This is a genomic window from Nocardia sp. NPDC127526 (genome assembly GCF_042672265.1).
Lineage (GTDB): Bacteria > Actinomycetota > Actinomycetes > Mycobacteriales > Mycobacteriaceae > Nocardia.
Genome location: NZ_JBHXVO010000027.1, coordinates 1 through 56,772 on the forward strand (window position 1 = coordinate 1; position 56,772 = coordinate 56,772).

General features: G+C 67.9%; 52 protein-coding genes (1 of these 52 only partly in view). 31 read left to right on the plus strand and 21 right to left on the minus strand.

What is annotated here, in order from left to right; all coding sequences use genetic code 11:
• Window positions 1–258: 258 nt before the first annotated feature.
• The 9 genes from pgeF (at window position 259) to ACFVIV_RS30885 (ending at window position 10,295) form a co-directional block, all read left to right on the plus strand.
• Window positions 259–999, plus strand: coding sequence for a peptidoglycan editing factor PgeF (gene pgeF / locus ACFVIV_RS30845; RefSeq protein WP_379202370.1), 741 nt, complete (start codon window positions 259–261; stop codon window positions 997–999).
• The gene (locus tag ACFVIV_RS30850) at window positions 996–1,802 is read left to right on the plus strand and encodes a YggS family pyridoxal phosphate-dependent enzyme (RefSeq protein ID WP_379202372.1); all 807 of its coding nucleotides are present in this window, start codon (window positions 996–998) and stop codon (window positions 1,800–1,802) included. The genes pgeF and ACFVIV_RS30850 overlap by 4 nt, the downstream gene beginning before the upstream one ends.
• 104 nt (window positions 1,803–1,906) lie before the next feature.
• On the plus strand, window positions 1,907–2,686 hold the full coding sequence (locus ACFVIV_RS30855; protein WP_379202374.1) for a cell division protein SepF: 780 nt from the start codon (window positions 1,907–1,909) through the stop codon (window positions 2,684–2,686).
• Between the two features lie 306 nt (window positions 2,687–2,992).
• A complete protein-coding gene (locus ACFVIV_RS30860) occupies window positions 2,993–3,283 on the plus strand; it encodes a YggT family protein (protein ID WP_067547402.1) in 291 nt (96 codons plus the stop codon).
• An 83-nt stretch (window positions 3,284–3,366) separates the two neighbouring features.
• A complete protein-coding gene (locus ACFVIV_RS30865) occupies window positions 3,367–4,191 on the plus strand; it encodes a DivIVA domain-containing protein (RefSeq protein ID WP_379202376.1) in 825 nt (274 codons plus the stop codon).
• A 106-nt stretch (window positions 4,192–4,297) separates the two neighbouring features.
• Window positions 4,298–4,501, plus strand: coding sequence for a hypothetical protein (locus ACFVIV_RS30870; protein ID WP_379202378.1), 204 nt, complete (start codon window positions 4,298–4,300; stop codon window positions 4,499–4,501).
• 317 nt (window positions 4,502–4,818) lie between these two features.
• Window positions 4,819–8,211: an isoleucine--tRNA ligase gene (gene ileS, locus ACFVIV_RS30875; protein WP_379202380.1), complete on the plus strand. Its 3,393-nt coding sequence runs from the start codon at window positions 4,819–4,821 to the stop codon at window positions 8,209–8,211.
• Between the two features lie 128 nt (window positions 8,212–8,339).
• The gene (locus ACFVIV_RS30880; protein ID WP_379202513.1) at window positions 8,340–9,614 is read left to right on the plus strand and encodes an MFS transporter; all 1,275 of its coding nucleotides are present in this window, start codon (window positions 8,340–8,342) and stop codon (window positions 9,612–9,614) included.
• Window positions 9,615–9,758: 144 nt separating this feature from the next.
• Window positions 9,759–10,295: an NlpC/P60 family protein gene (locus ACFVIV_RS30885; protein WP_379202382.1), complete on the plus strand. Its 537-nt coding sequence runs from the start codon at window positions 9,759–9,761 to the stop codon at window positions 10,293–10,295.
• Window positions 10,296–10,301: 6 nt separating this feature from the next.
• On the opposite strand, the gene ACFVIV_RS30890 is transcribed toward ACFVIV_RS30885, so the two are convergent.
• Window positions 10,302–10,715 (minus strand): organic hydroperoxide resistance protein, encoded by a 414-nt coding sequence (locus ACFVIV_RS30890; protein WP_379202384.1) that lies wholly within the window; start codon window positions 10,713–10,715, stop codon window positions 10,302–10,304.
• Window positions 10,716–10,817: 102 nt separating this feature from the next.
• Between ACFVIV_RS30890 and ACFVIV_RS30895 the strand changes: the two genes are divergently transcribed.
• Entirely contained in the window at window positions 10,818–11,360 is a 543-nt protein-coding gene (locus ACFVIV_RS30895) for a TetR/AcrR family transcriptional regulator (RefSeq protein WP_379202386.1), read from the plus strand.
• Window positions 11,361–11,364: 4 nt separating this feature from the next.
• On the opposite strand, the gene ACFVIV_RS30900 is transcribed toward ACFVIV_RS30895, so the two are convergent.
• Complete coding sequence (locus ACFVIV_RS30900; protein ID WP_379202388.1) at window positions 11,365–12,414, minus strand: hypothetical protein; 1,050 nt, start codon at window positions 12,412–12,414, stop codon at window positions 11,365–11,367.
• A 56-nt stretch (window positions 12,415–12,470) separates the two neighbouring features.
• On the opposite strand from ACFVIV_RS30900, the gene ACFVIV_RS30905 reads away from it, so the two are divergent.
• The 3 genes from ACFVIV_RS30905 to ACFVIV_RS30915 all read left to right on the plus strand — a co-directional run bounded on the left by ACFVIV_RS30905 (window position 12,471) and on the right by ACFVIV_RS30915 (window position 15,162).
• Window positions 12,471–12,938: a MarR family winged helix-turn-helix transcriptional regulator gene (locus ACFVIV_RS30905; protein WP_379202390.1), complete on the plus strand. Its 468-nt coding sequence runs from the start codon at window positions 12,471–12,473 to the stop codon at window positions 12,936–12,938.
• A 168-nt stretch (window positions 12,939–13,106) separates the two neighbouring features.
• The gene (locus ACFVIV_RS30910; protein ID WP_379202392.1) at window positions 13,107–14,090 is read left to right on the plus strand and encodes an SMP-30/gluconolactonase/LRE family protein; all 984 of its coding nucleotides are present in this window, start codon (window positions 13,107–13,109) and stop codon (window positions 14,088–14,090) included.
• A 124-nt stretch (window positions 14,091–14,214) separates the two neighbouring features.
• Window positions 14,215–15,162 (plus strand): SMP-30/gluconolactonase/LRE family protein, encoded by a 948-nt coding sequence (locus ACFVIV_RS30915; RefSeq protein WP_379202394.1) that lies wholly within the window; start codon window positions 14,215–14,217, stop codon window positions 15,160–15,162.
• 13 nt (window positions 15,163–15,175) lie between these two features.
• On the opposite strand, the gene ACFVIV_RS30920 is transcribed toward ACFVIV_RS30915, so the two are convergent.
• Window positions 15,176–16,051: a UTP--glucose-1-phosphate uridylyltransferase gene (locus ACFVIV_RS30920; protein WP_379202396.1), complete on the minus strand. Its 876-nt coding sequence runs from the start codon at window positions 16,049–16,051 to the stop codon at window positions 15,176–15,178.
• Between the two features lie 257 nt (window positions 16,052–16,308).
• Between ACFVIV_RS30920 and ACFVIV_RS30925 the strand changes: the two genes are divergently transcribed.
• The 5 genes from ACFVIV_RS30925 to ACFVIV_RS30945 all read left to right on the plus strand — a co-directional run bounded on the left by ACFVIV_RS30925 (window position 16,309) and on the right by ACFVIV_RS30945 (window position 25,572).
• Entirely contained in the window at window positions 16,309–17,631 is a 1,323-nt protein-coding gene (locus tag ACFVIV_RS30925; protein ID WP_379202398.1) for a DNA polymerase IV, read from the plus strand.
• A 237-nt stretch (window positions 17,632–17,868) separates the two neighbouring features.
• Window positions 17,869–18,366: a hypothetical protein gene (locus tag ACFVIV_RS30930; RefSeq protein ID WP_379202400.1), complete on the plus strand. Its 498-nt coding sequence runs from the start codon at window positions 17,869–17,871 to the stop codon at window positions 18,364–18,366.
• 203 nt (window positions 18,367–18,569) lie between these two features.
• Complete coding sequence (locus tag ACFVIV_RS30935) at window positions 18,570–18,887, plus strand: WXG100 family type VII secretion target (protein WP_379202402.1); 318 nt, start codon at window positions 18,570–18,572, stop codon at window positions 18,885–18,887.
• Between the two features lie 5 nt (window positions 18,888–18,892).
• A complete protein-coding gene (locus ACFVIV_RS30940) occupies window positions 18,893–22,012 on the plus strand; it encodes a hypothetical protein (RefSeq protein WP_379202404.1) in 3,120 nt (1,039 codons plus the stop codon).
• A 272-nt stretch (window positions 22,013–22,284) separates the two neighbouring features.
• Window positions 22,285–25,572, plus strand: a complete 3,288-nt coding sequence (locus tag ACFVIV_RS30945) for an arabinosyltransferase domain-containing protein (protein ID WP_379202515.1) — start codon at window positions 22,285–22,287, stop codon at window positions 25,570–25,572.
• A 61-nt stretch (window positions 25,573–25,633) separates the two neighbouring features.
• Here ACFVIV_RS30945 and ACFVIV_RS30950 read toward each other — a convergent pair whose 3' ends face one another.
• The 3 genes from ACFVIV_RS30950 to ACFVIV_RS30960 all read right to left on the minus strand — a co-directional run bounded on the left by ACFVIV_RS30950 (window position 25,634) and on the right by ACFVIV_RS30960 (window position 27,955).
• Window positions 25,634–26,098: a VOC family protein gene (locus ACFVIV_RS30950; protein ID WP_379202406.1), complete on the minus strand. Its 465-nt coding sequence runs from the start codon at window positions 26,096–26,098 to the stop codon at window positions 25,634–25,636.
• A 157-nt stretch (window positions 26,099–26,255) separates the two neighbouring features.
• On the minus strand, window positions 26,256–26,969 hold the full coding sequence (locus ACFVIV_RS30955; RefSeq protein ID WP_379202408.1) for a hypothetical protein: 714 nt from the start codon (window positions 26,967–26,969) through the stop codon (window positions 26,256–26,258).
• Window positions 26,957–27,955: a hypothetical protein gene (locus tag ACFVIV_RS30960; RefSeq protein ID WP_379202410.1), complete on the minus strand. Its 999-nt coding sequence runs from the start codon at window positions 27,953–27,955 to the stop codon at window positions 26,957–26,959. The genes ACFVIV_RS30955 and ACFVIV_RS30960 overlap by 13 nt, the downstream gene beginning before the upstream one ends.
• Window positions 27,956–28,060: 105 nt before the next feature.
• Here ACFVIV_RS30960 and lspA point away from each other — a divergent pair, with 105 nt between their 5' ends.
• Genes lspA through ACFVIV_RS30975 form a run of 3 tightly spaced genes read left to right on the plus strand, consistent with a single transcriptional unit; the run spans window position 28,061 to window position 30,347 of the window.
• Window positions 28,061–28,747 (plus strand): signal peptidase II, encoded by a 687-nt coding sequence (lspA, locus tag ACFVIV_RS30965; RefSeq protein WP_379202412.1) that lies wholly within the window; start codon window positions 28,061–28,063, stop codon window positions 28,745–28,747.
• Window positions 28,744–29,670, plus strand: a complete 927-nt coding sequence (locus tag ACFVIV_RS30970; protein WP_379202414.1) for an RluA family pseudouridine synthase — start codon at window positions 28,744–28,746, stop codon at window positions 29,668–29,670. The genes lspA and ACFVIV_RS30970 overlap by 4 nt, the downstream gene beginning before the upstream one ends.
• 2 nt (window positions 29,671–29,672) lie before the next feature.
• A complete protein-coding gene (locus tag ACFVIV_RS30975) occupies window positions 29,673–30,347 on the plus strand; it encodes a hypothetical protein (protein WP_379202416.1) in 675 nt (224 codons plus the stop codon).
• A gap of 6 nt (window positions 30,348–30,353) precedes the next feature.
• Here ACFVIV_RS30975 and ACFVIV_RS30980 read toward each other — a convergent pair whose 3' ends face one another.
• Genes ACFVIV_RS30980 through ACFVIV_RS30990 form a run of 3 tightly spaced genes read right to left on the minus strand, consistent with a single transcriptional unit; the run spans window position 30,354 to window position 32,845 of the window.
• Window positions 30,354–30,923 (minus strand): NADPH-dependent FMN reductase, encoded by a 570-nt coding sequence (locus ACFVIV_RS30980; protein WP_379202418.1) that lies wholly within the window; start codon window positions 30,921–30,923, stop codon window positions 30,354–30,356.
• Window positions 30,924–30,977: 54 nt separating this feature from the next.
• Window positions 30,978–31,913, minus strand: a complete 936-nt coding sequence (locus tag ACFVIV_RS30985) for a serine hydrolase (RefSeq protein WP_379202517.1) — start codon at window positions 31,911–31,913, stop codon at window positions 30,978–30,980.
• Window positions 31,914–31,918: 5 nt separating this feature from the next.
• Window positions 31,919–32,845 (minus strand): LysR family transcriptional regulator, encoded by a 927-nt coding sequence (locus tag ACFVIV_RS30990; RefSeq protein WP_379202420.1) that lies wholly within the window; start codon window positions 32,843–32,845, stop codon window positions 31,919–31,921.
• A gap of 373 nt (window positions 32,846–33,218) precedes the next feature.
• On the opposite strand from ACFVIV_RS30990, the gene bla reads away from it, so the two are divergent.
• Complete coding sequence (bla, locus tag ACFVIV_RS30995; protein WP_379202519.1) at window positions 33,219–34,103, plus strand: class A beta-lactamase; 885 nt, start codon at window positions 33,219–33,221, stop codon at window positions 34,101–34,103.
• An 18-nt stretch (window positions 34,104–34,121) separates the two neighbouring features.
• Here bla and ACFVIV_RS31000 read toward each other — a convergent pair whose 3' ends face one another.
• On the minus strand, window positions 34,122–34,916 hold the full coding sequence (locus ACFVIV_RS31000; protein WP_379202422.1) for an acyl-[acyl-carrier-protein] thioesterase: 795 nt from the start codon (window positions 34,914–34,916) through the stop codon (window positions 34,122–34,124).
• Window positions 34,917–35,150: 234 nt separating this feature from the next.
• On the opposite strand from ACFVIV_RS31000, the gene ACFVIV_RS31005 reads away from it, so the two are divergent.
• Window positions 35,151–36,065, plus strand: a complete 915-nt coding sequence (locus tag ACFVIV_RS31005) for an ADP-ribosylglycohydrolase family protein (RefSeq protein ID WP_379202424.1) — start codon at window positions 35,151–35,153, stop codon at window positions 36,063–36,065.
• A 12-nt stretch (window positions 36,066–36,077) separates the two neighbouring features.
• On the opposite strand, the gene ACFVIV_RS31010 is transcribed toward ACFVIV_RS31005, so the two are convergent.
• Together ACFVIV_RS31010 and ACFVIV_RS31015 are read right to left on the minus strand one after the other, a co-directional pair.
• Entirely contained in the window at window positions 36,078–36,914 is an 837-nt protein-coding gene (locus tag ACFVIV_RS31010; RefSeq protein ID WP_379202426.1) for a PhzF family phenazine biosynthesis protein, read from the minus strand.
• A gap of 143 nt (window positions 36,915–37,057) precedes the next feature.
• The gene (locus ACFVIV_RS31015) at window positions 37,058–39,541 is read right to left on the minus strand and encodes an HAD-IC family P-type ATPase (RefSeq protein ID WP_379202428.1); all 2,484 of its coding nucleotides are present in this window, start codon (window positions 39,539–39,541) and stop codon (window positions 37,058–37,060) included.
• Between the two features lie 233 nt (window positions 39,542–39,774).
• Here ACFVIV_RS31015 and rarD point away from each other — a divergent pair, with 233 nt between their 5' ends.
• Window positions 39,775–40,683 (plus strand): EamA family transporter RarD, encoded by a 909-nt coding sequence (rarD, locus tag ACFVIV_RS31020; RefSeq protein ID WP_379202521.1) that lies wholly within the window; start codon window positions 39,775–39,777, stop codon window positions 40,681–40,683.
• Window positions 40,684–40,801: 118 nt separating this feature from the next.
• On the opposite strand, the gene ACFVIV_RS31025 is transcribed toward rarD, so the two are convergent.
• Genes ACFVIV_RS31025 through ACFVIV_RS31035 form a run of 3 tightly spaced genes read right to left on the minus strand, consistent with a single transcriptional unit; the run spans window position 40,802 to window position 43,568 of the window.
• Entirely contained in the window at window positions 40,802–41,854 is a 1,053-nt protein-coding gene (locus ACFVIV_RS31025; RefSeq protein WP_379202430.1) for an ABC transporter substrate-binding protein, read from the minus strand.
• Between the two features lie 6 nt (window positions 41,855–41,860).
• Window positions 41,861–42,748 carry an ABC transporter permease gene (locus ACFVIV_RS31030; protein ID WP_379202431.1) on the minus strand — a complete coding sequence of 296 codons (888 nt, stop codon included), beginning with the start codon at window positions 42,746–42,748 and terminating at the stop codon, window positions 41,861–41,863.
• Window positions 42,738–43,568, minus strand: a complete 831-nt coding sequence (locus ACFVIV_RS31035; RefSeq protein WP_379202433.1) for an ABC transporter ATP-binding protein — start codon at window positions 43,566–43,568, stop codon at window positions 42,738–42,740. Before ACFVIV_RS31035 ends, ACFVIV_RS31030 begins: the two co-directional genes overlap by 11 nt.
• A gap of 160 nt (window positions 43,569–43,728) precedes the next feature.
• Between ACFVIV_RS31035 and ACFVIV_RS31040 the strand changes: the two genes are divergently transcribed.
• The 3 genes from ACFVIV_RS31040 (at window position 43,729) to ACFVIV_RS31050 (ending at window position 46,637) form a co-directional block, all read left to right on the plus strand.
• Window positions 43,729–45,432, plus strand: coding sequence for an ATP-binding protein (locus ACFVIV_RS31040; RefSeq protein ID WP_379202435.1), 1,704 nt, complete (start codon window positions 43,729–43,731; stop codon window positions 45,430–45,432).
• Complete coding sequence (locus tag ACFVIV_RS31045) at window positions 45,414–46,094, plus strand: response regulator (protein WP_379202436.1); 681 nt, start codon at window positions 45,414–45,416, stop codon at window positions 46,092–46,094. The genes ACFVIV_RS31040 and ACFVIV_RS31045 overlap by 19 nt, the downstream gene beginning before the upstream one ends.
• Window positions 46,095–46,244: 150 nt before the next feature.
• Window positions 46,245–46,637, plus strand: coding sequence for a VOC family protein (locus ACFVIV_RS31050; protein ID WP_379202523.1), 393 nt, complete (start codon window positions 46,245–46,247; stop codon window positions 46,635–46,637).
• A 92-nt stretch (window positions 46,638–46,729) separates the two neighbouring features.
• Here ACFVIV_RS31050 and ACFVIV_RS31055 read toward each other — a convergent pair whose 3' ends face one another.
• Together ACFVIV_RS31055 and ACFVIV_RS31060 are read right to left on the minus strand one after the other, a co-directional pair.
• Entirely contained in the window at window positions 46,730–47,341 is a 612-nt protein-coding gene (locus ACFVIV_RS31055; RefSeq protein ID WP_379202437.1) for a class I SAM-dependent methyltransferase, read from the minus strand.
• 39 nt (window positions 47,342–47,380) lie between these two features.
• A complete protein-coding gene (locus ACFVIV_RS31060; RefSeq protein ID WP_379202438.1) occupies window positions 47,381–48,763 on the minus strand; it encodes an alpha/beta hydrolase family protein in 1,383 nt (460 codons plus the stop codon).
• A 211-nt stretch (window positions 48,764–48,974) separates the two neighbouring features.
• Between ACFVIV_RS31060 and ACFVIV_RS31065 the strand changes: the two genes are divergently transcribed.
• Window positions 48,975–50,225 carry a serine hydrolase domain-containing protein gene (locus ACFVIV_RS31065; protein ID WP_379202440.1) on the plus strand — a complete coding sequence of 417 codons (1,251 nt, stop codon included), beginning with the start codon at window positions 48,975–48,977 and terminating at the stop codon, window positions 50,223–50,225.
• A 159-nt stretch (window positions 50,226–50,384) separates the two neighbouring features.
• On the plus strand, window positions 50,385–50,798 hold the full coding sequence (gene arr / locus ACFVIV_RS31070) for an NAD(+)--rifampin ADP-ribosyltransferase (RefSeq protein WP_379202525.1): 414 nt from the start codon (window positions 50,385–50,387) through the stop codon (window positions 50,796–50,798).
• Between the two features lie 388 nt (window positions 50,799–51,186).
• Here arr and ACFVIV_RS31075 read toward each other — a convergent pair whose 3' ends face one another.
• The 3 genes from ACFVIV_RS31075 to ACFVIV_RS31085 all read right to left on the minus strand — a co-directional run bounded on the left by ACFVIV_RS31075 (window position 51,187) and on the right by ACFVIV_RS31085 (window position 53,414).
• Window positions 51,187–51,579, minus strand: coding sequence for a hypothetical protein (locus ACFVIV_RS31075; protein ID WP_379202442.1), 393 nt, complete (start codon window positions 51,577–51,579; stop codon window positions 51,187–51,189).
• A gap of 244 nt (window positions 51,580–51,823) precedes the next feature.
• Window positions 51,824–52,435 (minus strand): hypothetical protein, encoded by a 612-nt coding sequence (locus ACFVIV_RS31080; protein WP_379202444.1) that lies wholly within the window; start codon window positions 52,433–52,435, stop codon window positions 51,824–51,826.
• A 37-nt stretch (window positions 52,436–52,472) separates the two neighbouring features.
• Window positions 52,473–53,414, minus strand: coding sequence for a hypothetical protein (locus ACFVIV_RS31085; protein ID WP_379202446.1), 942 nt, complete (start codon window positions 53,412–53,414; stop codon window positions 52,473–52,475).
• A gap of 333 nt (window positions 53,415–53,747) precedes the next feature.
• Here ACFVIV_RS31085 and ACFVIV_RS31090 point away from each other — a divergent pair, with 333 nt between their 5' ends.
• On the plus strand, window positions 53,748–54,674 hold the full coding sequence (locus tag ACFVIV_RS31090; protein WP_379202448.1) for an NmrA/HSCARG family protein: 927 nt from the start codon (window positions 53,748–53,750) through the stop codon (window positions 54,672–54,674).
• Window positions 54,675–54,695: 21 nt separating this feature from the next.
• Here the strand turns inward: ACFVIV_RS31090 and ACFVIV_RS31095 are convergent, their stop codons facing one another.
• The gene (locus tag ACFVIV_RS31095) at window positions 54,696–56,138 is read right to left on the minus strand and encodes an FAD-dependent monooxygenase (protein ID WP_379202450.1); all 1,443 of its coding nucleotides are present in this window, start codon (window positions 56,136–56,138) and stop codon (window positions 54,696–54,698) included.
• Window positions 56,139–56,248: 110 nt separating this feature from the next.
• Between ACFVIV_RS31095 and ACFVIV_RS31100 the strand changes: the two genes are divergently transcribed.
• Window positions 56,249–56,772, plus strand: the 5' portion of a protein-coding gene (locus ACFVIV_RS31100; RefSeq protein ID WP_379202452.1) for a TetR family transcriptional regulator. The gene runs 40 nt beyond the window's last position; the window shows 524 of its 564 coding nt (coding positions 1–524); it begins with the start codon at window positions 56,249–56,251; its stop codon lies off the right edge, out of view.

The following is a 56,772-nucleotide window of genomic DNA, read 5'->3' on the forward strand; positions in this document are numbered from 1 at the left end:
CCCCGCACCCCCACAAGGGGCTCCGCCCCTTGACCCCGAAGACTGTCGGGCGGATCGCGGGAGGGCGGCTGCGCCGGAGTACGGATGGCGGGGAGGGCGGCTGCGCCGGAGTACGGGTGGCGGGGAGGCGGCTGCGCTGGGGTGCGGATCGCGGGCGGGCGGCGGCTGCGCTGGAGTGTCGGTCGCGGGTGGGCGGTTGCGCTGGGGTGTGGTTGGCGAGTGGGGGATTGCCCGGTGGTGGCTACTACGCTCGGGGGCATGACTTCTGCGGCACCGGTTTATCGGACTCGGCGGGTAGTGACGACGCGGGCGGGTGGGTTCTCTGTTGCGCCCTATGACTCGTTCAATCTTGGGGACCATGTCGGGGATGATCCGGAGGCGGTGCGGCGCAATCGGGTTCGGCTTGCGGAGAGTATTGGGGTGGATCCGGGGCGACTGGTCTGGATGGAACAGATTCACGGGCGGAATGTGGAGATCGTGGACGGGCCGCGGAGTGAGGCGGTGCCTGCCACGGATGCGCTGGTGACGACCCGGCGGGATTTGGCGCTGGTGGTGCTGACGGCGGATTGTGTGCCGATTCTGCTGTCCGATGACGAGGCCGGGGTCATTGCGGCGGTGCATGCGGGGCGGATCGGGGCGCGGATCGGGATCGTGCCGCGGGTGCTGGAGGCCATGGTGTCGGTGGGGGCGAAGGCGGAGCGGATCGGCGCGTTCCTGGGGCCGGCGGCCAGTGGTCGCCAGTACGAGGTGCCCGCCGCCATGCGCGCCGATGTGGAGGCGCATCTGCCGGGGAGTGCGACCACGACCGCGAAGGGGACGCCGGGGCTGGATCTGCGGGCGGGGATCCGGCGGCAGCTGGAGGCGGCGGGGGTGGGTGCGGTCGCGGTGGATCCGCGGTGCACCATCGAGGACAGGACGCTGTTCAGTCACCGGCGCGGCGCGCCGACGGGCAGACTCGCCGGTGTGATTTGGATGTCATCGGAGGGGACCGCAGAATGACCGAGATCCACGACGCCACAACCGGTTCCGGCCCGGCCGCAGCGGCGCGGGCCGATGCGGGCGACGAGGCGCGCATCACTGGATCGCCGGAACGCATCGCACAGCTGGCGGCGGCGCTGGCCGCGCTCGAGGCGCGCATCGACGCAGCGTGCGAGGCCGCGGGGCGCGAGCGCGCCGACGTGCGGCTACTGCCGGTGACCAAGTTCCATCCGGCCTCGGATATCGAGATCCTCTATGGACTGGGCCTGCGCGAGTTCGGCGAATCGCGCGAGCAGGAGGCTTCCGGCAAGGTGGCGCAACTGCGCCATCTGGCGCATGTGCGCTGGGAATTCATCGGGCGGCTGCAGCGTAACAAGGCGAAAAGCGTTGCACGCTGGGCGAATACCGTTTACTCGGTGGACAGCGATCGGCTGGCGGCGGCCCTGGACGCGGGGGCCGCGGCGGCTCTGGAGGCGGGGCAGCGCGACACCCCCTTGCGTGTGCTGCTGCAAGTCAGTCTCGACGCCGATCCGGCTCGCGGCGGCGTCGAGGAGGCCGAACTCCTGGCCTTGGCCGGTCGCGTTGCAGAGGGTGCATCGTTGCAGCTCGCGGGCCTGATGGCCATTCCGCCGCTGGATGTCGAACCGGATGTCGCCTTCGCTCGCCTGGCCCGGCTGCACGCCGCGCTGCTGACCGAACATCCCCAGGCCACGGAGCTGTCGGCGGGTATGTCAAACGATTTGGAGGCCGCGATCCGCCATGGATCGACGTGCGTGCGTGTCGGTACCGCTTTGATGGGCGCTCGACCGATAACCTCGGCGTAGCAAAGAAACCTCATCAGTCACATTTGAAACATATGCTTGGTGACAGACGAGGACTGAGCAGGACAACACCCCAGGCCAACCGGGGCCGAAGGAAGGTCGACCAGATGAGCACGCTGCACAAGTTCAAGGCGTACTTCGGGATGGTTCCGCTCGAGGATTACGAAGACGACTACGTCGACGACCGCGGACCCCGAGGCGGCGCCGAGGAACGCGGTGGTGCGCGTCGTTCGTCCCGGTCCTACGCCGAGCGTGAATACGACCGCTACGCCGACGATCGCTACGACGACGAGCCCGCCTACTCCGAGCCGCCGCCGTACAAGGCCCCGTACAAGCCGGGGTACAGCGTGTCGCGCCGGGACGACTACGCCGACGAGTACCCGGACGACCGGTACGACGCGCCGCGCCGTCCCACCCGCATCGACACCGCCCCGTCCAGCCGCACCCGGACCATGGGCGGCAGCGCGCCGGCGATGCGCGGCGCCACCCGGGGTGCGCTCGCGGTGGACACCGACGCCGAGCGTCGCATGGAAGAGCTGCGGATGGAGGAGCGCCGGGTCGAGCCGCCCGCGCCCCGCCGTTCCCAGATCTTCGAGGACGGAGGGCCCTTGTCCAAGATCACCACGCTGCGTCCGCGCACCTATGCCGAGGCCGCCATCATCGGTGAGCGCTTCCGCGACGGCACCCCGGTGATCATGGATCTGGTGGAGATGAGCAACTCCGACGCGCGTCGTCTGGTGGACTTCGCCGCGGGCCTGGCCTTCGCGCTGCGCGGTTCGTTCGACAAGGTCGCGACCAAGGTCTTCCTGCTGTCGCCGGCCGATGTGGACGTCTCCGCCGAGGAGCGCCGCCGGATCGCCGAAAACGGCTTCTACAACCAGAAGTAAGAGCACCGCCACGACCGGCGCGAGGGCCGGGCGTGAAGGGCTGCAAACACCTGGCAGCCGTCAACGGGGGTTAGTGGCGCGTTTGTGACGCCCATCGGATGGCCCGGCCCGGATTCGGGCCGGTTGCACCGATCGAGAGCGAGCAGCGAGCCGTTCGGTTAGTCTCAGATGCCGGGATCGTCCGGACTCACAGTCGTAGCGCCCGTGTGCCTTTGACTACGGCCGATACCTTCGGAACCGTACTGTGAGCGGCGACAATCCGCGTTTCATTTTGCAAGGCAGTGTTTCTGAGGCAGAGTGAACGCTGTGGCCCTGTTCCAGGTGTTGAACCTACTGCTGTTCCTCTTCTGGCTGCTGCTGATCAGCCGAGTCATCGTTGAGTTCATTCGCAGCTTCGCGCGCGACTGGCGGCCGACCGGCTTCGTCGTGGTGATCCTGGAGATCGTCTTCACGATCACCGACCCTCCGGTGAAACTACTGAGGCGTTTGATACCGCCAGTGAATCTTGGGGGAATTCGGCTCGATCTGTCGATTATGGTCCTGCTTTTCGTTGTGTTCTTCCTGATGTCCATCACGGGCAGCCAGGGTGCCGCGTAGCTGAGATGTGACAGAATGGCCGGAAAGAAAGCTTGCCCAGATCTACCGCTAGATCTCCATACGAAGCGTGAAGGGATCGTTCCATGCCGCTGACCCCTGCCGATGTTCACAACGTCGCGTTCAGCAAACCACCGATCGGGAAGCGCGGCTACAACGAGGATGAAGTCGACGCCTTCCTCGACCTGGTCGAGCAGGAGCTCTCACGCCTCATCGAGGAGAATGCAGATCTTCGCCAGCGGGTTGCCGAGCTGGATGCGGAACTCGCTGACGCCAAGAAGAACCGGGGTCCGGTCAATGCGGTGAAGCAGCCGCCCGCCCCGGAGCCGGTGAAGGCCGCCGTGGCCCCGCCGCCGCCCCCCATGCCCGCTCCCGCGCCGGTCCCGGTCAAGGCCGAGGCCCCCAGCGCGGATGCGAATCTGCAGGCCGCCAAGGTGCTCTCGCTGGCGCAGGAGATGGCCGACCGCCTCACCTCCGATGCCAAGACCGAGGCCGAGCAGCTGCTCGCCAATGCGAGAGCGAACTCCGAGCGTCTGGTCGGCGATGCCCGCACCCGCTCCGACGCCATGATCGCCGACGCCCGTCAGAAGGCCGAGGCCATGCTGTCGGATGCGCAGACCCGCAGCGATTCCCAGCTGCGCCAGGCCAAGGAGAAGGCCGACGCCCTGCAGGCCGACGCCGAGCGCAAGCACACCGAGATCATGGCCACCATCACCCAGCAGCGCAGCGTGCTGGAGAGCCGCATCGAGCAGCTCAAGACCTTCGAGCGCGAGTACCGCGTGCGCCTGAAGTCCTACCTGGAGTCGCAGCTGGAGGAGCTGGAGAACCGCGGGTCCGCGGTCCCGGTCGACGGCGGCGAATTCGGTGAGGGCGCCTCGGGCAACGGCGCACTCCTCAAGGGCGGCAAGTAAAGTCGTATCTACGGCCATTGGTGCCGCGTTGTGAACCCCGCCGGGGCTCCGCGCGGCGCCGCCACCGTCCGGCCGGCCCACGACACCGCACGAGGGGGTGGTCCTCATGCTCGTTGTCACACTGGTCCTCGCGGCCATCGGTTTCGGACTGCTGGTCACCGCGCTGACCACCGGATCGGTGATCTGGGCGTGGGGGTGCATCGTCGTCTGTGTGATCGGCGCGGTGCTGCTGCTGGTGAGCGCGCTGTCCATGCGGGAGAACGATGAGGACTCCCAGACCCGCCCGGGCGGGCGACACGCGAAGCACTAGCCATCGGGGGCGGGAATATCCGCTGGACTCGCCCCGCTAGAATCGAGACAACCGACCCCGCCCCTGGGGGTTCGGGGGCGAAGCCCCTGAGAGCCCCGAGAGTTGGGTGAAGTTTCGGCGCTGATCCGGCTATCACCGGGGAGTCTTCGGAAGAACGGCGCGTGAGCGCTCAGTAGAACCGAACGGGTGAGCCCGTCACAGCTCGCAACGAGAGGCCCGGTCGTTCGTGATCGGGCAAGCGGGGTGGTACCGCGGTACCGGCGCACCGGCGCCGAGATCGTCCCCGTGCCCACTACTGGCACGAGGAGACCGACGCCGTGGCCGGCGAGACCCCGACCCCCAATGCCTACCCGCGCGCCGACCTGGGCGCTTCCAGCGGGCAGGTGAACTTCCCCGAGCTCGAACAGCGCGTGCTCGCCTACTGGGCCGCCGACGACACCTTCCGTGCCAGCATCGAGAACCGTTCCGATGCAGAGGAATTCGTCTTCTACGACGGCCCGCCGTTCGCCAATGGTTTGCCGCATTACGGTCATCTGCTGACCGGATATGTCAAGGATTTGATCCCACGATTTCAGACGATGCGCGGTAAGAAGGTCGAACGCCGATTCGGCTGGGACTGCCACGGTTTGCCCGCGGAAATCGAAGCGGAGAAGCAGCTCGGTATCACGGACAAATCACAGATCGATGCCATGGGTCTGGCGGAATTCAATGCCGCGTGTAAATCCTCGGTACTCCGCTACACCGGTGAGTGGCGCGACTATGTGACTCGTCAAGCGCGCTGGGTGGACTTCGGCAACGACTACAAAACCCTCGACCTCGACTTCATGGAGTCGGTCATGTGGGCGTTCAAGTCGTTGTACGACAAGGGTTTGATCTATCAGGGCTTCCGGGTGCTGCCCTACAGCTGGTACGAGCAGACCCCGCTGTCCAATCAGGAGACGCGCCTGGACGACGCGTACAAGATGCGCCAGGATCCGGCGGTCACCGTGGACATGGTGCTGTCGGTCCCGGCCGAGCATCCCCTCGCCGCCCTCGACGGCACGAACGCCGTCATCTGGACCACCACGCCGTGGACGCTGCCGTCCAACCTGGCCATCGCCGTGCACCCCGATGTCACCTACGCCCACGTGCAGGGCAAGGACGGCAAGCGCTACCTGCTTGCCGCCGAACGGGTCTCGCACTACGCCCGCGAGCTGGGCGAGGAGGCCGACGGCTTCCAGGTGCTGCACGAGTACGCCGGCGCCGCCCTGGCGGGGCTGAGCTACCGGCCGCCGTTCGACTTCTTCCTCGGCCACCCGAACGCGCACCGCGTGCTCACCGCCGACTACGTGACCACCGACTCCGGCACCGGCATCGTGCATCTCGCGCCGGCCTTCGGTGAGGAGGACATGGATGTGGCCTCCGCCAACGGCATCGAGTTGGTGCAGCCGCTCGACGCGGGCGGCAAGTTCACCTCCATGGTGCCGCCGTACGAGGGCCTCATGGTCTTCGACGCCAACCCGGTCATCATCAAGGATCTCAAGGCCGCCGGAAAGCTGTTGCGGCACGAGACCATCGAGCACTCCTATCCGCACAGCTGGCGCTCCGGCCAGCCGCTGATCTACATGGCGGTGCCGTCCTGGTTCGTGGCGGTCACCAAGTTCCGCGACCGCATGGTGGAGCTCAATCAGCAGATCACCTGGGTGCCCGAGCACATCCGCGACGGCCAGTTCGGCAAGTGGCTGGAGGGCGCGCGGGACTGGAACATCAGCCGCAACCGGTACTGGGGATCGCCCATCCCCGTGTGGGTTTCGGACGATCCGGCCTACCCGCGGGTGGACGTGTACGGCTCGCTCGACGAGCTGGAGCGCGACTTCGGCGTGCGCCCGGCCGATCTGCACCGGCCCATGATCGACGACCTGGTGCGCCCGAATCCCGATGACCCGACCGGGAAGTCGATGATGCGGCGCACCCCCGAGGTGCTCGACTGCTGGTTCGAGTCCGGCTCCATGCCGTTCGCGCAGGTGCACTACCCGTTCGAGAACAAGGAATGGTTCGACGGCGGCCAGGGCGACGTCAACGGCAACCCGAAGCCGGGCCACAATCCGGGCGACTTCATCGTCGAGTACAACGGCCAGACCCGCGGCTGGTTCTACACCCTGCACGTGCTGGCCACCGCGCTGTTCGACCGGCCGGCCTTCAAAACCGTTGCCGCGCACGGCATCGTGCTGGGCGACGACGGCCTGAAGATGTCCAAGTCCAAGGGCAACTACCCGGATGTCAACGAGGTCTTCGACCGCGACGGCTCCGATGCCATGCGCTGGTTCCTGATGGCCTCGCCGATCCTGCGCGGCGGCAACCTCATCGTCACCGAGCGCGGCATCCGCGAGGGCGTCAGCCATGCGCTGCGGCCGCTGTGGAATGCCTGGACCTTCCTGCAGCTCTACGCCTCGAAGCCGGGCGCCTGGCGCACCGATTCCACGCATGTGCTGGATCGCTACATCCTGGCCAAGCTGGCGCAGACCCGCGATGTCATCACCGCCGCCCTGGAGGTCAACGATATCGCCGGCGCCTGCGACGAGCTGCGCTCCTTCGCCGACGCGCTCACCAATTGGTATGTGCGCCGGTCGCGTTCGCGCTTCTGGGAGGAGGACCGCGACGCCATCGACACCCTGCACACCGTGCTCGAGGTGACGACCCGGCTCGCGGCGCCGCTGCTGCCGCTGATCACCGAGGTGATCTGGCGCGGCCTCACCGGCGGCCGCTCGGTGCACCTGGCCGACTGGCCGGCCGCCGCCGAGCTGCCCCAGGATCCGGAGCTGGTCTCGGCCATGGACGAGGTGCGCACGGTCTGCTCGACGGTGCTGGGCCTGCGCAAGGCGCAGAACCTGCGGGTGCGGCTGCCGCTGTCGGAGGTGACCGTGGCCGCCGACGACGCGGAACGGCTGCAGCCCTTCGTGGATCTCATCGCCGACGAGGTCAATGTCAAGAAGGTCGACCTCACCACCGACGTGGCCAGCCACGGCCGCTTCGAACTGGTCGTCAATGCCCGCGCCGCCGGTCCCCGCCTCGGCAAGGAGGTGCAGACGGTCATCAAGGCGGTCAAGGCAGGCGAGTGGAGCGAGGCCGCCGACGGCACCGTCACCGCCGCCGGCATCGCGCTGCTGCCGGAGGAGTACACCCAGCGCCTGGTGGCCGCCGAGCCGGAGTCCACCGCGGCGCTGCCGGGCAATACCGGTCTGGTGGTGCTGGATTCGGTGGTCACCGAGGAACTGGAGGCCGAGGGCTGGGCTCGCGACCTGATCCGCGATCTCCAGGAGACCCGCAAGTCGCTCGGGCTGGACGTCTCGGACCGCATCACCGTGGTCCTGGAGGTCCCCGCCGAGCGGGCGGCGTGGGCCGAAACCCACCGCCAGCTGATCGCCGGTGAAATCCTCGCCACCAGCCTCACTTTCGGTGACGCGGGCGCGGGTGCGGCCGAGATCGTGGGCGGCGTAAAGGCATCCGTCACCAAGGCGTACAACCTTATGCGGGCGGACGGGGGTGGCTTTTCGGGCTCTACACTGTATTGGGACTCGCCCCTTCTCTGTTGTCGCCATGTCGCAGGAGTTTGCCTGTCTCGTTTGAGACTTTGCGGTGCACGTCACATTCCCCTTGACACCCCAGGTAGAACGCGCTGTTTCGGGGTTGCTTCGCAGTCGCTGCTGTTTGCTGGGTACGCCGGCGGGTAACCGAAGGGTCTGTGTGAGCCGTGCGCCCCACGGTGAGCACCGCTATCCGCTAGTAGGGGCAGAGGAGCGTCGTGACGACCCGCGACCCGAAATCCGTACAACAGAGGCGCTCGGTGGCCGCCGCCGCCATGGGCAATGCGACCGAATGGTTCGACTACGGCGTGTACGCCGCCACGGCCACCTACATCACGGCCGCGTTCTTCCCGGGCGAGCTGGGGACCCTGGGCACCATGCTCGGGTTCGCTGTGTCATTCGTGCTGCGGCCGCTCGGCGGCATGGTGTGGGGACCGCTCGGCGACCGCATCGGGCGCAAGGCGGTGCTCGCCATCACGATCCTGCTCATGGCCGCCGCCACCGGCGCCATCGGTCTGCTGCCCAGCCACGCCACCGCGGGCGTGTTCGCGCCCATCCTGCTGATCGCGCTGCGCGTGGTGCAGGGCTTCTCCACCGGCGGCGAATACGGCGGCGCGGCCACGTATCTCGCGGAGAGCTGCAATGACAAGCGGCGCGGGTTCCTGGGCAGCTTCCTGGAATTCGGCACCCTCGGCGGGTTCGTCGGCGGTTCTGCGGTGGTGCTGGCCTGCCAGCTCGCCCTCGGCAAGGAGGCCATGTACGAGTGGGGCTGGCGGATTCCGTTCCTGCTGGCCGTGCCGCTCGGCCTGATCGGCTGGTATCTGCGCAACCGGCTGGAGGAATCGCCGGTGTTCACCGAGGTGCAGGAGCAGCAGGTGCAGCCGCGCACCGGGTTGCGGGTGCTGGTCACCGAGTACCGCCGGGAGCTGCTCACCCTGGCCGGTCTGGTGGTGGCGCTCAATATCGTGAACTACACGCTGCTGACCTATCAGCCGACGTATCTGCAGAAGACCATCGGCGTGGACGAATCCACCACGACGACCATGATGCTCATCGGCCAGGTGGTCATGATGCTGGCGCTGCCGTTCTTCGGCCGGCTCTCCGACAGCACCGGGCGGCGGCCGCTGTGGTTGGCCTCGCTGGTGGGCCTGGCCGTGCTGGCCATCCCGATGTACATGCTCATGGGGCAGGGCACCGTCTGGGCGGTGCTCGGGTTCGTGGTGCTGGGCCTGCTCTACATCCCGCAGCTGGCCACCATTACGGCAACCTTCCCGGCAATCTTTCCGACGCAGGTCCGCTACGCCGGTTTCGCTCTCGGTTACAACGTGTCCACGGCGGTGTTCGGCGGTACCGCGCCACTGGTGAACGAGGCCGTCATCGACGGCACCGGCTGGACGCTGTTCCCCGCGGTGTACATGGTCGGCGGCTGTCTGGTCGGGCTCGTGGCCTTGGCATTCCTGCGCGAGACGGTCGGTGCGTCACTGCGCGGGACCGAGGTGCCCAGCGCCGGTGAGCTGCCCGTCGTCGCCGGCGGCGCGGTGCGCGCGTGAAGTAGTTCCCGCGGACACGCCAGTCCGAGTCTTCTTGTGCCGAATATCGGAACTGCGATAGAACAGCTATCACATAGTTAACTTCTTTCACGGCAGTTCCGAGTTGTATCGCTAGTTCCGGTCGTAGACCCGAGGGGCGAGTACATGGCACGAAGACTGCTTCATCGCTGCGCATCGTTCGCGACGACCACCGCGGCAGTGACTCTCGCGGCCGCCCTGTGGGCGGGCACGGCCCATGCCGACACGGGCTCGGGCAGCGGGTCCGCCTCGGGCAGCGCCAGCGGGTCGGCGTCCGGAAGCGCCAGCGGCTCGGCGCAATTGCCCCTGGCCAGCCCGCGCGCCATGGCGGCGCTGGGCGTGGCGGCCACGCAGACCGGGAAGATGTACGAATGGGGCGGCGTCGGCCCGGACACCTGGGACTGCTCCGGGCTGGTGCAGTGGGCCTATCGCAGCGTCGGGATCGATATGCCCCGGACCACCTGGCAGCAGGCCCGGGCCGGGCTCGAGGTCCCGCTCGGTGCGCTGCAGCCCGGTGATGTGGTGATCCTCAATGGCGACGCCTCCCACGTCGGCATCTACGCGGGAGGCGGGCAGGTGCTCAATGCGCCGACCTGGGGCGTCCCGGTGGGACTGACCCCGCTGACGCAGTTCGAGATCTACGATATTCGCCGTTTCTACTGAGTTCGCTTACTCCACAACGAGTTCCACGGGGATATTGCCCCGGGTGGCCTTGGAGTACGGGCACACCTGGTGGGCGGCCTCGACCAGGGCCCGGCCCTTGTCGTTCTTCAGCTCCTCCGGCAGCTCGACGTGCAGCACGACGGAGATGGAGAAGCCGGTCTCCTCCGACTTGTGCAGGCTGACATCCGCGGTGACGGAGGTGTCGCCCAGGTCGATGCCCTGGTTCTTGGCGACCGCCTGCAGCGCGCCGGCGAAGCAGGCCGAGTAGCCGACCGCGAACAGCTGCTCCGGGTTGGTGCCGTCGCCACTGCCTCCGACCGACTTCGGCTGTGCCAGCTTCAGATCGAGGTACCCGTCCGAGCTGACCGAGCGGCCCTCGCGGCCGACCGAGGTGGCGGAAGAGGTGAAGAGAGTGGTCATTGCATTCCTCCTAGACAGACTTGTCTGTTCACGTCCGGAACTCAGGGTAGACAGACCTGTCTGCTATCGTCAATAGCGCGATTAGATCCGGAAGGAGTGCGCATGAGCGAGGCGCGCGACCGGCTGCTGGACACCGCGACGCGGCTGTTCTACGCCGAGGGCATCCACACCGTGGGCATCGACCGGATCATTGCCGAGGCCGGGATCGCCAAGGCCACCTTCTACCGGCACTTCAAGACCAAGGAAGACTTGGTCGTCGCTTATCTGACGCGCGAATACGCCCGGCAGCGCGGCAATTTGGAGGCGGTGCCGGAGCAGGGCGTGGAGGGGATCGTCGCCATCTTCGAGACGCTCAGCGAGCTGAGCCGCGGTCCCGGATTCCGCGGGTGCCCGTTCCTCAATGCGGCGGTCGAATTCCCCAAGCCGGACCATGCGGTGCGGCAGGTGGTCGACGAATACCGCGCCTGGTTCCGCGATCTCATGGCCGAACGGCTGCGCGCCGCCGGGCACGAGGACGTCGAGGACGCCGCCCGCGCGCTCCTGCTGACGCGGGACGGCGTGACGATCAGCGGCGCGGTGGGAGACAGCGAGACCGTCCGCGCGGGTGTGCGGACGGCCTTGTCGCAGTTGAGTATCCGGCGCTGAATCCTTAGACGCCGACCGCCTCTTCCATTTCCTCTTCGGCTGCCTCCTCGGCCTCCGCGGCCGCGTGCTTCGGCTCGGCCGGAGTGGATTCGGTTGCGGCCCCGCGCTTTTCGGCGAAGTGGGCGGCGACGATGAGCACCAGGCCCGCCGCCAGCCACAGGAACAGGCTCGCCAGGCGCGAGCCGAAGCCGACGCCGTCGAAGTAGAGCAGGCTGCGCGCGCCCTCGACGAAGCCCGCGCCGGTCCAGAAGCCGTGCAGCGCACCGAAGAAATCGTTCTGCAGCATCGGGCTGTAGACGCCCCCGGAGGTGGTGAAGTTGAGCATGACGAACAGCACCATCATGGCGAGGGTGGTCCAGCGCTTCAGGAAGGTGTGCAGGCCGATGCCGATGGCCAGAATGCCCGCGGAGTAGAGCCAGGACATGGCCCAGACGGCGCCGAGGTCGTGATCGACCACGTGGAAGACCGGGCCCGCCACGGCGAGGCCGATGAGGCTCACGATGAGCGAGGTGACCAAACCGAACAGGGCGCGGATCCACATGGGCAGGCCGGCGCCCGCGGCGCCGATGGCGGCCACGCTGCCGTAGGAGCCGATGCTCAGCGCCACGAGCAGGAAGAAAATGCCCTGCGCGGTCGGATCGCCGGGGCTCGGGGTGACGACGTCGGTGACGGTCAGCGCGACGCCCTGCTTGGCGGTGACCCCGTGGAACAGGGTTTCCACGGCCATGGCGGTGGTATCGGATCCGGCCGAGGCGATCAGCAGTTCGGGATGCTGTGCATCGGGGACGAAGGCGCCCACCAGATCGCGGTCGCGCAACTGAGTGACGGCGTCGTCGCGACTCGGCACGGTGATGACGTCGAGCGCATCCCCGCCCTTGTCCTTCAGCGTCTGCGCCAGCACCAGATCCTGTGGGGCCTCGCCGACCACCGCGATCGCCAGCTGATTGGGCTCGGGCTGATGGAAGGCGCCGAGATACGCCAGGCCCATGCCCAGGCACATGAGCAGCGGGGTCAGCAGATGGGTGGCGACATGCCGGATCTGATGCGAGGCCATAGATTCACTCCCAATAGTTGGTAAATGCAACCATGCAAGGGTTGTAGTCTACAACTATGGAGACGGACGCGGTATTCCCGGGCCGGGCCGAGGCCGCGCCGGCGGGGCGGGACCAGGCCATTCAAGCCATTCAGCGCGAGCTCACCGCCTTCGCCCGGCGCGCTCGCGGGCGGGCCACCGAACTGCATCCGGAGCTGTCGCTGGTGGCGTCGAGCATTCTCGACCTCGTGATCGACCGGGACGGCTGCCTGGCAGCGGATCTGGCCGGGCACTATCACCTGGACAAGTCCACGGTGAGCCGGCAGGTGGCGGCCCTCGAGCAGGAGGGCTACCTGGTCAGGGAGATCGATCCGGCCAACCGCCGCAATCATGTGCTGCGCGCCACCCCGGAGGGCCGCCGGGTCGCGCGCGCCGCGGCGCGCAGCCGGGCCGACGCCTTCGCCGATCGGCTCCAAGATTGGGATGATGCGGACATAGCTCGCTTCGCGGGCTATCTGATGCGCTACAACGCCGCCGACGAGTAGTTGATACGTGTACGAAACTAGTTGTAGTTCAATGAATTTCGGTCGGTTCGTAGTACCGCTCTGGTTAGACTGATGCCGTCTCGCCGGTCGGGGTGAGGCGGGGTTCGGGGGCGCAACCCCCGAGAGCCTCGAGAGGTGGGCAGTACCCTCCGCTGGAAGGTTGACGTCATGTCCGATCGATCGGACGTTCGTGCCGGAGCTGGTTGGAGAACACGCGGGCGGATGGCGGCCGGGCTCGGCGCGCTGGTGCTGCTCGCGGCCGCGGTGGGATGCGGCAAGGCCGCGGACGACGCCCCGACGGCCAATGCCGGTCCGGGGACGGTGTCCAAGGCCGGTGCGCTCAAGGGCTTCTCGACCCCGGAAAGCGTGCTGTTCGCGGGCGACCGGTGGTTCATCTCCAATATCGGCCCGCAGGCCGAGCCGGTGGCCGAGGACGGCGACGGCTTCCTCACCGAACTCAACTCGGCCGGCACGGTGACTGCGCGGCGCGCCATGCCGCGGCCCGGGGATCCGCCCTTGCATGCGCCGAAAGGGATGACCTACACCGACAATCGGGTGTTCGTGGCCGATATCGACCGGGTCGTGGGCTATGACATGGACACCCACGGGCAGGTGTTCGAGGCGATCGTGACGGGCGAGGAGCCCGCGCTGCTCAATGATCTGGCGCTGCTGAATCCGCACACGCTGCTGGTCAGCGATTCGCTGCGCGGAATCGTGTACCTGCTCGACACCGAGACCCGGCTGTTCGAACCGCTCGCCACCGGTATCCCCGGCGCGAACGGGGTCGCTGTGGACGCGGCCGGGGCGAACGCCTATGTGGCGGGGACGGGCGCGGACTTCCGCGGCGGCGACGTGTGGCGGCTCGATCTCGCCCAGCGCCCGGCCGTTCCGCAGCGGGTCGGCACCGTGCACGGGGTGCTCGACGGAATCGCTGTGCTGGCCAATGGGAATCTGGTCGTATCGGACTGGGTCTCGGCGGGTGAAACGCCCGGCGCCATGACCGTGTACGGGCCGGACGGCGCGCTGGTGGCGGCGGTGCAGCTGCCCGAGAACACGCACGGGCCCGCGGATTTCGCACTCGATTCGACGGCGCGGAACGCGTGGATTCCCGCCATGCCCGACAACCGGGTCGTCATCGTCCCGCTGCCCTGAGCTGCGGTCTTTCGGGTGCTGCCGGGCCGGGCGGGTGTGTCGGTCCGACGGCGGTCTCCGGGCGCTGCATAGGGTGATTACGCCGCACTGGGCGGTGGTCGGTTCGAGTGAGAGCGAGGATCGAATGGGCGTCCAGGGTTCCCTCCGGCGGACCGTCGCCGGGTGCGGCGTGCTCGTGCTGGCCGGCGCGGCGCTCGGGTGCAATGGGGCGACCGTCGAGAAGACGGTGCCCACCACCATGGGCTCGGCCGAGGCCAAGGTGCTGGCGGGATTCGTATCGCCGGAAAGCTCGCTGCCGGTGGGGGATCGGTGGTTCGTCTCGAATATGGGCGGGCCGGATCCGCAGGCGAAGGACGGCAACGGGTTCATCTCCGAGCTGAAGTCCGATGGATCGGTGGTCAACAGCAAGGTGGTGCCGCGGCCGGGCGATCCGCCGCTGAACGCGCCCAAGGGGATGGCGACCATCGATCACACCGTGTTCGTGGCCGATATCGATCGGGTGGTGGGCTTCGATCTCGATACTTTCGCGCAGGTCTTCGAGGCCACCGTGGAAGGGGATACGCCGACCCTCCTCAATGACATCGTGGTGCGCGATCCGGGCACGCTGCTGGTCACCGATACCGCGCGCGGGGAGGTGCACACGCTGGATCTGGCCAACCGGAAGTTCGAGACCCTCGCGGACGGGATGCCGGGCGCGAACGGGATCGCGATCGACGGCTCCGGTGGCATCGCCTATGTGGCCGCGCTGGGTGCGCAGCACCAGGGCGGTGATCTGTGGGCGGTCGAACTCGGGCCCGCGCCGGTGGTGATCCGCAAGGTCGGGACCGTGCACGGCATCCTCGACGGCGTGCAGATCCTGCGGGACGGGAATCTCGTGGTGTCCGACTGGGTTTCGGCCGACGACAGCGCCGGCGTCATCACCGTCTACAAGCCGGACGGGACCGAGGTGCAGCGGATTCCGGTGCCCGCCGGCCTGCGTGGTCCGGCGGACATCCAGCTCGCGCCCGGCGACAAAGCATTGTGGGTGGCCTCGATTCCCGACGATCAGGTGTTCGTTCTGGCCGTGCCCTGATCGCCGGAAAGTATCAGAGGCAGAGCTGGCGCAGCAGCGGGCCGTACTCGGGATGCGCCAGCGCGGAGGCGAATTGCGCCACCAGGTAGTCGGCCGGATTGCCGGTGTCGTACCAGCGGCCGCGAATCACCTGGCCGTACACCGGATTGTCGGCGGCGAAGATATTGATGGCATCGGTCAGGTACACCTCGCCGGTGCGGTGGGTGTACCAGTTGTCCACCTGACGGCGCAGCTCCTCGATGATGCCCGGGGTCACCACATAGCCGCCGATGGCCGCGAACGCCGAGGGGGCGTCGGCCGGCTTGGGCTTCTCCTTCAGGCCGCTGATGCGCATGAGGCCCTCGGTGACGGTCTCCTCCACCACGGGCACGCCGTAGCGCTGCGATTCCGACGGGTTCATGGGCAGCAGGGCCAGCACGGGTGCGCCGGTCTTCTCGTAGGCGTCGATGAGCTGCTGGGCGCGCGGCACGTCGGCGACGAAGACATCGTCGGGCCAGAGCACCAGCATGGGTTCGTCGCCCAGGTTGCGGGCGGCATTGAGGACGGGAGTGCCGTTGCCGTACGGGCCGTGCTGGTCGAGATAGGTGATATGGCCGAGGCGGCCCAGTTCGCTGACCTCTTGCACGGCGTCGGCGTAGGCGTCCTTCCCATCCGAGCGCAGCTGGGCGACCAGGGCCGGATTGGGGCGGAAATGGTCCTCGATCAAGGACTTTCCGCCGCTGACGACAATGGTGATATCGGTGATGCCGGAGGCGACCAGTTCGCGAACCGTGTGCTCGATGACCGGTTTGTCGCCGACCGGGAGCATCTCCTTGGGGATCGCCTTGGTCAGCGGGAGCAGACGGGAGCCGATACCGGCGGCGGGGATCACGGCCTTGCGAATCGTCATAACCCGATCATCACACACCTGGGAGGACCAACCTGTCGGTAGTCGCGCGTAGATTCGGCACTGTGAACACCCCTGCCCACCCCGCCGAGGAGCGCATATCGCCTGGTCGGAGCGCGGATTCGGGGGCCGGAGCCGGGGCTGTTCAGCGGGGTGGCGCGCTATTGGATTCACAGTGGATCGGAAGTCGCCTCCCAGCCCCGGGCGGTGAGCTCCCGAGGAGCGGCCGGGCCGGGCGGCGGTGGGTGCTGCACATCGATATGGACGCTTTCTTCGCCTCGGTCGAGCAGCTGACCAGGCCGACCCTGCGGGGGCGGCCGGTGCTGGTGGGCGGCATGGGCGGGCGCGGCGTGGTGGCGGGGGCCAGTTACGAGGCGCGGGTGTACGGGGCGCGTTCGGCCATGCCCATGCATCAGGCGCGGCGGCTGGTCGGGGTGAAGGGCGTGATCGTGCCGCCGCGCGGGGCGGTCTACGCCGAGCTCAGCGGGCAGGTGTTCGACACGCTGCGGGAGCGGATTCCGGTGCTGGAGACGCTGTCGTTCGACGAGGCGTTCGCCGAGCCCGCGGAATTGGCCGGGGCCACCGCGGATCGGGTGCTGGAATTCTGTGAGGAGCTGCGGGCGGTGGTGCGGGCGCGCACCGGGCTGGTGTCCTCGGTCGGGGCGGGCAGCGGCAAACAGCTCGCCAAGATCGCCTCCGGCATGGCGAAACCCGATGGGGTGCGGGTGATCTCGCCCGATGAGCAGCAGGAGTTCCTGGCGGCGCTGCCGGTGCGCAAGCTGTGGGGAGTCGGTCCGGTGACCGAAAGCCGGTTGCGCACACTGGGTATCGAGACCGTGGGTGCGCTGGCCGCGCTGCCGGAATCGGAAGTGGTGTCCATTCTGGGCGGGGCCATCGGCGTCAGCCTGCACCGCTTGGCTCGTGGCATCGACGACAATCCGGTGGCCGAACGCACCGAGGCCAAACAGATCAGCGCCGAAACCACCTATGAGAGCGATATCGTCACCCTTCCGCAGCTGCGCCCCGCCATCGATGCCATGGCGGCCTCCGCGCACCGGCGGCTCATCGAGGACGGCCGCGCCGCGCGCACCGTGGTGCTCAAACTCAAGAAGGCGGACATGAGCATCGTGACCCGCTCGTCCACCCTTCCTTACGCCACCGAGGATCTGGCCACCCTCACCGCGGCGGCGCAGCGCTCGGCCCTCGATCCGGCCGAACTGGGTCCGATTCGCCTGGTAGGTGTGGGTTTTGCCGGTTTGTCCGAGATTCGCCAGGAATCGCTGTTCCCCGAGCTCGATCAGACGGTCGACACCGAATCCGTTTCCGAAGAACCCACCCTGGGCCTGGCCCTCGGCCCGGAGCCGGAGGTCCCGCCCGCGACTCGCTCCTACGCCACCCAAACCTGGTATCCGGGACTGGATGTCGAACATCCGGAATTCGGCCACGGCTGGGTCCAAGGTGCAGGCCACGGCGTCGTCACCGTCCGCTTCGAAACGCGATCCACCGGCCCGGGACCGGCCCGAACCTTCGCCGCCGACGACCCGGAACTACGCAAAGCCGACCCCCTCGGCAGCCTTCGCTGAGTACTCACCACAGGGGTTTCGGCGGCTTGCGCCTGACCTTCCACCCCTTTCCACTTGGGGTTTCAGGGGCTTGCCCCTGAGAAATCTCCCTTTCTCTTAAGGCGCGGATGCGCCAATTATGAGGATTCGGCCTGAAAGTGGCGCGCCAGCCCCTACGGAGTCGGCTGACTGGCACCCTCGTTGGTAGCCTGACCCATCGTTGTCCGACGGACCTACTCGAACGCAAAGGACGAGCAGTTGAAGCTTCAGAAGACTGGACGAATCGCGGTCGCCACCCTGGCTGTGGCCACCGCACTCGGGCTGTCCGCGTGTGGCAGTGGTGACAAGACGGAGACCAAGCCGTCCAAGACCACCACCGCGAAGACCACCGCCAACGCCCAGTACCCGCCGGCTCCGACCGTCGCGGATCTCAATGCTGAACTGCAGAAGGCGCTGGATCCGAACGTTCCGGACTCGGAGAAGCTGGACATGATGCAGGGCGTGTCGGCCGACCCGAGCCTGCCCTCGCGCCTGGCCGAGGCGTACAAGCAGAACGGCGCCGCCATCACGGTCACCGGTGTGACCGACCTGGGCAACGGCACCATCACCGCCGACGGCACGGTCTCCATCAACGGCGGCGCGCCGAACCAGGTCGTGGTTCCGTTCGTGGCCGAGGACGGCAAGTGGAAGGTCCAGAAGGAATGGATCTGCAACACCCTGTCGCTGGCCAACCAGACCTCCCCGGCCTGCGCCTAGTTCGCTCGCTACGGGCCCGCACTCCCCGCGTGGGAGTGGCGGGCCCGTTCGCGTTTTCGCGGCGTAAACAACCCGTCAAGGCGAGAAGCTGTGCGCCGCAGGGCATATCAGGTTCCCGTTAATTCGGGTTCGCGTCTCTTACCGGCCGGGTTCGCGTCATGTGATCGTCATGCTCTTGTTTCGTGTCAGGAGGGTGACGGGTCGTGTCGAAGGTCGGTGCCACACCGGAGCAATTGCGTTCCGCCGCAGGGAAGATGCAGGCGCTGCATGATCGGGTGAACGGCATTTTCAGCAAGCTGGAGGGCTCGCTGGCGGGCAAGGGACAGCCGTGGGGCAATGACAGCTACGGCGCGAGCTTCGCCGACGGCGACCAGGGCTACCTGACCGCTCACGAGAACCTGAAGGACGGATTCGGCAAGCTCGCAACGACATTCAAGTCCTACGCCGACGGCCAGAAGGATGCGGCCACCTTATTGGCTGGGATGGACAAGCGGAACGGTCAGGGCTTCGGGCGGAACTGACCGTCTTGGCTATCGATCTCCCCGACGTCCTGGGTTGGGTCGCCGGTTCCGACTGGCCCGAGGGCGACGAAGACCAGATGTGGGCGCTGGCGAGTGACTGGCGCACGGCCGCAACCGAATTGCGCGATCTCCTGGACGAGATCGAGGACGCCAAGTCGGCCACGGTCGACGCCTACCCCTGGGGCGAGGGCGTCGAGAAGATCGTCGAAGCCCTCGACAAGCTGGTCGACGGCCCGCAATCGGTCGAGGAATTCGCCCGCATCCTGGATCTGGTCGCGGACGGCGCCGACGGTGTGGCCACCGAGATCGAATACACCAAGATCCTCATTGTCACCTCCCTGATCATGCTGGCCGCGGAGATCGCGCTGGCCTGGATCTTCCCGCCCACCGCACCCGCCGTCGAAGCCGCGGCGATCGCGGCCACCCGCATCGGCATTCGCCAACTGGCGCAGATGGGGCTCAAACGGGCGCTCATCCATGTGGTGCAGAAGCTGTCGCCCGCGGCCATAGCGAAGTTCGTCGCCAAGCACGCCATGATCAGTACGGTGCTCGGCGTCGGCCAGGACTTGGGTATTCAGGCCTATCAGATGGCCGCGGGTCACCGTAAGGACGTCGACTGGCAGCGCGTCGGCACGACCGCCTATACGGCGGCGGTGGCCGGCCTGGCGGGCGGGCCCGCCGGTGACAAGCTCGGCAAGCTCGCGAAGATCAATCCGGGTATGGCGCCCTGGGACAAGGCGCTGCGCGGTGCGGCGGTCGGCGCCGGCGCCGGCATGATCGGCGCCGTCGCCTCCTACGCCTTCGGCGGCCTTTTCAACGGCATGAACTTCACCGACCCCAGCACCTGGGATCCCCGCGTGCTCACCAGCGGCGCCGGCATGGGTGCCCTCACCGGCGGCACCAAGGGCGGCCGCACCCGCCCCCACCCCGGCTCCGCCCCCGGCATCCCCGGCTACCACGGCCCCGGCGCCGCGGGTTTCGGCGGCCCGGATGGCAGCAGCCCCGCCCGACCCACCACCGGCGGCGAAAACCAAGCCCCCGCCTCCACCACGAACAACCCTGGCGCCCAGCCGAATACGAGCGGACAGACCGCCACCGGCGGCGAGAACGGCGCAAACAGCCAGCACGCCCCGGGCAATCAGACCACCGGCCGCGACCCGAACACCGGCGGGCAACCTAACGCCGACGGGCAGTCGAATACTGGCGGCCAGTCGAATACTGGCGGTCAGTCGAATACTGGCGGCCAGTCGAATACTGGCGGCCAGTCGAATACTGGCGGTCAGTCGAATACTGGCGGCCAGTCGAATTCCTCTGGCCAGAACGGAACCGGCGGCCAGCCGCGCGCGGGCGATCCTGTCAATAGTGGCTCCAACCACGGCAATTCGGGTGAACAGCCGCGCGCCGGTGCTCCCGAAGGCGGCGATGCCGGTTCGTCCCCGACCCGAGAGGGCCAGGGCCCCAATATCTCCGCGGGTCCCAAGGAATCCGAGGCCCCAGCCACTGGAAACCAGGGCGATGAATCCGCCCGGACCGCCCCGCGCGAGTCCGCCCCGGAATCCGCCGGGCCCCCGGCAGCACAGCAGCCGGATTCCCCCGGCGACAAGAGCGCCACACCCGAACAACCCACGACCGGAACGGAATCCACCCGGGAGAACCCCCGGTCCGCTCCGGAGCAGTCGCAGCCCACATCGGAGAGCACGACCCAACCGGACAACGCACCGAAACCGGAAGTCGGGACGGAGAATTCGAGCCGTCCGGAGGCCGCACCGGAGACTGGGCGCCAGCCGACCGGCGAGCAGCCGAATACTGGTCAGACCGGTGGGGTGACCGAGCAGCCCGGCGCCGGTAAGCCGGACGGCCCTGCCGAGCAGCCTTCTGCCGCCAAGCCGGACGGCCTGGCTGAGCAGCCTTCTGTCGGTAAGCCGGATGGGCTGGCTGAGCAGCCTTCCGTCGGCAATCCTGACGGTTTGGCAGAACAGCAGCGCGCTGGTGCGGGCGGTGATTCCGGTATGGCCGAACGTAATTCGCCGACTACTCCGGCAGGAACCACGGCCCCGGCCGAGGTGCCGGCAGGGCAGCCGTCCGCCCCGGCAGGGTCGGCTGCCGGCGAATCCGGCTCGCGTCCGACAACCGGGTCGGAGAACCGTAGCCCGGTTTCCGGGGTGTCCGAACAGCGCTCGACCTCCGGCGACGGCCGCCAGCAGTCGTCCCCGCCCAAGGGTGCGGACGGCAGCACTCCTCGCCCGTCCACCCCGGAATCCCGTGCGCCCCAACCGCGCGCCGGTATGCCCGAGCACCAACCCGGTCTCGATACGACCGCCCCGGAACCCTCCGCCCCGGCCCGCTCCACCAACAGCGAGCAGACTCCGGAAGGCGAATCGACGCCCGAACCCGCGCACACACCCGACCAGGGCGGTGAGCAGACACCGGAGGGTGCGGCGCTGCCGGATCCCGACGGGGAGCAGACCCCCGGCCCCAACCCGAATCAGTGGGTGCCGGGCACGACCTCGCAGATTCCGTACACCCCGCGGTACACCCCTCCCGACGTAGTTCCGGCCGCGCCTCCTTATGAGGCACCGGCCGCCCCCGACGAGAGTGTTTGGAAGCCAAAGCCGGAGCCCGAACCCGAGCCGCAGCCCGAGCCGCAGCCGCAGCCGCAGCCGGAACCTGAGCCGCAGCCGCAGCCGCAGCCCGAGCCGGAGCCGGAACCCGAGCCGGAGCCGGAGCCGGAGCCCGAGCCGGAACCGGAGCCCGAACCGGAACCCGAGCCGGAGCCGGAACCGGAACCCGAGCCGGAGCCCGAGCCGGAACCAGAACCAGAACCGGAGCCGGAACCGGAACCCGAGCCGGAGCCGGAGCCGGAGCCCGAGCCCGAGCCGGAACCGGAGCCCGAACCAGAACCGGAGCCGGAGCCGGAGCCGGAACCAGAACCGGAGCCGGAACCCGAGCCGGAGCCCGAGCCCGAGCCGGAACCGGAGCCCGAACCCGAGCCGGAGCCGGAGCTGCCGACAGAACCTGGGCCGCCGACGGACCCGGAACCGCCTACTTGTCCTGAACCACCGCGGCCTGAGCTGCCGGTGGAGCCGGAGGTTCCGGCGTACCCTGAGCCGTCGGATCGGGCCTGAACCGGGATCCGCGCCGTGCATTCGGGTGCACCGGGGTGCGGGTGGAGTGGGTCGGGTGGGTGGGTTTACGGGGTTTGCCGTGGTTATGGGGGTGGGGCGGTGGTGGGGGGTGTGGGATCGGGACAGGGTTGCGGAAGGGGGTAGCGGGGTGTTCGTGCGGGATGGGAGGGGGAACGGGGTGCGGCGGGGGAGGTGGTTTCCGGGGAATGGGCGGTGACCGGGCGGCGGAATGCGTGGAATGCCGCTTAGGATCGGCGGTCGTGACCGACGTGATGGAGAGGGCGGGGCAAGAGTCCGCCGGGAGAGCTGGGAGCGAGCCCGCGGGGCGGGCTCGCGGGGGATGGGAACGGGCGGTCGCGTTGATCGCGGGGCTGGTCGCCGTGCTGGCGGCGGTGGCGGTGCCGCTATTGCCGGTGCGGGTGGAGGCGGCGACGCTGGAGTGGCCGCAGGGGGGTTCGGCGAAGAGCGTCGAGGCGCCGTTGGTTTCTTATGCGCCGGTGTCGTTCGATGCGACGATTCCGTGTTCGGCTGTGGCGCAGCTCGGTTCGCAGGGTGGGACGCTGGTGGCCACGGCGCCGAACGGGGCGCCGGATATGTGGCGGTACGGGTTCATCGCGTGGGTCAGCGCAGCGAGCACGGCTGAGGACGGGACGACTACGCCCGCCAAATTGCAGGCGGTATTGCGGGATAAGTCGCTGGTGAGCGTGCCCGTGGACGAGCTGGGTGCGGATTGCTCGTTCGTGGTGCACGCGGGAATGACGCAGGCCACCGCGACGCTCACCGGCACCACGGTCGCGCCGGTCACACTCGACGGTGACTATCGGCCGCAGCTGGTCGGGATCTTCAGCGATCTCCCGGCCGCCGATGGGACGAAGGTCACCGCGCAGGTCGACAGCCGGTTCTCCTCGTCGCCGACGGTGCTCAAGCGCATTGCCATCTGGACCGCGGTGCTGGGCACGCTGCTGGCGCTGTTCGCGCTGTATCGCCTGGATCGCCGGGACGGGCGGAGCCGTCGGCGGTTCCTGCCGCAGCGGTGGTGGACGTTCCAGCCGGTCGACGCGGTGGTGCTGGGCACGCTGGTGCTGTGGCATTTCATCGGCGCCACGACCGCCGATGACGGCTACCTGTTCGGTATGGGCCGCGCCTCGATCCCATCGGGCTATATGGCCAACTACTTCGCCTACTTCGGCGTTCCCGAGAACCCGGTCGGCACCTACCACTCCTTGTTCGGTTACCTGGCGTTGATTTCTCCCGCCAGCCCGTGGGTGCGCCTGCCCGCCCTGCTCGCCGGCATCATCTCCTGGCTCGTCATCAGCCGTGAGGTCATTCCCCGTCTGGGAGCGCGCATTCCGCGCAACCGGATCGCGGTGTGGACCGGTGCGCTGGGTTTCCTGGCTGTCTGGCTGCCGTACAACAATGGCCTGCGACCCGAAGCGGCCGTGGCCATTTCGGTACTGCTCACCTGGGTTTCGGTGGAGCGCGCCATCGCGACCCGCCGCTTGCTGCCGTACGCGATCGCGGCCCTGATCGGAGCGTTCGCCTGTACGGCCGGACCGTCGGGCGTCATCTGCGTCGCCCCGCTGCTGGCCGGAATCCGCCCGCTGTGGCGGATTATCGATGATCGTGCGCGTTCCCTGAGCAAGCCGGTCGCGTCGGATGCCGGACTCTGGACGGTGCTGCGCACCCGCTTCGGCTCGTACCTGGCCTTGATCGCGCCGCTGGCCGCGGCCGGAACCGTGGTGCTGAGCGTCGCTTTCGCCGATCAGACCCTGGCCGCCATGTTCGAGATGCAGCATGTGCACGAGATCGTCGGCCCGAACGTGCAGTGGTACGACGAATATCTGCGCTACCAGTACCTGTTCATGCCCACCATCGACGGCTCGGTGGCCCGCCGCTTCGGCATGTTCATGTTGTGGCTGGGCATGGCGGTCTGCGCATTCGTGTTGCTGCGCAAGGGCGGCCGGATTCCGTTCACCGCGTCGGGCCCGGTGCGCCGTCTGCTCGGCACCTGCGTCGGCGTCATCCTGCTGATGAGCACCACGCCCACCAAGTGGACGCACCACAATGGCATCTACGCCGGGCTCGCCGGATCGGTGGCCGTGGTCGCCGCGGTGGCCGTCGGTCCGCGGGTGCTGCGTTCCCCGCGCAATCGCGCACTCTTCGCGGCGATCGTCGCCTTCATGCTGGCGATCACGTTCTCCACCATGAATGGTTGGTGGTACGTGTCGAACTGGGGCATCCCGTGGAACGACAAGCCCGTCGTCCTGGCGGGTATCGGCGTCAACAAGCTGTTCCTGCTACTGGCTCTGCTCCTGCTGGTGGCGGCCGGCTGGTTCCATGTGCGCGCCCCGGAACCCGGTACCCCGCACCGCATTTCCCGCCCGATCTGGCGCCTGGTGGCCATTCCGCCGCTGACGGTGGTGGCCGCGTTCATGGTGCTGTTCGAGGTGGGCTCGCTCGCCAAGGGCGCGGTCACGCAGTACCCGGGCTTCTCCCTCGCCAAGTCGAATATCAATGCGGTACTGGGCAAGCCGTGCGGCATCGCCAATGAGGTCATGGTCGAGATGGACCCGAACGCGGGCATGCTCGCACCGCTCACCGGTGATGCCTTCGGCACCTTCGCCGCCGACGCGGTCGGCTTCACCCCCGGCGGTGTGGCAACCGATCTCAAGGCCGACGACGAGGTCGACACCAGCGCCATCACCACCGCGCTGAACAGCACCGAGAAGGACGAGTCGTCCGGAACCACCACGGCCGCACTGCCGTTCGGCCTGAACCCGGCCACCACCCCGGTGCTGGGCAGCAATGGCACCACGGAATCGGCCGCCAGTCTCACCACCGGCTGGTACCGCCTGCCCGCGGCGAGCGATCGCAGCGGCATCATCGCGGTGTCCGCTGCCGGCCGGGTCCGCTCGGTCGATCCGCACGGCGTGGTCACTCCCGGCCAGTCGGTCGAAATCGAGTACGGCATCGCCGATTCGGCGGGCGCCGTGCAGGAGCTGGGCCGGGTCACGCCCATCGATATCGGTCCGGCCCCGACCTGGCGCAATCTGCGCGTCCCGTTCACCGATATCCCGGCCGAGGCCACGGTGATCCGCCTGGTCGCCTCCGATCGGGATCAGAACTGGAAGCAGTGGGTGGCGCTGACCCCGCCGCGCGTCCCGCAGACCCGCACCCTGCAGGAGGTCGTCGGCTCCGATGCCCCGGTGCTGCTGGATTGGGCGGTGGGCCTGCAGGTTCCGTGTCAGCGGCCCTATGAGCACCACAATGGCATTGCCGAGACCCCGGAGTGGCGCATCCTGCCCGACCGCGGCGGCGCCAAGGATACGAACCGCTGGCAGAGCCACGACAGCGGCGGCCCGCTCGGCTGGAGTTCCATGCTGCTGCGCCCGCAGACCATCGCCACGTATCTGAACGATGCCTGGCGCATCGACTGGGGCGAGTTGCAGAAATTCAGTCGCATCGACCCGAATGCGGTGCCGGCGCGGCCGGCGATCACGCCGGAAACCCGTTCCGGACTGTGGACTCCGGGCCCGATCAACGTGCTCGGCTGGCGTTGATCCGCTGACGGCGATCCGCACCCGTTTCGACATTGAAGCGGGTGCGGAGGCGGTTGTGCGGTCAGCCCTGCATCATCTCGGCCATCCGCTTTTCCATTTCCTCCGGAGTGACGTCTTCGACATGGGTGGCAATGGTCCACTTGTGGCCGAAGGGATCTTCGAACGCGGCGGTGCGGTCGCCGTAGAACTGGGTGGCGGGCGCCTGGGTTTCCTGGGCGCCGGCGCCCAGGGCGGCGGCGTGCGTGGCATCCACGTCTTCGACGTAGGTGTAGAGGTTGACGGGGGTGCCGCCGACGGCCTTGGGGTCGAGGAATCCCATATCGGGCGCCGGATCGCCGAGCATGACCAGTGATCCGCCGAACTGCAGTTCGCAGTGCGCGATGGTGTTGTTGGGCCCGGGCATGCGGAAGCGTTCCGCGGCGCCGAACACGCGCTTGTAGAAGTCGATGGCGTGCGCGGCGCCGTTCACGGCGAGCGCGGGGCTGACGACCGGGTAGCCCTCGGGAATCGGATTGACAGCGGGCATCGGAATCCTCCGATCGAATTGTTATCGGACGGATCAGAGCCTAGGCCGGTACACCGACAAGAAATACGCGATTGTCGTATTGATCAAGCGAAATGCATTGTGCGCCGGAAAAATTCCACGATATGTCGCGGAGAGTTAATTCAGGGGGATTGACACCCTAGGGCCCCGCCACGCCCCGCAGCTTGCGCACCTGCGCCGCGGTCAGGGCGCTGAGCTGCTGCGGATCCGGTTCCGCGGCACCGGACATGGCGATCTGCACGATGGTCGAGCCGACCATCGCGAGGCTCACCGCGGAATACAGGGTGAGCCCGCTACTGGTGGTGTTCACCCGAAAAGCGGTGGACGCATCACCTTCCCCGGGCTGGTCCAAACCGCCCACCCGGAATTCCACCGCGGTATCGTCGGCATCCTTGCCGGAATATGTAGTGCATTCCCGCAATAGCGTTTGCATGGCGGAAAACGCCTGCGCCGCTCCGCCATTCGCATACGAGGCGGCATCGATGTCCACGCTGGCGAAGTCGGGCCCGCTGAACTGCGCGACGGCGTCCGCGGCCGCGCCCGGCACTTGCTCGGACACCGGCGCCAGCACCTTCGCGCACTGCGGCGGATCGGTCCGCGCGCCCGCGCCGCCACTGGCGCCCGGCGGCGGATCGTTCAGCGCCGCATAGCCATTGGGCAGCTGCCCGACATCCAGCAGATCGTTGCGCAGCACCACCGAATCGGTGATGGGCGCGGCCGTCGCGTGCGGCGGCCGCACTACCGGCCCGAAACTCGGCAGCGGCGCGGCGGATTCCTCGGAACCGCAGGCCGAGACGGTCACGGCCACCGCGCTCACGAGCACGGCCGCCGCGCCCGCCGTCAGGCTCCCCACTGCACCTGGGTGCGCAGCGTCTGGCGCAGCGTCACCGCGCTCTGCGGATCCCGGTAGGTCTGATTGCCGCCGACCTCCACCGCACCGGAAACCGGTAGCGGCAGACCGAGATCGACGGTGATGTCGCCGGCGCCGTGCATGAGGTAGTCCACGATCTCCAGCTGCCCCGCCTCATTGGGCAGATGCCACACCGTGGATTTCGGCGTCTGCACCACATTCAGGTGAATGGTGAGCAGATTCCCCTCGCGATGGGTGAGCGTCGCGGTGGTGACCTGCTCGAGCGGCACACTGCCGGACACCTGCTGGCGCACCGTCCACACCGCGCCTTCCCCGACGGGCGCGTCCGGGAAGGCGATGGACTGGTACACCGCTTGATAGAAGGCCTGTTCCAGCGCCGCCCGCGCGGCATCGGAGGTGGCGGGCTTGGGTTCCAGCCGCAGTGCGGTAATGGCGCCCAGCTCGTTGATGTCGAACCCGACCTGCGAGCCGTCGGCCGGCAGCAGCGCCTTGGCCAGCGCGGGATCGGGGGAGGTCACATTGCCGAGGGTCAGGTCGACCCCGTTGGCATCGGATTGTGCGGTCAGCGGAATGGTCACCGAGGGCGGCGAGAAGTCCCGCACCGCCTGCGCGTTGATCTGCTGTTCGATGTGGTGGTCGGTCCGCAGCGTCACCTGCTGCGCGGTGCCGGGCGCCACCACCGGCCGCAGCGCGGCGCGCGGTTCGTCACCGGCGTCGACGACCGTGGTGGTCACCGCCGGGATGGGCATGGTGACCTCTTTGCCGATTCCGACGGGTTCGGTGCCCTCGGCCTCGGCGGTGGTCTCCGACCGGGCGCTGCATCCGGTGCCCAGGGCCGAGAGGGCGACCGCGAACACCATGAGCAGGAGCCCGGAGCGGGCATGGCGCGCGGAGCCGGATCGGCCGGGCGAACCCGGGCAGCGTGCGGTGGCGTTGGCCGAGCTGGGGGAGGAAGACAACACCGTCACGTCAGACAGGTTACGGCCCGTTCCTGATAATCAGCTGGGATGGGAGACGGGTCGTTCCTGAGGAGCGCCACGCTGATCGGCGGCGGCGAAATTCCATAGGGAATGATGTCAACCGTGAGTACCGACCGCCCGCGCGAAACCGACGCAGACGAACCCGACTCCTCGCCCGGTGACAGCGCACCCGCGGAGAACTCCGAGAGCGAGGCGCCCGCTGTGTCCGGTAGCGGCGAGGCCGCGGCCGGCGACGGCGAGGCGGTGGCCGCCCGGCGGCCGCTGCGGCTGCGGAATCTGCTGATCGTCGCCGTGGTGATCTTCGCGCTGGATCTGCTCACCAAGTGCATCGTGGTGGCGACCATCGAGCCCGGTAGTCGGATCTATCTGATCGGTGACGTGGTGCGCCTGACGCTGGTGCGCAATGCGGGCGCGGCCTTCTCCATGGCCACCGGCATGACCTGGCTGCTCACCCTGGTGGCCACCGCGGTGGTGATCGGCGTGGTCCGCATCGGCCGCACGCTGCGGTCGCTGCCGTGGGCCATCGGCCTGGGCATGGTGCTGGGCGGTGCGCTCGGTAATCTCGTCGACCGCCTGTTCCGCGCACCGGGACCGCTGCAGGGTCACGTGGTGGATTTCGTGGCGGTCGGCTGGTGGCCGGTGTTCAATGTCGCCGATTCCGCCATTGTCTGCGGTGCGATCCTGCTGGTGGCGTTGACGGTGTTCGGGTTCGAACCCGATGGCACCCGCGCCGGGCACGGGCACGAGGAGGACGAGAACGCGGAGGAGAAGACGGTATGAGGGAAACCCGCAGTATGCCGGTGCCGGACGGATTGGACGGCATGCGTGTCGACGCGGGCCTGTCCCGGCTGCTCGGCCTGTCGCGCACCGCGGTCGCCGCGCTGGCCGAGGAGGGCTCGGTGCAGCTGGACGGCGTCGCCGCCGGCAAGTCCGACCGGCTGACCGGCGGCGCCTGGCTCGAGGTCGAATTCCCGGAGCCCAAGCGCGAACTCACCGTCGAGGCCACGCCCGTGGAAGGCATGAAGATCCTCTACGCCGATGACGACATCGTGGCCGTGGACAAGCCGGTCGGCGTGGCCGCGCACACCGGCGTCGGCTGGTCGGGGCCCACCGTGGTCGGCGGACTGGCCGCCATGGGCTACCGCATCTCCACCTCGGGCGCGCACGAACGCCAGGGCATCGTGCACCGGCTGGATGTCGGCACCTCAGGGGTGATGGTGGTGGCGCAGTCCGAGCACGCGTACACCCAGCTCAAGCGGGCGTTCAAGTACCGGACCGTGGACAAGCGCTATCACGCTCTGGTGCAAGGGCATCCGGATCCGTCCAGCGGGACCATCGATGCGCCGATAGGCCGGGCGCGCGGCAATGACTGGAAGTTCGCGGTCACCGCCGATGGCCGTCCGTCGGTCACTCATTACGACACCATCGAGGCGTTCCAGTCGGCGAGCCTGCTCGACATTCATCTGGAAACCGGTCGCACGCACCAGATTCGCGTCCACTTCTCGGCAGTGCGGCATCCCTGCTGTGGTGATCTCACCTACGGCGCGGATCCGCGGCTGGCGGAACGCCTGGGCCTGGAACGGCAGTGGCTGCATGCCCGGCAGCTGGGGTTCAATCACCCGGCCGACGGCCGCTGGGTCGAGATCACCAGCGAATACCCCGCCGATCTCGAACACGCCCTCGACGTTCTCCGTACCGTGTAACGGTGCCGCGCATTGTGGGTGAGCCGCGCGCTCGCCGTATCGGAGCCGTCGTCCTGGCGGGGGCGTTCGCGATGCTGATCGTCTCGCTGGGCGTGGCCATTCCGCCACGCCCGGCGGTCATCTCCACCGATCGTCTGGGGCCCGAGAACAGTGAGGCCATCCCGGACTACCTGAGCCGCGCGCGAGATTCCTTGCAGGGCGCCGATGCCGACCAGCACTGGGCCCTGGTCTCGTTCACCGACGGCATCAGCGCCGACCGCATCCCCGAATACAGTGCGGGCCTGCGCATCTCCCAGGCGATCTACCACGTCGCCGTCCCCGGTGTGGCCATGCCGATCATTGCCGTCACACTGCCGGCCGGTGCGGAAGTCGCGGTCGCCTCCGTGAAATCCGCTGCCGCCCAAGCCGGAGCCATGCGCGCCTACGACGACCGCACGGTCCGGGCCAACCGGCTGACCGCCACCCGCCTGAGCGCGAACTGCGCCTGCCTGGTCGGGCTGGTCCTGCACGGCACCCTCGACCAACTCCGAAACCTGGCCGCTCTCCCCGGGGTTCGCGCCGTCGAAGCCCTCCCGGCCGACGCGCCCGCAGGGGTTTTCGCGGTCTCACCCCTGCTGCCCGAGTACCAGGATTTCGCGAAACCGGGCTCCGACGACGCTCCCGTTCCCGAGAACTGACCCCGGTCAGGCGTTGGGGTACGGGGTGGTATTGCGCGGGTGGCGCAGGGCTTTCGACCACCAGGAGAGCTCGTCGAGCATGGCTCGTGCGGCCTCGTTGACGGACGGTGCGAGGTTCAGGGTGTTCTCGGCGGTGACGGACTGCCAGTACTGCGGCAGGCTCACGGTTTCCCGGATGGTGACCGCGCGCAGCTCGGCCAGGACGGGGCGCAGATGCTCCACGGCGCGCAGGCCGCCGGAGATGGCGCCGTAGCTGACGAAACCGATTGGCTTGGCGCGCCATTCGGGGCCGGTGGAGTCGATGGCCAGCTTGAGCGATGCGGGATAGCTGTGGTTGTACTCGGGGGTGACGATCACGAAGGCGTCGGCGGATTCGAGGCGTGCCGACAGGGCGTCGAGGGCGGGGGATGCGGAGTGGTCCAGGGCAATCGGGAAGTCGGCGAGATCGATGGTGTCCAGCTTCATCTCGGGATGGTCGTCGATATGAGATCCCATCCAGGAGGTGACGGTGGGGCCGAAGCGTCCTTCGCGGACGCTGCCGCAGATCAGGGCAACCTGGAACTGGTCTGATGTCATGCCGCCCACGCTAAAACCTCAACAAACCTCGAGGTCAAATCGTGCGGCGGCGGGCTACTCCGGCACTGGTCGCCGCAGGTCGGTGACGGCGATGCGGGCGGCTTCGGCAATGGCGGCGTCGACCGCGGGCAACACCGGATCCGGGCGCGCGGCGCGCGTGAAAACCGCCACGGCGACCGGGATTTCCCCCGGAAACTCGATGACGGCGACCTCGTTGCGGATGATGCCGATGGTGCCCGTCTTGCCCGCGACGGCGATATCGCGATGCGGGAACGCCGACGCGATGCGATGTGACCAGACCTGACTGCGCAGCACCGCGCACGCGAACTCGGTCTGCGCGGGAGAAAGAATGGTGGCCGACCACAGCGCGTTCAAGAACCCGGTCATCTCGGCCGGCGTCGTCGCACTGCTGTAGGAGGGGTCGTAGGCGGACACCGACCAGGCTTCGTCATTGTCGGCCAGCGCGGCGAAAGCCTCGGCCGTCGTATGCGTATCGGTATCGCGCACCAGGCTGTCGTGCATATCGGCGGTCCCGCCCACAATGCGGGTTTCGGTCATGCCGAGTTCGGCGAGCAACTCGTCGATGGCCGCCAGTCCGACCTCACCGAGCAGCACATCGGCGGCCGCATTGTCGGACACCGTCATCATCGACATGGCCAGGTCGCGCCAGCTGATGGTGACCGGATCCCGCAGCACGGCAATGCCCGTCGGCCCCGGGGTGCAGTCGGAGGGAACCACCGTGATCCGGGCCCCGGGATCGATCCGCCCCGCATCGACCGCCCGGCAGAAGGCGATGAACAACGGCAGCTTGTACACCGACGCGGTCACCACCCGTTCATCACCACCGACGGAGATCTCGGCGGCCGAGTCGTCACAGCGCCGGGCATGCAACCACCCGGTACATCCCGCATCGGCGAACACCGCGCGAATGCGATCCACAACGGCGCGCTCCGCCGCCCCGCCGCCGGCCCGCGCCTCGCTGCGCGACATTCCATTCATCGCAACCGCTCCCGGTAGAGCACCCGATCGATGACGTCGGCGTGCGCCGCGGCCTCCGGCCGACGAATCACCCGCAGCCGCAAGGCAATCGCCTGCGGAGCCAACCGCAGCCAAGCCACCCCCGGCGTACCGGACGGCGGCGTCGCGGTCAGCCCGAAACTGGTCCCCGCCGCCACCGCCGCGAACAACGTCCGATCATCCCGCGCCACCTCGACCGGCACATCCAGCCCCCGCTCCCGCAACAGATCGACGACAGTATCGAAGGCCGGTGGATTGGCCGCCCGCGGCGGTCCGGCGAACGCCAGCCCCGCCAGCATCGGAAACGTCGGCCGCTCAGCGCCGGCACTGCGGTGATCATCCGGAACCACCACCCAGCGCGGCAGTTTCACCACCGGCCCGGCCGCCACCCCGTCCACCAACGCCGGATGCTCCACCACCGCGAAATCACACACCCCCGCCCGCACCTCGTTCACCAGCTCGACAGTCGTGCCGATGGTCGTCGAAACCGTTGCCCCCGAATCATTCCCATCCACGATTCCCGACTCGGCGGCCGCGCTGTGCGTGTCGGCGGGCAAGCGGGTCCGGAGGGCTGTCACGCAGGCGGTGACCATTCCGTCGGGGAGGGCCGAGGTCGCGCCCCAGTGGATCGCGCCGCGGGAGTTGGCGATGCGCTGGGATTCGGCGTGCAGGCGGTCGGCGTCGTCGACGAGGAGGCGGGCGCGGGGGAGGAGTTGGATGCCGGCGGAGGTGAGGACCGCGCCTTGGCGGGTGCGGTGGATGAGGTCGACGCCGAGATGTTGCTCGAGGCGGCGCAGGCCCTGGGACAGCGGGGGCTGGGTCATGTCCAGCGCGGCTGCCGCCCGGCCGAAATGGCCCTCGTCGGCGACGGCGACGAAGAAGCGGAGGTGGCGGACTAGATCCATGCGGCAATTCAACCAGCCGAGTGCGGCGGGACCGGGTGAGCGGTGCGGCGCTGCCCGGTAAATACGCTAATCGCGTGCGCCTGACCTGCGTCGATAGTGGCTACGACTCGTGGGGGCGGGGTTGCGCTATTGGCCGGGACGCGGCGTGCGGTGGTCTGCTGCGGCGGTGACTTTCGCAGCGTTCGACCACCTTCGCCCGGCTCGCCGCCGGGGATTTCTGTTCACCGGCTCCGGGCGGGCCGGGCTCCGCGCCGGGGCGGTCCCGATTGCCGACCGGGTTTTGCCGGGCGACGGCGGAACCGCGCCGGGTCGCCGGATCGGCGCGCGTGGCCGGAAGTTCCTCGCCGCCGCGCTGGCTGTGTCCGCGCTGTCGGTGAGTGCCGCGTGCGATGCCGGATCGGATGCGGATACCGGCGCACCGGGTTCGGGCGCGCCGAGTTCGTCCGCGTCGGCCGCCGCCACCCTGACCTTCTCGAATCTGGAGGCGAAAGCCGGTGCGCGGCTGGGGGTTTACGCGGTCGATACCGGGAGCGGGCATACCGTGGCCTATCGGGACGGCGAGCGGTTCCCGATGGCGTCGACGTTCAAGGGGCTGGCGTGCGGGGCGCTGTTGCGGGAGCATCCGCTGTCGAGCGGGTATTTCGATCAGGTGATCCGGTATCCGGCATCGGAATTGGTGGAGTACTCGCCGGCCACGGAGAAGCACGTCGAGGACGGGATGACCGTCGGCGCGCTCTGCGATGCGGCGATCACGCTGTCCGACAACACGGCGGGCAACCAGCTGCTGAAACTGCTGGGCGGGCCCGCCGGATTCACCGCGTTCCTGCGCGGCATGGGCGATGACATCTCGCGGCTGGATCGGTGGGAGACCGAGCTGAATACCGCCATCCCGGGCGACGAGCGCGATACGACCACGGCGGCCGCGCTGGTCTCGGACTATCGCAAGCTGGTGCTCGGCGACCTGCTCGGGGAGGCCGAGCGCAAGCAATTGCAGGATTGGCTCATCGCGAATACGACCGGCGACAAGCGGATCCGGGCCGCCGTGCCGGACGGCTGGGCGGTGGGCGACAAGACCGGGTCGCCCGCCTACGGTTCCGCGCTCGATGTGGCGATCGCCTGGCCGCCCAACAGCGCGCCCATCGTCATCGCGGTGCTGACCACCAAACCGCAGCAGGACGCGCAGGCCGACAACGGTCTGGTCGCCGATGCCGCCCGGGTCGCGCTGGAGTCGTTCGGCTACACGCCGCGCGCCAAGTAGATCCGTTCCGGCAGAGCGCTACTCCCACCGCGCGGGAGTGGCGCTCAGCCGTGCGACCGCCCGCACGTCGCCGTCGACGGCGAACCACAGGCCGAGTCCGTCCGCGCCGCGCTCGGTGTGGATGTCGAGGTGCTCGCCGTAGCGGATGGGCTTGTTGTACTCGAGCACGAACCGGTGCGGGCCCTTGGTGAGATCGGCCGACTCCGAGGCGAATTCGTGGATCGCATGCCAGTAGGCGGTGTTGTTGACGTGCTGGAAGTGGTCCAAGTCGGTGCGCCGCAAGGGAAACCGGGTGCCGTCGGCGGCGGGCAGCGGCGCGTCGATCCACTGCCGCCAGCGCAGCCGCTGTTCGCTGGTGGTCGTGGTCATCATGTCGAAGAATTCGTCGGAGACGCGGGACGGGCTCATCGTCTCCTTGTTCATGTGGATCCAGAAGCCCTCGGTCTCCACCAGCCCGCCATTGTCGGAATCGATCCGGCAGCGCATGGTGCACCAGCGCGGTGAGATGCCCGAACACCACCGCCGCAGCCGCAATTGCGCCGGCCAGGCAATGGGTCGCAGCACGTCGATGACCGTGCGCCGCACGATCCAGTGCGGATGCGATTCCAGCGCCCCGGTATGCCGCAGATGATCGACCCCGGCCTCCTGGATGTGCCGGGCGATGCCGTCGATGCGCAGGTTCTGGTCCTCGTCCATGTCCACGGTGCCCAGCCGCTTGCGGATATCGAAGATGTGCCCGGACGACGGCACGGGTGCGAGCGGGCGCAGCATGGGATGCGCGGTGTCCGCGGGCTGGGTGAGCTGGTCCATCATCGGCCGACCTCCGAAATCTTCCATCTGCGTGGGGGAGCGGAGTGCGCTGAACGACTTCGGCGGTGGGCCGGAGTGATCACGAGCGTAGTGCAGGCGCGGGCCCGGTTCCGGGTGCGGCGATCGGCGCGCCTCGCCGATCGGGGCGCGGGAGTGGTCGCCGACGGTCCGGCCGGGGCTGTCGTACCGTGGTCTCATACTTGCGGGACTCGATCGATCGATACGGACGGGGCACGGATGGAACTGAGCGCGGAGCAGGCCGACCGGGCGGCGGGGGTGCTGCTGGGGACGGCGGCGGGGGATGCGCTGGGCGCCGGGTACGAATTCACCCATCCCAAGCCGGAGGTCGAGATCTTCATGAAGGGCGGGGGGTCGTTCAAGTGGGAGCCCGGCGAGTGGACCGATGACACGTCCATGGCGATCGCCGTGGCGCGCGGGGCCGCGGCGGCCGGAAACCTGCACGAGCCGAGCGGATTGGACGCGGTCGCGGCGGAGTTCGTGGCGTGGTGGGATTCCCAGCCGAAGGATGTGGGGTTCCAGACCAGCCAGGTCTTGCAGTGGCGCAGTGGGACCGGGCGGGAGATGCAGATTCACGCGCACGAGCTCGGCGGTCTGAAGGCGGGCAATGGATCGCTCATGCGGACCGCGCCGGTGGCGCTGCTGTACCTCGGCGATATCGAGCACTGCGCCAAGGCGGCCGCCTTGATCAGCTCGCTGACCCATTACGACCCGCAGGCCATGCAGGCGTGCACGCTCTGGTCGATCGCCATCCGGCATGCGGTGCTGCATGGGACGTTCGACGGTGTGCGGGAAGCGCTTTCGTGGGTCGACGGCGGATTCTGGGGACCGCTGCTGGATACCGCCGAGAACGGCGCGCCCGCGGACTTCCCGAAGAACGGCTGGGTGGTGCACGCGCTGCAGACGGCGTGGTGGGCGATCACGCACTCCGATTCGCTACCGGGCGCATTGGAACTGGCGGTTCGTGCCGGTGGTGACACCGACACCACGGCCGCCATTGCCGGTGGTCTGCTCGGCGCGCGATGGGGCGTTTCCGCCGTTCCGCAGGATTGGCGCGCGATTCTGCACGGCTACCCCGGGCTACGCACGGAGGACCTCGACGATCTGACGCGGAAGATCCTCGCGCACAACTGATCTCGCGGCGATCTAGTCCGGTTGATCGGGAATGCGGACCACGCCGTCGAGGTAGCGGCGGCAGCGGCCGGCCAAGCGGACGCGCTCGCCGGTCAGGGTGCACCGCATGGCGCCGCCGCGCTGGGAGAGCTGACGCGCCGACAGCGTGGTGCGCCCGAGCTCGCGGCTCCACAGCGGGGTGAGCTGTGCGTGCGAGGACCCGGTGACGGGATCCTCCGGAATGCCCTGTCCGGGAGCGAAGAGCCGGGACACGAAATCGGAGCTGTCGCCGGAGGCGGTGATGATGGCGGCCCGATTGAGCTGCGGGAAGACCGAGAAGTTCGGGCGGGCGTCGCGCACTTCGTGTTCGGCGGTGAGCATGAGGACCATATCGGTTCCGTCGAAGGCGCGCAGCGGCCGCACGCCGAGCGCCTTGGCGATGGCGCGCGGAACATCGTCGTGCACATCGATTTCCACCGAGGACACCACCGGCAGGTCGAGGACGAGATCATCGCGATCCCGGTCGACGCGCAACCACCCGCTGCGCGTATAGAAGTGGACGCGATCCGCGCCGGGATGCATATCGTCGAGGATCTGCTTGGCGGCCGCGAGCGTGGCGTGCCCGCACATGTCCACTTCGACGGTCGGGGTGAACCAGCGCAAGTGAAACGCGGGTGAGTTGTCCGGTGGCGCACCGGCGTCCACGGGTAGTGCGGAAGTGTAGAAGGCCGTCTCGGCGAGATTGTTCTCCTCGGCGAGCTGTTGCATCAACTCATCCGGCAGCCAGGACAGCAGCGGCATGACGGCGGCGGGATTGCCCGAGAACGGTGCGTCGGCGAACGCGTCGATCTGGTGCAGCAGGACCTCCATGCTGCTGAAGGTACCTGGATTTTCAATGACTGAACCGGACAAGGGCTTTCACGGCGAGCCAAAGCATGCGACCAGTTGGGATGAAACGGGCGGCGCACCCGAGGGGTGCGCCGCCCGTGGCTTTCGCCCGAATGTTGCCGGAGTTAGGGCTTTTCGCCGGGTGAGCTCGGCAGCAGGTGCGGAGCCTCGCCCTGCAACCGGGCGCTGATCCACCAGGCCGCCTCCACCAGCACGATGCCGATGCCGCCGCAGATGAACGCGGAGGTCGTCAGCGCGATATTGGACGGATCCAGTTTGAAGAACTCGCGGGTGAACGGCAGCGAGAACAGGATCAGGTATCCGGCAACGGAACCCGCGACCAGCAGGATCTTCCACCAGTTCCACGGCCGCGCCACGATGGCCAGCACCCAGACCGCGATGATCAGCAGGGTGATGAGCGCGGTGGTGCCCGCCTGCACCTTCTGCGTCTCGCTGGCCTCGGGGCCCTGGTAGGCGATGAGGTAGGCGATGAAGGTCATGACGCCGATGACGATGCCGGAGGGAATCGCCAATCGCATGACGCGGCGGACGAATCCGGTGCGGGCGCGCTCGTTATTGGGCGCGAGCGACAGGATGAAGGCCGGGATGCCGATGGTGAACCAGGCCGCGATCGTCACGTGGCGCGGCAGGAACGGATAGCCGATGGCCTTGTAGTGGAAGATCTGCGAGCCCACGCCGGCAATGCCGATGAGGAAGGCCAGCACCACCGAGTACACGGTCTTGGTGAGGAACAGGTTGGAGACCCGCTCGATATTGCCGATCACCCGGCGGCCCTCGCCGACCACGTAGGGCAGCGTCGCGAACTTGTTGTCCAGCAGCACGATCTGCGCCACCGCGCGGGTCGCCGGCGAGCCCGCGCCCATGGCGACGCCGATATCGGCGTCCTTGAGCGCCAGCACGTCATTGACGCCGTCGCCGGTCATGGCGACGGTGTGCCCGCGCGATTGCAGCGCGCCGACCATGGCCCGCTTCTGATCCGGGCGGACGCGGCCGAAGACGGTCTTGTGGTCCAGCACATCCGCGAGTTCGTTCTGGTCGGTCGGCAAGGTGCGCGCGTCGACCGGATCGTCACCGCCGGGCAGTCCGAGCGAGGCGGCCACCGCGCCGACGGAGACGGCATTGTCGCCGGAGATGACCTTGGTGTTCACGTTCTGCGAGGCGAAGTACTCGAGGGTGCCCTTGGCATCCGGGCGGATCCGCTGTTCCAGCACCACCAGTGCGGCGGGCGTCACCTGTCCGGGCGCATCGGCGGCGTCGACCGGCCGGTCGCTGCGCGCCAGCAGCAGCACGCGCAAACCCTTGGAGCCGACTTCCTGTGCGACAGCGGCGGTTTCGGAATCCGGATCCAGCAGCACATCGGGCGCGCCGAGCAGCCAGTTGCCGTGCTCGCCGAAGGAGAATCCGCTCCACTTCTTGGCCGAGGAGAACGGCGCGACCCCGGTGACTCGCCAGCCCGGCGAATCCGGCAGCGCTTCGGCAATGGCCGCGACGCTGGCATTCGGCCGCGGATCATTGGCGGCCATGGCGGCGAGCACCTGCCGCAATTCCTCGGTGCCGCCGAGGGATTCGCGATCGGGTCCGGAGCCGTTGGCCGACTGCACAGGTGCGCCGTCCGCGCCGACCGCCCGAATCTCCGACAGCCGCATACCGTTCTCGGTGAGCGTGCCCGTCTTGTCCGCGCACACCACATCCACGCGCGCCAGCCCCTCGATGGCGGGCAGCTCCTGCACCAGGCACTTGCGCCGCCCCAGCCGCACCACGCCGACCGCGAAGGCAATGGAGGTCATCAGCACCAGGCCCTCGGGCACCATCGGCACCAGCGCGGCCACCATGCCGTTGACGGCCTCCCGCCACGGCTCCTTGCTGGAGACCAGCTGGTTGTAGATCGACAGCAGACCCGCCGGAATCAGCAGGTAGGTAATGACCTTCAGAATCGTATTGATGCCATTGCGCAGTTCGGAATTGACGAGGGTGAACTTGCTGGCCTCATCCGCGAGCTTGGCCGCGTACGCGTCCTTGCCGACCTTGGTCGCCCGGTAGGATCCACTGCCGGAGACCACATAGGACCCCGACATGACCTGCGCCCCAACGGTTTTGTCAATGGCATCGGCCTCACCGGTGAGCAGCGACTCGTCGACCTCGAGCAGCTCGGCCTCCACCACCTCGCCGTCCACGACGATCTGATCGCCCGGCCCCAGCTCGATGATGTCGTCCAGCACCACCTCCTGTGGCGCGACCTCCGCGGCCTGCCCGTCGCGGCGCACCACCGGCTTGGCCTGCCCGACGATGGCCAGCTGATCGAGCGTCTTCTTGGCGCGAACCTCCTGAATGATGCCGATCGCGCTGTTGGCGATAATCAGCAGCCCGAACATCCCGTCGATGACCGACCCGGTCGCCATGACGAGAATGAACAGCACACCCAGAATCGCATTGATACGGGTGAACACATTCGCCCGCACGATATCGCGCACCGAGCGCGAAGCCCGCTCGGGAACATCATTGGTCAGCCCGTCCCGCCGCCGCTGCTCGACCTCGGCCGAAGTCAGTCCCGTCGCGGGCAGGCTCTCGTGTGTCGCGGTGATCGACATGACCGACAGCCTAATGAGCACCGCCGGCGGAGCCGTCCTTAACCCGCGCATGGCCGGAGCGAATGCGGAGGTACCGCCTAGAGCGCCCGGCTGAAAATGCCCTGAAGTGCCACTGGACGCGGCCGACAATCCGGTGATGATCGGATGATTATTCGATGTCGCTGAATCGTTGCTTACGCTAACGTTGAGAGGTGCCAGAGCGATCCTCCGCCCCGGAGACCGGGGCCGCCGCAGTGTCCGAGAATCACCGGGGGAGTGCGGGGCGGGATGCGGGGGTGGCGTTCGGGGCGGGGGCCTATTTCCTCTGGGGGGCTTTTCCGGCGTTCTTCGGGCTGCTGACGTTCGCGAGTCCGGTCGAGGTGCTGGCTTCCCGGATTCTGTGGACGCTGGTGGTGTCGATGCTGGCGCTGCTGGTTGCGGGGCGGATGCGGGAGTTGTGGCGGGCCGGTGGACGGACCTGGCGGCTGGCGGCGGTGGCGTCGCTGGCCATCTCGCTCAATTGGGGGGTGTACGTCTACGCCATCATGTCGGAGCAGGTGGTGGAGGCGGCGCTGGGGTACTTCATCAATCCGCTGGTGACGGTGGCGTTCGGGGTCATCATCTTCCGGGAGAAGTTGCGGCGGATGCAGTGGGTGGCACTGGGTTTGGGTGCGGTGGCGGTCATCGTGCTGACGGTGGACTATGGGCGGCCGCCGTGGATCGCGCTGGTGCTGGCTTGCACGTTCGCGACGTACGGGCTGGTGAAGAAGGTGATCCGGCTGGAGGCGCTGCCGGGGCTGGCGGCGGAGGGGATCGTGGCGGCGCCGTTCGCGGTGGCCATCATGGTCGTGCTCGCGGTGACCGGGAACGCGAGTTTCGGGTCGAGCTGGTCGCATTCGGCGCTGCTCATGGTCACCGGGCCGGTCACGCTGGTGCCGCTGATCCTGTTCGCGCTGGCCGCGCCGCGAGTGCCGTTGTCCACCATGGGATTGCTGCAATATCTGACTCCGGCCCTGCAGATGGCCTGGGGTGTGCTGGTGGTGCACGAGGCGATGCCGCCGTCGCGGTGGGCCGGGTTCGCGCTCATCTGGCTGGCGCTGGCGGTCTTCACCGGTGACGCGCTGCGACGTTCGCGGCGTGCGCCGGTCGCGATACCGGACTGAGCGCGTCGGCGCAGGAGTCCTCGTCATTCCGGCGCGCTTTTGGCCGGAATCCACCGCGCTGGTGTGGATTCCGGCCAAAAGCATGCCGGAATGACGGGAGGGGCTTCCGTCTGTCGGCTTACGGCGCTTTCGCCCGCAGAGCCCTTTCGACGAAGGCGTTGGTGTACGTCTTGTCGAGGTCGATGCGGTCGCGGACCGGCTTCACATTGCGGGAGTACTCGCCCAGGATGCGCAGGACGTTCTCCGCCCCTTCGCGTTTCATGAGGCCGTCGCCGTTGAACATGACGATGGAATCACGCACCGACTTGGCGTACAGCTCCGGATCGCCGCCCGCGTACTGCGGTGGCATCTTGGCCGCGATCTCCTCGGGGGAGTGCGTGTCGATCCACTGCAGCGTCTGCACGAAGGCATTGGCCAGCTTCTGCACGATATCGGGATGCGCCTCGACGGTTTCGCAGCGCATGTACAGCGACGCAGCGGGATACAGCCCGCCGAGGGCGGCGCGGGTGCCTTCCTCATTGCGCATATCGATGAGGATCTGCGCCTCACCGGAGCTGACCATCTTGGCCACGGTCGGGTCGGTGGTCATGCCCGCGTCGATGCCATTGTGGTTCATGCCCGCGATGAAGGTCTGTCCCGCACCGACTTTCACCCGCGTGTAGTCCTCGGTGCTCAGCCCCGCCTGACCGGCCAGGCCCTGGGTGAGGAAGTCGGTGGACGAACCCAGCGAGGTGACGCCCAGATTCTTGCCCGCGAAATCCCTGGGCGACTTGATGGTCGCGGCGTCCTCGGTGGACACCAGCTCGACTTCGCCCGGCACATCGGCGAATTGCACCACGGTCTGGATGCACTGATCCTTGGCCTGCAGATCGATGGTGTGGTCGTAGAAGCCGACCACGCCCTGCACATCGCCGGTGAGCAGCGCGGTTTCGGCATTCGCGCCGGACTGCTCGCCGAGCAGCTTCACATCGATGTCATTGCGTTCGAAGTTGCCCAGCTGCTGGGTGAGCATGGCGGGCAGATAGATGACCTTCTCCAGGCCGCCGACCATGATGGTGATCTGCGGCCGCCCGTTCTCCATCGGAATGCGCCGGGAGTCACGGCAACCCGTCACCAGCAGCAGCGAGGAGACCGCGAGCAGAATGATGGCGAGAGACTTGCGATACTTCATCGCGCCTCACATCCCGTGCCCGGCGGAGGCCTGCGAGGGCCGCCACTTCAGCAGCCGGTTCTCGGCCATGCCGATGATCCACTCGGCGATCAGCGCCACCGCGGTGATGATGATCATGCCCGCGTAGATGCCGGCCGCGTCGAAAGTGCCCTGCGAATTCGAGATGAGCAGGCCCAAACCCTTGCTGGCGCCGGCGTATTCACCGACCACCGCGCCGATGAGCGCGAAACCGAAGGCGGTGTGCAGGCTGGACAGAATCCAAGTGGTGGCCGAGGGCAGCACGATGGAGGTCAGCACCTGGCGGCGGCTGGCGCCCAGGATGCGCGCATTGTTGATGACATTGCCGTCCACCTCACGCGCGCCGGTGAAGGCGTTGAAGAACACCGCGAAGAACACCAGCACCACCACGGTCGCCACCTTGGAGCTCAGCCCCAGGCCGAACCAGATGATGAACAGCGAGGCCAGCACGATACGCGGAACCGCGTTGAGCGCCTTGATGAACGGGGCCAGCACATCGGCCCAGTAGCGGCTGCGGCCCAGCAGCACGCCCAGCACCACACCGGCCACGGTGCCGATGGCGAAGCCGAGCACGGCCTCCTGCACGGTGGTGTACAGCTGCAGCCAGATGGAACCGAATTGCGTTCCCTCGGTGAACCATTCGACCAGCCGATCCCAGATCAGCGAGGGCTTGGAGTAGAAGAACGGATCGATCCACAGGCTGGCGGTGAGCTCCCAGGAGCCCAGCCACAGCGCCACCAGCAGGGCGCGCAGCCCCCAGGTGCGGGCCTTGGCGCGGCGGGCGGAGGTGCGCACCCGCGCCAGGATCTGCTCCTCGGTCTCGGCCACGAATTCCGGTGCGGGCTCGGCGATCCTGGGCATGACATCAAGCGACACGGGCCGCTCCCTTCGTGCGAGCCGCCTCGACCTGATCGCGCAGCGTTTCCCAGATTTCCTTGTAGAGGTCGCGGAATTCCTCGGTGAGCCGGACCTCCTCGACATTGCGCGGCCGGTCCAGGGTCACCCGGAAATCGCCGCACACGGTGGCCGGGCTCGCGGTCATGACGACCACGCGATCGGCCAGCGCGATGGCCTCCTCCAGATCGTGGGTCACGAAGATGACCGCCGACCCGGTGCCCGACCACACCCGTAGCAGCTCGTCTTGCATGAGCTGGCGGGTCTGTACGTCGAGCGCGCTGAACGGCTCGTCCATGAGCAGGATCTCCGGCTCGTTCACCAGGGTCTGCGCCAGCGCCACGCGCTTGCGCATGCCGCCGGAGAGCTGATGGGGGTAGTAGCCCTCGAACCCGGCCAATCCGACCTTGGCCACCCACGCCGCGGCGCGCTCGCGAGCCTGCTTCTTGGCGACGCCGGTGAAGGCCGGTCCCAGCGCCACATTGTCGAGCACGGTCTTCCACGGCAGCACGGCATCCTGCTGGAACATGTAGCCGATGCCGTCCGGGATGCCGCGCACATCGGCGCCGCGCACCAGGGTGCGTCCGGCCGAGGCGGGCTCGAGCCCGGAGACGAGCGACAGCGTGGTGGACTTGCCGCAGCCGGTGGGGCCGACGACGGCGACGAACTCGCCGGGCGCGACCGTGAAGTTCAGGTCGCGCACCGCGGTGTGCACGCCGCCGTTGGTGCCGGGAAAGCGCTTGGTGGCGCCCCTCAATTCGATCAACGGCGCGCCGTTGCGTTCGATGAGCGGATTGGTCATTTCTAGCTCCTGTGTCCTGCCGCACTTGTGGGCATGGAAGCGAATGTAGGTGGCTCGGGTCACACCGGACCGAGTTGTGTGCGCTACCCGCACAAGAGGCAATTCGGACGTTTTGCGCGTTCTGCTCAGGGGTTGCGGGGCATTGTCTAGACTGTGGCCCGTGTTCTCGCTAGGCCCCCGTTCCGTCCGGCTCCGGACCCAGATCGTGCTGTTGCAGATCGGCGTGGTGGGCCTGACACTGGGCTTGGCCTTCGGGGTATTCGCCTATGTCAGCAATCAGCGGCTCTCCGATGAATACGGGCAGCGGGCGCTGGCCATCGCGCGCACGGTGGCCTCGGATCCGGAAGTCCGGGTCGAGGTCGCGCGCTATGCGGCGATGTCGCCGCAACCGGGACCGGACTGGGAGCGGGAGCTCGCGGACGGGTCGTTGCAGCGCATCGCCGATGAGGCGCGGTTGCGGACGGGTGCGTTGTTCGTGGTCATCACCGATGACGCGGGACTGCGGCTCGCGCATCCGGACCGGGACCGCCTGGGCGAGATGGTCAGCACCGATCCCTCGCGCGTGCTGGCGGGCTCGGAGGTGGTGATCCGCGAGCACGGCACGCTCGGCGAATCGGTGCGCGCCAAAGTGCCGGTACTGGCGCCGGATACCGGCGATACCGGCCGCGTGGTCGGTGAGGTGAGCGTCGGCATCTCCACCACGGCCGTGCGCGAGCAACTGCTCGGCGATCTGCGCAAGGCGGGTCTGTTCGTCGTCGGCGCACTGCTGGCGGGCATTGCCGCCTCGGTATTGCTGGCTCGTCGCTGGCACGGCCTGACGCTCGGCCTCGAGCCGTCCGAATTGGCGGAGCTCGTGCGGGAACAGGACGCCGTGCTGCACGGTATCGGCGAGGGCGTGGTCGCCGTCGACGCCCGCTGGCGGGTCACCGTCGTCAACGACGAGGCCCGCCGGCTGCTCGGCATCGACCCGGGCAATGGCGATGCCGTCGACGGAATCGGGCTCACCCCACGGGTATTGGAGGCCTTCCGCACCGCCGACGGCCTGCCCGTGCAGGCCGCGGTCGGCGACCGCATCGTGGTCCTCACCGCCCGCACCGTGACGCGCGAGGGCCGCCCGCTCGGGGCGGTGCTCAGCGTGCGCGACCGCACCGATGTGGAATCCCTGACCCGCCAGCTGGATGCGGTCCGCTCCATGAGCACCGTGCTGCGCGCCCAGCGGCACGAGTTCGCCAACCGGCTGCACCTGCTCAGCGGCCTGCTGCACACCGGCCGCCCGGAGGAGGCGGCCCGCTATCTCGACGGCCTGCTCGGCTCCGGCCCGCTGGGTGCGGCCATGCCGGGCGTGGACGCCATCCGCGACCCCTACCTGCAGGCGTTTCTGGCGGCCAAGGCCGCGCACGCCCGCGAGAACGGGGTCCAGCTACGCCTCGGACCGAATACCTGGGTCGACGGGAATCTCGTTGCCCCGGTGGACGTCACGACCGTGCTGGGCAACCTCCTGGACAATGCCATCGACGCCGCCCGCGCCGACGAGGCCGCCGAGCAGAGGATCGTGGAAGTGGAGCTGGTCGAGGAGGGCGATACGCTGCACATCGCCGTGGCCGACAGCGGTGGCGGAGTACCGCCGGAATTGGCGGATTCGATATTCACCGAGGGCGTGTCCACCCGCCCCGACCGCGGTGTGCCGGGCGGCCGCGGCGTCGGCCTGGCATTGTCACGTCAGGTGGCGCGCGCCCTGGGCGGCGATGTCCGGCTGGCCGATCCCGGGCGCGGCCCCGAGTTCGCATTGAAAGGCGCGGAATTCATTGCCCGCCTGCCGTGTGTGTTGAAGGAAGGTGAATCGGCGTGGGCCGAGGAGATCTGAACGTCCTGGTCGTCGACGACGATTTCCGGGTGGCGAATCTGCATGCCGGAATCGTCTCGGCCCTGCCGGGATTCGCCATCGGCGCGACCGCGAACACCCTGGCCGCGGCCCGCGAGGCGATTGCCGCCGGCGCCTTCGACCTGGCCCTGGTCGACGTCTACCTCCCCGACGGCTCCGGCGTCGACCTGGTCCGCGAGATCCGCTTCGACGCCATGATGCTCACCGCCGCGACCGAATCCGAGACCGTCCGCGCGGCCGTATCCGCCGGCGCCCTCGCCTACCTGGTCAAACCCTTCGACCACGCCGCCCTCGCCGCCCGCCTGGCGGGCTACGCGCGCTACCGCCGCATCCTGTCGTCCCCCGAGGTCTCCGCCGCCGAGGTCGAGTCCGCGCTGGCGGCCCTGCGCCCCGCCGCCCCCTCCGGCGGCCCGTCCGCCCCGTCCACCGCGGCCGCCCTGTCCCCGACGAAAGATCTTGTCCTGCAAGCCGTCCGCAGCTCCACCGCGCCCATGTCCGCGGCCCAGGTGTCGGCGGCCATCGGCATCTCCCGCGCCACCGCCCAGCGCTACCTGGCCGCCCTCGTGGCCACCGGCGGCCTGCGCATGCAACTGCGCTACGGCTCCACCGGCCGCCCGGAACAGGAGTACTCCGCACCGCGCTGACCAGGGCGATGCGGCGTCGATGTGGCCTCTGGCACAAGGGACTTGGCGAAGCCGGCGATACTTGGCTAACTTCGAATGCGTGGCGGTGCTCCTGTCGGCCGACTTGTACCGGTCCAGGGTCGGGACCGCCACGAGCACAGGAGAAATCCAATCACTATTCAGTTCAACCACACCATTGTCGGATGCAAGGACAACCGGGAATCCGCCGAATTCTGGGGCGACATTCTCGGATTGGAAATGGGAGATCAATGGGGGCCGTTCATTCCGATCGCGGTAGGCAACGGCGTCACCTTCGATCTCGCTACGGTGCCCCCGGATCTGCCGGGTGACATTCAACCGCAGCATTACGCATTCCTGGTCTCGGAGGACGAATTCGATTCGGCCTACACGAAGATTCGGGAGCGCGGGCTCACCTACTGGGCCGATCCGCGCAAGCAGGGCGTCAACGAGATCAACCACAATGATGGCGGTCGCGGAATCTACTTCGAGGATCCCAGCGGTCACTACATGGAGCTGATCACCGTCCCGTACGGCGGTTGGTAGCCCCAACTCTCGGGGGCTCTCAGGGGCTGCGCCCCGAACCCCTGGAAACACCCGCGCCCGCTGCGTATTTCATGCAGCGGGCGCTGCGTTGTTCAGGCGGAGACCGCGACGCCCCGGGTCAACGAGGCCATGGTCTTCGGCCATTGGTAGAACCGGTCGATCTCGCGAATCTCGAAGCCCGCGCCCTCGACCAGCCCGCGAATATCGCGATTCAGATGACAGCCGCCGGCGAACCGCTTCTGCACGGGATTGAACCGGTGCTGCCAGACCTGCACCTTCGGGTCCGGCGCGAGCCCGTGTTCGACGAAGTGAAAAGTGCCGCCGGGCACCAGCACTCGCCGCACCTCCGCCAGGGCCGCTTCGACATCGGGAATGGTGCACAGCGTCCAGGTGGACAGCGCCGAGTCGAAGCTGTTGTCCTCGAACGGCAGCGACTGCCCGTCCAGACCGGCCCGTTCGACCGGGACCGTGGCGGTCGCGAGCCGCCCGGCGGCCATCTGCCAGCCCAGATCGGCGGGCTCGACCGCGCTCACGGTTTTCACCCCCTCCGGGTAGAACGGCACATTGCGCCCGGATCCGAAGCCGATTTCGACCACGCGGCCGTGCAGTCCGGCACAGGTCTGCTCCCGGACCGGGTCGAGATACTTCGACCCGCACGTCAGATCGACGATCCGGGGTAGCACCCGGTCTTCGTAAATTCCCACCCCACCACTCTCCCAGCGGAAACCGGTGCGCGCCACGATCTAGCGCGGCGGGGCGACTCGGGTCAGCCACGCTGTGAGGTAGCCGAGAACCTGCGGGTCGATGGTGGTGTCGATGGTGGCGTATTCGTCGGGCAGCCCGGTGTCGGCGGCCTGGAACAGGTGGTTGAGGCCGTCGAAGACGTGCACGGTGGCATCGGGGGCGGCGGCCAGCAGGGTGCGCATGGGGCCCTCGTTCTGGGCGACCGGCACCTGAATGTCTTTGCCGCCGAATACCGCGAGCACCGGAATCCGCAGCGCGGACAGCGCCGGCGCCGGATCGTAGACGACCAGGGACGCCATGTACTGGGTCACCAGGGCGTCCACCGCCTCCTTGGGCGCGCGCTGTTCGGCGGGCAGGTTCTCATTGTGGTGATGCGCGAACCGGCGGGCCTCCTCCAAATCCCCGATGCGGAAGATATTGGACAGCCCGGACAGGAAACCGATCTCGCTGGACACCTCCTGAGGCGTCGCGCCCTCCGCGGCCAGCATGAGTTCGGTCTGCTCGAGCAGCACGTCCGAGCCCGTCACCGCGGGCCCGGCCAGCAGGATCACGAAGGCGATTCCGCTGTCGGGTCGCGTGGCCGCCAGCGGCGCGAGATATCCGCCCTCGCTGTGCCCGAGCAAACCGATGTGTTTGCCGTCGATCTCCGAGCGGCTCCGCAGGAAGCTCACGCCGGCGGCGATATCGTCGGTCAGATCCTGATAGGTGGAGTGGTCGAGATTGCCCCCGGTGCCGCCCACCCCGCGATCATCGGCGCGCAGCACGGCGTACCCGGCGCGGGTGAACACGTCCGCGAGCAGCAGAAACGGCTTGTGGCCCAGCAGATTCTCATTGCGGTCCTGCGGCCCGCTGCCGGTGACCAGCACGACGGCCGGATGCGGTCCGGGCGTCTGCGGCAGGGTCAGCGTGCCCGCGACGGTGATCTCCCCGCTGCGATAGCTGACGTCCTCGGAGCGGTACGGGAAGGGCGGCTGCGGTTCCTGCGGCCGCGGCGGGGTCGGCACCCGCCCGGGTGTCAGCGTGAGCGGCGCCTGCTTCCCGAATTGGGTGAACTCGCCGGTGATGCGGTTCGAACCCGCGTCGTAGCTGCCCTGGAAGGATGGGTCCCCGTCGACCTCGGGGATCGCCCAGGCCACCAGATTCCGATCGGTCTGCACGTCGGCGAGCGGCAGCGTCATGACGTGCTGCGCCGGAATGTCGATGGTGCCCCGGCGGTCATTGGTGAAGTTGACGCCCACCGCCAGCCGGTTGTCCGGCATCTCGATGGTGCCGTGCCAATCCCCGGTGACACGCGGCGCCGGCTCCGGCCGGGACTGCGAACATCCCGGCACGAAGGCGATGACGACCAGCAGAGCCAGCAGCAGCGACCGCAGCGCGCGCATAAACCCAGGGTACGCACCGACCCCGCGGGCCGGACTCGATCCGCGCGCCCGGCCCGCAGGCGCCGGATCGCCCCGTCGTGATCACGACATCGCTGGTCCAGGTCACATGTCCATCACCCTTCGGACACTCGAAATAACCTCTGAGGCAAAGGAAATAACTGTCTGATCCGGTCATTGCCGGGCCTTGGTATCCGCTCGTACCGTGGTGAGGGTGAGCAATGTCGCTTCCTCCCCGGGACTCTCGGGCCTGCCCACCGGTGTGGGCGGGTACGCGGTCGACGGATTCGGTCCGCTGGTACGAACTTTCGCGCGCCTGGTCGGCGGGCATCCCGGAGGTGGGGGAGCGCTCACGGTGCTCCGGCACGGCGAACCGCTCGTCGAGATCCGGGTCGGCGACTGCGCGCCCGGCCGGGAATGGGGGCCGGACACCGGATCCATCGTCTTCTCGGCCACCAAGGGCATTGCCGCCACGGTGATCCACCGGCTCGCCGATCGCGGATTGATCGACTACGACGCGCCCGTCGCCGCCTACTGGCCGGAATTCGCGGCCAATGGCAAGGAGCGGATCACGGTGCGGCAGCTGCTCTCGCACCGCGCGGGCCTGTCCGGGCTGCCGCCCATCGCCCGCGGCATCGACGACGTGCTCGACCACCGCCTCATGGAGGAGCGCCTCGCGGCCGCGAAACCCGATCACCTGCTGGGCATTCCGACCTATCACGCATTGACCTTCGGCTGGCTGCTGGCCGGCCTCGCCCGCGCCGTCACCGGCCGCGGCATGGGCGAACTGTTCCGCACCGAGATCGCCGAACCCCTCGGCACGGATGGCATTCACCTGGGCGCCCCGCCGGTCGGCAGCACGACCACCGCCGCCATCCTGCTCGGCAACCGTCTCGCCCCGGTCGGCACCACCTATGTGTCGCTGGTGCTGGGCCGCGCCTACGGTTTCCCCGGCGCTCCCGGTGCGGCCGCGCGCGCCCTGTTCCTGCCCGGCCTGGACGCCTTCCTGGAGGGCGACATCCCGCCGATCCTCGCCACCGAACTCCCCGCCGGCAACGGCGTCTGCACCGCCACCGGCCTGGCCACCCTCTACAGCCCGCTGGCCAACGAAGGCATGATCGCCGGCCGCCGCTTCCTCTCCCCGTGCACCGTCAAGGCCATGCGCAGAATCGAGTCCTACCGCCTCGACCACGCCCTGTTCTACATCCCCATGCTCTGGCACATGGGCTACCACTCACTCCCGATGCCCGGCGCCCGCACCGGCTTCGGCCACATCGGCATGGGCGGTTCCTTTGGCTGGGCCGACCCCGGAACCGGCATCTCCGTCGGATTCGTACACAACCGACTGGGCATCGGTTCGATCGGATCCGATCAGCTGGCGTCAGCGTGGGTGCTGCCGCTGGTGGTGCGGGGCGCACGCGCCGCGCACCGCACCACCACACGCACCGACCGCCGCGCGGCCTGACGCGCCTCAGCGCGGAATCTGCAGAACCAGGACCAGGTGAGGTTCCACTACTCGCCCCCCGACCTCTACCTTCAGGATATGACACAGGCCGGGGCTTGCGGCAAGACCCGGGCCATGCGGCAGAATCGCTCGTCCCACCAGGCAGAGGAAAGGATTCATGTGTCCGGAAAGCTCGATGATGGACCGTTCTTCCACGGCACGATCGCGGATCTGCGCGTGGGCGAGTTCCTCACCGCGGGCCGCCCATCCAACTACCGTCCCGAGATCGTGATGAACCACATCTATTTCACCGCGCTCGTCGATGGGGCCGGCCTCGCCGCGGAGATTGCCGCAGAACTCTCGGAGGGCGACGCGATTCCGCGGGTATACGCGGTAGAGCCGACCGGGCCGTTCGAGAATGACCCGAACGTGACCGACAAGAAGTTTCCGGGTAACCCGACCCGGTCGTACCGCAGTAGCGCCCCGCTGCGCATCGTTGGCGAGATCACCGACTGGACGCGCCTCACACCCGAACAGCTGCAGACCTGGCGAGATCGGCTGTCGACCGTTGTGCGTGGCGAAATCCTGAATTGACGATAACCCGCGACCCGGAGGCCTTACCCGCAAGCGTGACTGCCCCTGCACCCACGGCACCACTCAAGCCGGTGATGATGGCGGTGCCACCGGCCATGCCGAGACCACCTGCAGCGAGAGAACCGCCGCCGATCGCGGCCAGGCCCGCGGACGTTGCCACCGCGCCCGAATAGCCGAGAACAAGCGCTCCGTATGCTCCTCCGATTACTGGTGCGGCGAGACCCCCGGTCAGGACCCCGAGTCCGAGGCCGGCCCCGGCGAGGAGCGCGTACTTGCTCCAGTTGCTCGCCTTCGACAGCTTTTGATCGCGTCCTTGTATGCGGTTTCCACCGCATGGAGGTCTTCGGGATGCAGCCGATCCATCGATCTATGAGCTGCGATGAGAACCTCAGCGCGAACAGCCTTGTCCCACTTGCCCTCCACCCACGGCTCGAAGCCGTACAAGTCGATGAGCAGAAGCAGAGCTCGTGACCTTTCTCACCACTACCGAGAAGATCTCTGGTCCAACGGATTCGAGCGCCTCAAGATTCGGAGACTCGTCCTCCGCCAAGATCTGGTTGACCGCCTCGGCAACAGCGGGGGACCAGTCTTCCTGCTTACGCTGCATGATGGCCGCAACCGCCCTGTCGCGGAAGGCATTGCGGACTTCGCGCTTGGACGGAAGGTACTTGCCATTCGAGGCGGCGATGTCGCGCTGCATCATTCGGTATTGCCACACCGTGAGGATGAAATCCTCATCGGGAGAGAGCTCGAGCTTCTTCTGCACCTGCACCGCGTCCATGCGCTCGACACTAGCGATATTGCCCGACAGGAAATAGCGATTCCGACCCCGAGCATCACACCCGCTCGGGACATGAGGGCCAGCGGCTGGCGTTCCGTTGCCGGGCACAGGGACTCAACGAACGTGGTGGGCTGGATTCGGGAGTCGGCGAGGTCGCAGATGAAACGGCGGCGATCGTCGGCGGCCTCGCGGTCGGCGGCCGTCTCGGTCATGTTCAGTGCCTGCGTCCGTTGCCTCAGGTGGGCTATGCACGTCCGGCGACTCGAAGACCTGACACGAATGAGCGAGCCTCGACCTCGCTGACCTCCACCATGAAATCCGGGAAACTATCACCAGGGTTGAAATAGGCGCTCAGGATTTGGCTGGGCACCCACCCCTCGCTGGCAAGGAAATGCTCCGTCGCACCATTCTGTTGATAGCGAACGATGGTCGAGGGCTGTTCGAGGTCTTGTTCCGTGCGCTCGACGTCGAAGTAGTCGACGTGCGCCATCCACGGGTATACCGCCCAATACCGTGTACGCGCAGGCGCATCGTGTTCTATGTCGGCGGCTACCGACTCTGTCACAGGTATCAGCCAATACTTCGGTGTGGCCCGATACCAGCAGCCGTCCGGCACCGAGAAGTACTGTTCGTTCCCGTCGGTCGATCGCCACAGCCGCGGCCAACGCTTATTCGTCGGGGCAGTCGGCTCGACGCCGTACATATACCGATCATCCATCATCACTCCATGCTGTGTCGTAAGTAAATCGCCCTGATCTCCGCAATTGAGAGTGGAATCGCACACGTCGGCTAACAGGGTGGGGCTCAGTCGTTTCTTTGGTGCCCTGGCCGGTTCGATCAGCGCGACCAGCGGCATGTGAGCGCATTGCAGCGAGCACCACCGCAAATCCGGGCTAGCTGTTCACCTCGCTCTGTTCAGTGGCGCGGGCGAGACCGAGCTCATCAGGAAGGTAGTACAGACTGTGGCCGGTCTCGCAGAAGGCCGAGAATCTCAGATCTTGCGGTGAGTCGATCCCGTAAACATCGCGCAATGTCGCCATGGCGCGTCGCGCTGCCCCGCGAAGGTTGGGTTCAGCTCCGGCGGTAGCGGCCGGAGCTTGCCAGTTCGGGTAGCTGCCATCAGGCGGGCGCCAGCCGAGATCGATCATCCTGGTATTGAACTGGTCCGCATCCAGACCGGCGAGGTCTTGGGAAACGGCATCGGCAAACAGCCTACCGTCGCGTACATGCATGAACTGCACAACCATCGGGGATTTGTCCGTCGAAAGAATCAATCCGGTTTCGGGAGGCAGGGTGTGCAACGTCCAATCGAGTCGATCGACGAAATCCGCCCATCTCGTGCACCGAGCCGCCGCGCCGCACTCGGTCGGGCGATCGGACTGTAGCCGATAGTGGTTGTACAGCGGGCCCTCATCGCTCCAAAGACGGATCCTCAAGTGCTCCAAACGCATACCGAGCCCATAGTGCATCGCCTCCACCAGTGGCAGGGTGACCTGCATGCGGTCGTCCGCGTCAGTGAACTGATGCGCCCACCCAGATGTCCAATCAGGGTAGTGATCCCGGTACCGCCAGGACGAACCGGGGTGGCCCAAGATATCGGCGATACGCCAGAGCTCCGCAGTGTCTTGAGGAACAGGGATGGTGATTACGACCTCGTCGTAGTTCCGGATCGAGAACCGTACGTAGCGACCTGTTTTGCGGTCTCTGACCTCGATGTAGAGCTCTGTCCACGGATCGTTTTCGTAGCTTTCGGCCAGCTCCTCGAGAATCGCCTCGATCTGCTCCTCATGAAACTTGACCATTTCCTTGGCAAGCTCGGCCCAACTCTCGACCATCAAACCCTCCCAGCTCGTGCTGGGCACAGCCTATTTGGCGGGTGATCGTGTCAAACAATGAGATGTCACCCCGGCCAGCTCGGCGACTTCCTACGCGGCGCAGGCCGGGCGTGCAGCGGCCGGATTCCAGGTCCGGTGTCAAACCCACGTCCCGCGGCCGTAATTCGGCATGCCACGCGCAGGAAGGCCGCCAGTTCGGCGCGCTGTTGCTGGCCCATCGTCATCCTCCGGCTGGGTAGCACCATTGCTACCAGGACCGGGGCCGTCGGGCTCCGTAGCGTTCTTCTCAGCAGGTGATCGAACGAAATCACCACCACACGAGGAGAATTCACAATGAGTACCACCAAAGGGCCGATCTTGGTAATCGGCCCGACCGGCCAGCAGGGCCGCGCCGTCGCCCACCATCTCCTGGCCCGCGGCCGGGAGGTCAACGCCTTCGTTCGCAATCCGGAATCCGCGGCGGCACAGGCACTGCGCGCCGCCGGAGCCACCCTCGTCACCGGCGACCTCGACGACATCGATTCGGTGCACCGCGCGATGAAGGACTCCTACGGCGTTTTCCTGATGCTCACCATGATGTCCGGGGTCAATATCACCGAGGAGGGCATCGCCGCCGAGAAGCGCCGCGGCGCAGCGGCTCTCGAAGTCGCCGCCGAGGTCGGCATCGAGCACCTGGTGTACAGCTCGCTGCAGGGTGCGGGTCAGGACTCCGGCGTGCCCTACTACAGCGCCAAGGAGCTGCTCGAGGAGCGCATCGCGACTCTGGGCCTGCCCGCCACCGTGCTGCGGCCGGTGTTCTTCATGGAGAACTTCGCCGCGTTCAACCGCCCCATGGTCGCCCCCGACGGGCAGTTGCTGGTGAATCTCGCTGTCCGAGCGGATGTCCCGGTGAACCTCATCTCCACCGACGACATCGGAGCCTTCGCCGCCCTGGCCTTCGACCGGCCCGGTGACTATCGGGGCCGCACTCTCGGCATTGCCGGTGATCGGCTGCTGCCCCCGCAGATCGCCGAACTCTTCGGCGCCGCAGCCGGTTTGCCCGCTCGCAGCAATCAGGTTCCCATCGAACAGGTCCGTGCCTTCGACGAGCAAGTGGCGAAGATGTTCGAGTTCTTCAACTCCCACCCGGACGATTCCATCGACATCCCCGGCCTGCGCGCCGTCTACCCGGATCTGATGGACCTCCGCGCCTGGCTGCACACGTCCGCGGCCGCCGCGGAACTGGTTCACCAGCTCCGCGGCGGCCCGGCAGCGGTGTGAGCGATGGGCGCCCCGCGCGGCCTAGGCCGGGTGGACCCAATCCGCCAGGGCCGCATCGAGATCGGCCTGGCCGCGAGCGCCGACCCAGGCGATGTAGCCGTCGGGCCGGACCAGCATGGGCCGCTGATCCGGGTCGGCGGCGACGGCGACTCGGACCCGCTCGCCTTGACCGTTCACCGCCACCGGGGTGGGCGTCACCAGGACGAAGGTGCCGTCGCGCAGGGCCTCGTAGAGGCGGCCGGTGTCGCCGGTGAGGGCGATATCGGTGGCTCGGGTGCCGACCAGGTGGTTGGCGCCGTGCGGGTGCGGGTAGGTGAAGCCGATGCCCGAGATGGATCCGGCGATCTTGTGCGCGATCGGCGGCAGCGAGAGTGCGCCGCCGGCAAGGGTATTGCGGACCAGCTGGCCGATCTTGGATTCCAGCATGGCGCCGCGGATGATGGCGCCGCTGCTGCGCAGGACCTCCTGGCCGACCGGGTGGCGTTCGGCGTGGTAGGTGTCGAGCAGGCCGTCGGGGGCCCAGCCCTGTACGGCGGCGGCGAGTTTCCAGCCGAGGTTGGCGGCGTCCTGCAGGCCGGTGTTCATGCCCTGGCCGCCGGCGGGGGAGTGCACGTGCGCCGCATCGCCGGCCAGGAAGACTCGGCCCACCCGGTAGTGCTCGACCTGGCGTTCGTCGCTGTGGAAGCGCGAGAGCCAGCGCGGGTCGTGCATGCCGAAATCGGTTCCGAGGGCGCGTTGTACGACCTCGCGCAGCTCCTCGAGGGTGACCGGCTCGGTATCGGGCAGCTGGTTGCGGCGGTTCCAGGCGAAGATGCGGAACCAGCCGTCGCCGAAGGGGGCCACGAAGGCGAAGGCGTCGCCGACGCCATTGACCGCGAGGACATCGGTGGGCGGTTCGCTCAGCCGCACATCGGCCAGCATGATGGACTTCAGCACCGACTTGCCGGGGAACTCCAGGCCCAGGGTCTCGCGCACGCGGCTGTGGTAGCCGTCCGCGCCGACCAGGTACTGCGCCCGCACGGTGTGCGTCGAATCGTCGTGCCGCACTTGTGCGTCCACGCCGTCGCCGGTGTCGGTGAAGGTGATCAACTCGGCGGCGGTCACCAGGTTGGCGCCCAATTCCAGTGCGCGCTTGCGGAGTACGTCCTCCACATGGGTCTGCGGGGTGATGAGCAGGTAGGGGAAGCGGCTGTCGAGGAGCTTGCCCAGATCGACCTCGGCGTGGTCGAACAGCCGCAGCTTGTCGATGGTGGCGCCGCCCGCGAGCACTTCTTCGGCGATGCCGCGCGCGTCCAGCTGTTCCAGGGTGCGGGCGTGCACGCCGAAGGCGCGGGTGAGGTCGGAGCCGTGGGCGTGCTTCTCCACCAGGGTGACGGCCACCCCGGCCCGGGCGAGATCCCCCGCGAGCAGGAGTCCGGTAGGTCCGCCACCGATAACCAGGACATCGGTCTTTTCCGGAATCATAATGTGCTCCAAGCTTTTCGATCAGGTCAACTGGTGTTGGCCAACGCTTGTTGACAACTGTAAGCGCCCCGTCCTGTTTGGTCAACACATGTTGGCCTACACTCGTTGACATGACTGCGGAACGAACCAGAAGGTCCGATGCGACCCGCGCCGCGATCCTGACCGCCGCCCGCGAACGCTTCGCCCGCGACGGCTACGACCGCGCCACCATCCGGGCCATTGCCGCCGACGCCGGCATCGATCCGGCCATGGTCATGCGCTACTACGGCTCCAAGGACAAGCTCTTCGCACTGGCGGCCGAATTCGACCTGGCGCTACCGGATTTCGCCGAGGTTCCGAAGGACGGACTCGGACACGCCCTGGTCACCTTCGCCATCCAGCGCTGGGAATCCGACGAGACCCTCGCCGCGCTGCTGCGCGCGGCGGTCACCAATGAGGGTGCGGCGGAGAAGATGCGCGCCATCTTCGCGGGCCAGGTGGTGCCGATGATCCTGGCGCGCGGCATCGATCCGGCGGAGGCGGCGACGCGGGCGGGCCTGGTCGGCACCCAGCTGCTCGGAGTGGCGCTGTGCCGCTTCGTCTTACGCGTCCCGCCGGTGGTCGCCATGACCACCGGGGAACTCATCGATTGGCT

Excerpts from the sequence above, each read along its gene's own strand:
- ACFVIV_RS31025 (WP_379202430.1), bottom strand. The coding sequence starts at position 41,854 with ATGAAGTATCGCAAGTCTCTCGCCATCATTCTGCTCGCGGTCTCCTCG.
- ACFVIV_RS30870 (WP_379202378.1), top strand. The coding sequence starts at position 4,298 with ATGCTCGTTGTCACACTGGTCCTCGCGGCCATCGGTTTCGGACTGCTG.
- ACFVIV_RS31060 (WP_379202438.1), bottom strand. The coding sequence starts at position 48,763 with ATGCGCGCGCTGCGGTCGCTGCTGCTGGCTCTGCTGGTCGTCATCGCC.
- ACFVIV_RS30850 (WP_379202372.1), top strand. The coding sequence starts at position 996 with ATGACCGAGATCCACGACGCCACAACCGGTTCCGGCCCGGCCGCAGCG.
- ACFVIV_RS30900 (WP_379202388.1), bottom strand. The coding sequence starts at position 12,414 with ATGGCCTCGCATCAGATCCGGCATGTCGCCACCCATCTGCTGACCCCG.
- ACFVIV_RS31090 (WP_379202448.1), top strand. The coding sequence starts at position 53,748 with ATGAGTACCACCAAAGGGCCGATCTTGGTAATCGGCCCGACCGGCCAG.
- ACFVIV_RS31005 (WP_379202424.1), top strand. The coding sequence starts at position 35,151 with ATGGAACTGAGCGCGGAGCAGGCCGACCGGGCGGCGGGGGTGCTGCTG.
- ACFVIV_RS30970 (WP_379202414.1), top strand. The coding sequence starts at position 28,744 with ATGAGGGAAACCCGCAGTATGCCGGTGCCGGACGGATTGGACGGCATG.
- ACFVIV_RS31010 (WP_379202426.1), bottom strand. The coding sequence starts at position 36,914 with ATGGAGGTCCTGCTGCACCAGATCGACGCGTTCGCCGACGCACCGTTC.
- ACFVIV_RS30885 (WP_379202382.1), top strand. The coding sequence starts at position 9,759 with ATGGCACGAAGACTGCTTCATCGCTGCGCATCGTTCGCGACGACCACC.
- ACFVIV_RS31075 (WP_379202442.1), bottom strand. The coding sequence starts at position 51,579 with ATGGACGCGGTGCAGGTGCAGAAGAAGCTCGAGCTCTCTCCCGATGAG.
- ACFVIV_RS30915 (WP_379202394.1), top strand. The coding sequence starts at position 14,215 with ATGGGCGTCCAGGGTTCCCTCCGGCGGACCGTCGCCGGGTGCGGCGTG.
- ACFVIV_RS30925 (WP_379202398.1), top strand. The coding sequence starts at position 16,309 with ATGGACGCTTTCTTCGCCTCGGTCGAGCAGCTGACCAGGCCGACCCTG.
- ACFVIV_RS30895 (WP_379202386.1), top strand. The coding sequence starts at position 10,818 with ATGAGCGAGGCGCGCGACCGGCTGCTGGACACCGCGACGCGGCTGTTC.
- ACFVIV_RS31035 (WP_379202433.1), bottom strand. The coding sequence starts at position 43,568 with ATGACCAATCCGCTCATCGAACGCAACGGCGCGCCGTTGATCGAATTG.
- ACFVIV_RS30990 (WP_379202420.1), bottom strand. The coding sequence starts at position 32,845 with ATGGATCTAGTCCGCCACCTCCGCTTCTTCGTCGCCGTCGCCGACGAG.
- ACFVIV_RS30910 (WP_379202392.1), top strand. The coding sequence starts at position 13,107 with ATGTCCGATCGATCGGACGTTCGTGCCGGAGCTGGTTGGAGAACACGC.
- ACFVIV_RS30890 (WP_379202384.1), bottom strand. The coding sequence starts at position 10,715 with ATGACCACTCTCTTCACCTCTTCCGCCACCTCGGTCGGCCGCGAGGGC.
- ACFVIV_RS31000 (WP_379202422.1), bottom strand. The coding sequence starts at position 34,916 with ATGATGGACCAGCTCACCCAGCCCGCGGACACCGCGCATCCCATGCTG.
- ACFVIV_RS31015 (WP_379202428.1), bottom strand. The coding sequence starts at position 39,541 with ATGTCGATCACCGCGACACACGAGAGCCTGCCCGCGACGGGACTGACT.
- pgeF (WP_379202370.1), top strand. The coding sequence starts at position 259 with ATGACTTCTGCGGCACCGGTTTATCGGACTCGGCGGGTAGTGACGACG.
- ACFVIV_RS30985 (WP_379202517.1), bottom strand. The coding sequence starts at position 31,913 with ATGTCGCGCAGCGAGGCGCGGGCCGGCGGCGGGGCGGCGGAGCGCGCC.
- ACFVIV_RS30855 (WP_379202374.1), top strand. The coding sequence starts at position 1,907 with ATGAGCACGCTGCACAAGTTCAAGGCGTACTTCGGGATGGTTCCGCTC.
- ACFVIV_RS30920 (WP_379202396.1), bottom strand. The coding sequence starts at position 16,051 with ATGACGATTCGCAAGGCCGTGATCCCCGCCGCCGGTATCGGCTCCCGT.
- ACFVIV_RS30865 (WP_379202376.1), top strand. The coding sequence starts at position 3,367 with ATGCCGCTGACCCCTGCCGATGTTCACAACGTCGCGTTCAGCAAACCA.
- ACFVIV_RS31080 (WP_379202444.1), bottom strand. The coding sequence starts at position 52,435 with ATGCCGCTGGTCGCGCTGATCGAACCGGCCAGGGCACCAAAGAAACGA.
- ACFVIV_RS30905 (WP_379202390.1), top strand. The coding sequence starts at position 12,471 with ATGGAGACGGACGCGGTATTCCCGGGCCGGGCCGAGGCCGCGCCGGCG.
- ACFVIV_RS30880 (WP_379202513.1), top strand. The coding sequence starts at position 8,340 with ATGGGCAATGCGACCGAATGGTTCGACTACGGCGTGTACGCCGCCACG.
- ACFVIV_RS30950 (WP_379202406.1), bottom strand. The coding sequence starts at position 26,098 with ATGCCCGCTGTCAATCCGATTCCCGAGGGCTACCCGGTCGTCAGCCCC.
- ACFVIV_RS30945 (WP_379202515.1), top strand. The coding sequence starts at position 22,285 with ATGGAGAGGGCGGGGCAAGAGTCCGCCGGGAGAGCTGGGAGCGAGCCC.
- lspA (WP_379202412.1), top strand. The coding sequence starts at position 28,061 with ATGTCAACCGTGAGTACCGACCGCCCGCGCGAAACCGACGCAGACGAA.
- ACFVIV_RS31085 (WP_379202446.1), bottom strand. The coding sequence starts at position 53,414 with ATGGTCGAGAGTTGGGCCGAGCTTGCCAAGGAAATGGTCAAGTTTCAT.
- ACFVIV_RS30980 (WP_379202418.1), bottom strand. The coding sequence starts at position 30,923 with ATGACATCAGACCAGTTCCAGGTTGCCCTGATCTGCGGCAGCGTCCGC.
- ACFVIV_RS31095 (WP_379202450.1), bottom strand. The coding sequence starts at position 56,138 with ATGATTCCGGAAAAGACCGATGTCCTGGTTATCGGTGGCGGACCTACC.